The sequence below is a fragment of the Vibrio nigripulchritudo genome, from assembly GCF_027924785.1.
Classification (GTDB): domain Bacteria; phylum Pseudomonadota; class Gammaproteobacteria; order Enterobacterales; family Vibrionaceae; genus Vibrio; species Vibrio nigripulchritudo.
Window position 1 is genome coordinate 3977018 of the sequence record NZ_AP027049.1, and the last position, 43323, is coordinate 4020340.

Here is a 43323-nt window from a genome sequence, read left to right on the forward strand (position 1 = left end):
CTTAAGCTCGACCCAGTGATTGACGTAGTTTATCCACACTTGGTCGTCTTGAGGAAGTAGCATAGAAATAGGCGTTGGACGACGAGGCTCTTTCACAGGAACAATAGCCAGTTGCTTGAACTTCTCAACCAAAGTTGCCGCTTCCACATTTGATGTCACCGAAACATCAGCGCGACGTGCCAACAGCTCTTGGAAGTCACGTGCAGGTGCTTCAATCACCACATGCTTAGCGTTCGGGAAAAAGTCTTTCACCATTTTTTCTTGGACTGTGCCCAGTGTCGCAGCGACACGAACATCCGCCTTATCAAAGTCACTCCAGTCAGCGAACTTACCTAGGTCTTTTTTCTGTATCACTGGCACGAATGCTAAGTAGAAATATGGCTGGCTATAGCCCGCTACTTTAGCTCGAGACATATTTAAGGAAGCACTTCCCGTAATGTCGTATTTATTGGCCGTCACACCATTCACCAAAGTTTTCCAGTCAGTCGCGACATACTCGACTTTGACCCCAAGGTCTTTTGCTAACTCTGTCGTGACATCGATGTCAAAACCGCGGTAGCTGTTATCCGCAGGGTTCTTCATTGTCATTGGGTTCCAGTCACCAGTGGTTCCCACACGCAACACTCCGGCGTCTAAAATTTCATGTAAACGGCTGGCAGCCTGGGCTTGAGCAAGCCCCAATAGCAATACGCCAACACTTAATAACCACTTTTTCATTTTAATTCCTTCTTAAATGTTCGAAAAAACAACGTTTTCTCTCGACAACACTGATAACATAGCAACATCTTTGAACATTTTTTAGCGTTTGGTTATAAATATTGTGCGCTTGTCTTCGCTTTTTGTTGCCTTATCCGTTTTCTTGCTCTCAGGATGCAGTGACTACCAATGGGGCTGGTATGTTTTAGACCCAACGACTGAACAGGGTCTCACTAATCTGAAATTCTTAATCGCAGGCTTTGAAGATACGATTTATATCTCTCTGATAAGTATGTTTCTGGCTATGTTGCTGGGTTTGATCGTCGCTTTACCAGCTCTGAGCGAGAAAAAAGCGCTGCGGGCTGTTAACCGAGTCTATGTCGAATCCGTACGCTCTATCCCCGTACTAGTCCTCCTGCTTTGGGTCTATTACGGCTTACCAACTCTTTTAGATGTGTCTCTGGATTACTTTGCAGCAGGCGTCATCGCACTCACTATTGCTGAAAGTGCCTTCATGGCAGAGGTGTTCCGAGGAGGTATTCAGGCAATAGCTCGTGGTCAGCATGAAGCCGCGGAATCACTGGGATTGAATTACTGGCAAAAAATGCGCCTGGTGATTTTGCCGCAAGCTTTCCGGCAGATACTGCCCCCTCTGGGTAATCAGTTTGTCTATATTTTGAAGATGTCTTCTCTGGTGAGTGTGATTGGCTTGAGTGATTTGACAAGGCGAGCCAACGAATTGGTGGTTAATGAGTACTTACCTTTGGAAATCTATACTTTCTTAGTTATCGAGTATTTGATACTGATTTTATTTGTCTCCCAATGTGTTCGCTGGTTGGAAAAGCGAATCGCGATACCAAACAACTAACGCCAAGAAGCTAATACCAAGAAACTAACACTAAGAAAACAAAAAAGGCTGACAATCGTCAGCCTTTTCACTAGATAAAACCGTGATTACTTGTTTTTAACCGGGCGCTGCCAATCTGCAATCTTGCGCTCTTTAGCGCGGGTGATCACCAACTCACTTTCTTCGACGTCTTTGGTCACTGTCGTACCTGCACCAATGGTTGAGCCGTTGGCAACCGTTACTGGGGCAATCAGTTGGCTGTCAGAGCCGACAAATACGTCATCACCAATGATGGTTTTGTGCTTATTTGCACCGTCGTAATTACAGGTAATAGCGCCAGCACCAATATTAGTTCTCTGACCAATTTCCGCATCGCCCAGATAAGTCAGGTGATTAGCTTTTGAGCCCTCACCTAAGCGAGCATTCTTCACTTCAACAAAGTTGCCGACGTGAGCATCGTTACGAAGCTCTGCACCTGGACGTAGACGAGTAAACGGACCAACCGTACACTCTTCACCCACGGTAGCGCCTTCAATCACACTGTATGGACGAACGACTGTATTATCGTCAATTTCACAGTCTTTCAGCACACAGCCAGAGCCAATTACAACGTTATCACCCAAGCTAACGTTACCTTCGATAATAACGTTGGTATCAATCTCGACGTCCATGCCACACTGTAAAGTACCACGTAAGTCAAAACGATTTGGATCACGCAGCATCACCCCTTGTTCAAGCAGCTTCTGTGCATTTGCCTGTTGGTAAGCTCGCTCCAAACGAGCTAGTTGCGCCCTATCGTTCACCCCTTCAACTTCGATTGGACTAACAGGATGAACTGCTTCTACCGCTCGACCTTCATCGTGAGCCGCAGCAATGACGTCTGTCAGGTAGTACTCACCCTGTGCGTTTTCATTCTTCAGGTTGGCAAGCCAACGTTTCAAATCCCCACCCGTCGCTACCATCACGCCAGTGTTGATTTCTTTAATCAGTTTTTGCTCTTCGGTGGCGTCTTTCTGCTCAACAATCGCCACAACAGGTCCATTCTTACGAACAATACGACCGTAGCCCGTTGGGTTGTCCAGAACTACTGTAAGTAATGCAATGCCACCTGTAGGCTGGGCTTCTAGCAGATTTTCAATAGTCTCAGAAGAAATCAGCGGAACGTCGCCATACAATACCAGCACTTTTTCATCGTCAGCAAATTCTGGAGAAGCCTGATTCACCGCATGCCCGGTACCTAGCTGCTGCGCTTGCAGAACCCAATTCACAGGTTCCTCAGCTAATACCGTTTTCATCTGGTCACCGCCGTGACCGTACACTAAGTGAATGTTTTGAGCGCCCAACCCTGAACAAGTGTCAATCACGTGTTTCGCCATGGGTTTGCCAGCTAAGGTATGCAGAACTTTCGGCTTATTAGAATACATGCGAGTGCCTTTACCCGCTGCGAGGATAACCGCGCTGAACTTCATATATTGTGGTTCCTGAGACGTTGTTGTTAAGTGCTAGATTTTAGCGTGAATTTCACTGTCTGTTAAAGAAATGGCACGAATTTAATGCAAAAGGATGGTTAAGTTTAAGAAAAGTGACGAGAGCCTATTCAACCAGTAGAGCCAAATTGCTCAAAAAATAATGAAGTAAGCGACAGAAAAAACAAAGGCGACCCTAAGGTCGCCTTAATCGCTGCGCTAATGGTTAGCGTATTTTTTTGGTCAGTTCGATAACTCGAAGCTGAGCAATGGCTTTAGCCAGCTCACTGGCCGCTTGCGCGAAGTCCATATCGCCGTGCTGATTATGAATACTCTCCTCAGCTTTGCGTTTGGCTTCTTCTGCCTTAGCCGCGTCTAGATCTTCACCACGAATCGCTGTATCAGCCAGTACAGTCGCTGTACCAGGCTGAACTTCGATAAGACCACCAGAGACATAAATAACCTCTTCGTGTCCGTGCTGTTTCACAACGCGTACCATACCAGGCGTGATAGCGGTCAGCAGCGGTGTATGCCCAGGATAAATACCCAGCTCACCTTCGCTACCGGTCACCTGAAATGTTTCAACAAGACCAGAGAACAGTTTTTTCTCTGCGCTTACTACATCCAGATGAAAGGTCATTGCTGCCATATCGCCTCCTAATTAGCCTTATAGCTTCTTCGCATTCTCGATAGCATCGTCGATAGTACCGCAGTACATGAACGCTTGCTCTGGAATGTCATCGTACTCACCAGACAACAGACCTTTGAAACCGCGTAGAGTTTCTTTAAGAGGTACGTAAATACCTGGGTCGCCTGTAAATACTTCTGCTACGTGGTAAGGCTGAGTTAGGAAACGCTCAATCTTACGCGCACGAGATACGATTTGCTTATCTTCTTCAGAAAGCTCATCCATACCTAGGATAGCGATGATGTCTTTCAGCTCTTTATAGCGCTGAAGTGTAGACTGTACGCCACGTGCAATGTCGTAGTGCTCCTGACCAACAACCAATGGATCAAGCTGACGAGATGTCGAATCCAATGGGTCAATCGCTGGGTATAGACCCATAGCTGCGATGTTACGGTTAAGTACAACCGTTGCATCCAAGTGAGCAAACGTTGTTGCTGGAGATGGGTCAGTCAAGTCATCCGCAGGTACGTATACCGCCTGAACAGAGGTGATAGAACCTTGTTTCGTTGACGTGATACGCTCCTGAAGTACACCCATTTCTTCTGCAAGTGTTGGCTGGTAACCTACCGCAGATGGCATACGACCTAGAAGTGCCGATACCTCTGTACCTGCTAGTGTGTAACGGTAGATGTTATCGACGAACAGTAGAACGTCACGACCTTCGTCACGGAAACGCTCTGCCATTGTCAGACCAGTCAGTGCAACACGTAGACGGTTACCTGGTGGCTCGTTCATCTGACCGTAAACCATTGCTACCTTAGATTCTTCAGGATTCTCAACGTTTACAACGCCCGCTTCCTGCATCTCGTGGTAGAAGTCGTTACCTTCACGAGTACGCTCACCAACACCAGCGAATACTGATAGACCAGAGTGCTGAAGTGCGATGTTGTTGATAAGTTCCATCATGTTAACGGTCTTACCTACACCTGCACCACCAAACAGACCGATTTTACCACCCTTAGCGAATGGGCAAACCAAGTCGATTACTTTAACACCTGTCTCTAGTAGAGCTGTTTCGTTAGATTGCTCTTCGTAACTTGGTGCTTCGCGGTGAATTGCGTAGTGCTCTTCAGCACCGATCTCACCACACTCATCAATCGCGTCACCTAGAACGTTCATGATACGACCAAGAGTCTTAGTACCTACTGGTACTGAGATTGGAGCGCCAGTGTTTTCCACTGTCAGTCCACGACGTAAACCATCAGAGCTACCCATTACGATTGCGCGAACTACGCCACCGCCTAGCTGCTGCTGAACTTCAAGAACGAGACGCTCTTTCGCTTCAACAACATTCAGAGCATCGTATACACTTGGTACTTCGCTCTGTGGGAACTCTACGTCGACTACCGCACCGATGATCTGTACGATCTTACCTGTAGCCATCGTTAATCCTCTAACTTATTAGTTTTACCTATGCTTAAACCGCGGCAGCACCACCAACGATTTCCGACAGTTCTTGCGTGATAGCCGCTTGACGCGCCTTGTTGTACACAAGTTCCAGATCTTCAATCAGGTTGGTTGCGTTATCCGTTGCAGCTTTCATTGCGATCATTCGAGCCGCTTGCTCACAAGCAAGGTTCTCGACCACGCCTTGGTATACCTGAGATTCGACGTAACGAACCAATAGGGTATCCAGCAGTGGTTTTGGCTCAGGCTCATAAATGTAGTCCCAAGCATGTTCGCGCTGCATCTCTTCGCTGTCCGATTTAGGCAGAGGCAGTAATTGATCGATCGTTGGTTCTTGTACCATAGTGTTCACAAAGTGGTTGTACACTACGTACAGACGATCCAACTCGCCTTCATCATATTTCTTCAGCATAACGCTTACGGAACCGATCAAGTCTTCAAGGCTTGGGCTATCGCCAAGACCTGATACCTGAGCTGCTACCTTTGCGCCGCTGTTGTTAAAGAACGCCGTTGCTTTTGAGCCGATAACAGCCAATTCAACTTCTGCGCCTTTTTCAGACCATGATTTCATGTCCAGTACGGCTTTCTTGAACAGGTTAATGTTCAAACCACCACACAGACCACGGTCAGTCGAAACGATGATGTAACCAACACGTTTGGCTTCACGTTCCTCAAGATAAGGATGCTTATACTCAAGGCTACCGTTTGCCACATGACCGATCACTTTACGCATTGTTTCAGCGTATGGACGAGAAGCTTCACGCGCGTCTTGTGAACGTCGCATTTTAGAAGCTGCTACCATTTCCATCGCTTTCGTAATTTTCTGAGTGCTCTTCACACTACCGATTTTATTACGTATCTCTTTTGCGCCGGCCATCGTATTACTCTCCGTTTATGGTAATGGGTGACCGTAAGGTCACCGACCAATTACCAAGTTTGGGTTGCTTTGAAATCGTCCGCTAGCTTCTTAAGCTGCGCTTCGATGTCGTTGTTGTAAGCACCCGTTGCATCGATCTCTTTAACAAGATCAGCGTATTGACTGCGAGCATACGACAGTAGAGCTGATTCGAAATCAGCCAGCTTTTCGATCGCGATATCTTCAAGATAGCCACGCTCTGCCGCAAAGATTACTAGTGCCTGGTCAAATACTGACATTGGAGCGTATTGCTTCTGCTTCATCAGTTCAGTTACTTTTTGACCATGGTCTAGCTGCTTCTTAGTCGCATCATCAAGGTCAGACGAGAACTGTGCGAATGCCGCTAGTTCACGGTACTGTGCTAGAGCGGTACGGATACCACCAGACAGTTTCTTGATGATTTTAGTCTGCGCTGAACCACCTACACGAGATACTGAGATACCTGGGTCAACCGCTGGACGTACGCCTGCGTTGAACAGTTCAGTTTGTAGGAAGATCTGACCATCGGTAATCGAGATTACGTTTGTCGGTACGAATGCAGATACGTCACCCGCTTGCGTTTCGATGATAGGAAGAGCGGTCAAAGAACCAGTCTTACCTTTCACTTCACCGTTAGTGAACTTCTCTACGTACTCTTCGCTTACACGAGCTGCACGCTCTAGTAGACGTGAGTGAAGGTAGAAAACATCACCAGGGAACGCTTCACGACCCGGTGGACGCTTAAGCAATAGAGAGATTTGACGGTAAGCGACAGCTTGCTTAGATAGATCATCGTAAACAATCAGTGCGTCTTCACCGCGATCGCGGAAGTATTCACCCATCGCACAACCAGCGTATGGTGCTAGGTATTGTAGCGCCGCTGATTCAGAAGCCGATGCAACAACAACGATAGTGTTGGAAAGTGCGCCGTGCTCTTCTAGTTTGCGAACTACGTTAGCGATAGTCGATGCTTTCTGACCGATTGCTACGTAGATAGAGAAAATACCTGAATCTTTCTGGTTAATGATCGAGTCAATCGCCATCGCTGTTTTACCAGTCTGACGGTCACCGATGACAAGTTCACGCTGACCACGACCGATTGGGATCATTGAGTCAACAGATTTGTAACCAGTTTGTACAGGTTGATCAACCGATTTACGGTCGATTACGCCTGGTGCGATAACTTCTACAGGAGAAGAAAGTTTCGCTTCAATTGGACCTTTACCATCAATTGGCTCACCAAGTGTGTTTACAACACGACCTAGCAATTCAGGACCAACTGGTACTTCAAGAATACGACCAGTACCTGTTACTTTCATGCCTTCCTTAAGGTCGGCATATGGGCCCATTACTACCGCACCAACCGAGTCACGCTCAAGGTTAAGTGCCAGTGCATAACGGCCACCCGGTAATTCAATCATTTCACCTTGCATCACGTCCGCTAGGCCGTGAATGCGAATGATACCATCGCTTACCGATACGATAGTACCTTCGTTACGAGCTTCACTAACAACGTTGAAAGATTCAATACGCTGTTTGATCAGTTCGCTAATTTCCGTGGAATTAAGTTGCATGCTCCAATCCCCATCAAGACTGCAATGCATCGCTCAGGCGGTTCAAACGTCCACGCGCTGAGTTATCAATGACTAGGTCTCCGGCTCGAATTATAACCCCACCAAGTAGGGTCTCTTCTATGCTGCAATTCAGCTTTACTTTGCGCTCTAGGCGTTTTTCCAGTTTGCTGCTGATGTCTGCAAGTTGCTGTTCAGAAAGCTCGGTTGCTGAAGTGACTTCAACTTCGATTTCTTTCTCATGCTCGCGTTTAAGAGCAAAGTAACCTTCACACACTTCAGGCAGAGCCTTAAGTCGGCCATTTTCAGCCAGCACCTTAATCAGGTTTTGGCCATATTCATCAAACTGTTCGCCGCAAATCGCGATAAAAAGCTCAGAAAGCTTTTCAGCTGTCATTGACCCGTCTAGCAAGTCAGCAACATCGTCATTTTTTGCGACTTCCGCTGCGAAAGTGAGCATCTGTCCCCATTGGTCCAGCGCATCTTTCTCAACAGCAAAGTCAAAAGCTGCTTTAGCATAGGGGCGTGCGATTGTAGTCAAATCAGACATATGCTGCCCCTTGCATCAAAGTTTTGCAGTAATGTTGTCGAGAATATCTTTGTGCGCATCAGCATCAATAGAGCGCTCCAGAATTTTCTCGGCACCAACTACAGCCAGAGTAGCAACTTGTTTGCGCAGTTCATCGCGCGCACGGTTGCGTTCCGCTTCAACTTCTGCTTCCGCTTGGTTCAGAATCTTTTGGCGTTCTGCCAAAGCATCTTCACGAGCTTCATCAAGAATTTGAGACTTACGCTTGTTCGCTTGGTCGATGATCTCAGTTGCTGTGCGCTTAGCTTCTTTCAATTGATCAGAAGCATTGGCTTGCGCTAGATCCAAGTCTTTCGCAGCACGTTCCGCCGCGTGTAGACCGTCAGAAATTTTCTTCTGACGCTCTTCGATCGCCTGCATAATTGGCGGCCATACATACTTCATGCAGAACCACACAAACAGTGCGAACGAGATTGCTTGACCTAGCAGAGTTGCGTTCATATTCACAACAGCTACCCCTCTTTATTGGACTTAGTGTTAATCAGTGACAAGCCAGAGCCTGTCGCTCATTACCTATGATTAACCAGCTAGTTGACCAACGAATGGGTTTGCGAATGTGAATAGTAGAGCGATTACGATACCGATCATTGGAACCGCATCCAGAAGACCTGCGATGATGAACATCTTAACTTGAAGCATTGGTGCCATTTCAGGCTGACGTGCTGCACCTTCAAGGAATTTACCACCCAGAATTGCGAAGCCTACCGCAGTACCAACTGCACACAGACCTACGATGATTGCTACTGCGATTGCTGAGAAGCTTAATACAGTTTCCATTACTATCTCCAATATATAGCGATTAACTTAAACTAAATAAGAATAAAAAATTAATGATCATTATCTTCGTGTGCCATGGACATGTAGACAATTGTCAACATCATGAACACGAATGCCTGAATCGTGATTACCAGAATATGGAAAATAGCCCACGGTAGTGAACCCATCCATTGTAGATACCATGGTAGCATTGCAGCACAAAGAATGAATACAACCTCACCTGCGAACATGTTACCGAACAGACGCATACCTAGAGACAGAGGTTTCGCCAGTAGCGATACCACTTCAATAAGCAGGTTGAACGGGATCATGGTCCAGTGATTGAATGGGTGTAGTGCGAGTTCTTTTGCAAATCCACCTAGACCTTTCACTTTGATGCTGTAGTAAATCATCAGAGCAAAAACGCCTATTGCCATAGCCATGGTGATATTCACATCAGCCGACGGTACTATTTTCAAGTAAGGAATACCGAGCCAATGCTCTGCTGGGTAAGGTACGAAATCGATAGGAACTAAGTCCATCAAGTTCATCAGGAATACCCAACAAAAGATAGTCAGTGCCAAAGGTGCTATCAGAGGGTTGCGTCCATGGAACGTATCTTTGACGTTTAACGCGACAAATTCTACGATCATTTCAACAAAACACTGAAGCTTCCCTGGTACACCTGCTGTCGCTTTTCTGGCTACTGCATAAAACACTCCGAGGAAGATTAAACCAGTAAACCATGAAAAGAACAGGCTATCGATATGTACATTCCAGAAACTAGACTCTTCCGCCACTAACCCTAACTTGTGAGTAGATAGGTTAGTAAGGTGGTGAGTAATGTAACCAGAAGGTGTTAACGCTTCGCCTGGCGCAGCCATAACTCATCCTATTTTTTGTTGTTAATGAATAGCGCTGGAGCAAAGATATTTATCCCTAAAACCAGCAAATAGGTTAGTTTCAGGGGAACAAGTTCCACCTGCATATACATGTAGGCGACTGAAAACAGGGCTACTGTGATGAGAATTTTGAGGGCTTCACCTGTATAGAAAGAAGCGGCGACAAACTTAGCTGCTCGCGCCCCAACAAACAAGAATGCACATACTGCGAAAACGGCGTTGGCAACTACAAAGATGCTCCCACCTATCAGCGCTGATATTCCCCATTCAACATTCACAGCAACTGCCATTCCAGCTGCCACAAACATAACCGCGCCAACCTCGATCAATAACAATTGCTTTGCAAGCTCTCGTCCTGGTCTGGCTATCGCAGCTACCATGTATTCGTACCTCTCATAAACACCCGCATCACTCCATAATCGCGAGCGAATAGAAATTGCCGAAAATTATACGGTCAGTCGCTTTGAATGCAATTAAAACGCAGCAAAAACTTACATTTTTGTTTACAAACCGACAACTTTCGAACAAAAAAACATTTTTTAATAATTGACCTACATCAATTATCTCATTTAAGCCTCTAATATTGCAACGAGTTGCTCCAATTTGTGAGGTTCATCAATACTTATTGTCAGTTTTGCTTTGCCGTTCGAAGAACGGACAATCGACACTTGAGAGCCCAGTTTTTCGCTCAATCTTTCCGATAAAGCTTGCGTTTCAGGGTCAGTTTTCGCTTTTTTGCTCTCAACCTGTGGTGAGAGATGTTTTTTCACTAACTGCTCTGTCTGACGCACGTTAAGTTTCTTGGCGATCACTGTTTCAGCAATGCCTGGCTGCTCATCTTCTTCGACGGCCAACAGGGCACGGGCATGACCCATTTCCAACTTATTGGTTTGTACCAGACGTTTCACATCAACACTCAGTTGATTCAGGCGAAGCAGGTTAGAAACGGTGGTGCGAGACTTACCTATCACATCAGCAACCTGTTGATGCGTCAGCTCAAATTCATCCTGTAGACGCTCGAGAGCCTGTGCTTCTTCAATGGCGTTTAAATCTTCACGCTGAATGTTTTCAATCAGCGCCATAGCAACCGCAGCGCGATCCTGCACTTTTTTCACTAGGCACGGAACCTGTTTCAGCCCTGCCTGCTTAGCCGCGCGCCAGCGACGTTCACCGGCGATAATTTCGAACTGCTGCTCTCCAACCTGACGCACAACGATAGGCTGAATGATGCCCTGCGATTTAATCGATGCCGCGAGCTCACTCAGCGCTTCAGGTTCCATGTCTTTACGAGGTTGGTACACACCTGCCTGCAATTGCGACACAGAAAGGTCTCTCAAATCCCCTTCAGAGGACAGAGACTGGCTGTGGCTGATTGTCTGTTGCTTTTCTCGCGCCATAGAGCTGGTCGCAAGCAACGCATCGAGGCCTTTTCCTAAGCCGCGTTTGGACATGATGCTTTCCTTCTAAATTGAACTATGCAGGCATTTCTTCACGACGCAGCATCTCGCCAGCCAACGCTAGATACGCCTTAGCCCCAGCGGAATACTTGTCGTAATACATTGCAGGTTTACCATGACTTGGCGCTTCGGCCAGTCGAACGTTTCGTGGGATCACCGTTCGGTACACTTTGTCGCCAAAATGCGTTTTTAGCTGATCCGACACCTCGTTGGACAATCGATTGCGAGGGTCATACATGGTTCGAAGCAAACCTTCAATTTTTAAGTTTTCATTCACGACCGCAGCCAGCTTGCTGATGGTATCCATGAGTGCAGTTAAGCCTTCAAGGGCAAAATATTCACACTGCATGGGTACTAATACCGAATCAGAGGCAGCCATCGCATTGATTGTAAGGAGGTTTAGCGAAGGGGGACAATCGATAAAGATGAAATCATAGTTGTCACGAACTGACGCAAGCGCGTTTTTCAGGCGGACTTCTCGGGCGAACACTTCCATGAGCTTGATTTCAGCGGCGGTCACGTCACCATTGGCGGCAATCAAATCATAGCCCCCTGATGTGGTACATGTGACCACGTGCTCGAACGGGGTGTCTTCCACCAGAAGATCAAAAGCCGTGGCTTCGACGTTGTATTTGTCGACGCCACTTGCCATGGTTGCATTGCCTTGAGGATCAAGATCAATTACCAGTACTTTGCGTTTTGTTGCTGCCATTGATGCAGCCAAATTTATACACGTTGTGGTTTTGCCCACACCACCTTTCTGGTTGGCAATTGAAATGATTCTTCCCACGGAATGACCTCGCTATTATCCCTTGCGCGATAAGATTACAAGATGTCGCTCACCTTCCAGCTCTGGAACTGCCAAAGATTTGATGTCTATCACAGAACACCAGTCCGGTAGCTGAGCAAGCTCTGATTCGGGTTTTACCCCTTTCAATGCTAAAAATACGCCGGAATCTGCTTTTGGTAAATGTTGGCACCACTCTACCATGTCTAAAATCGAAGCGAACGCACGACTTAACACTCCATCAAAGCCATTTTCCGGGTCAAATTCTTCCACTCGGCTTTGAACGGCATTAACGTTTTCGATATTCAGTTCATGAAGCACTTGTTTGATAAAACGGATGCGTTTACCAAGGCTGTCAAGCAGAGTGAACGACTTATCGGGATTCATGATTGCCAGCGGAATACCAGGTAAACCCGGTCCTGTTCCGACATCGATAAACCGATCGCCCTGTAGGTGAGTGCTTACTACGATACTATCGAGGATATGTTTCACCAACATTTCCATCGGGTCGCGCACAGAGGTCAGATTGTACGCTTTGTTCCACTTATGCAGCAGAGCCACATAGCCAACCAGTTGATCGCGCTGATGATCGGAGACATCCAGATCGGTCTGAACCAGCAGGCTATCCAGTTTTTGTCGAAGCTCTGTCACTTAGGCTGCTCCTTTTTTCAACATGCCTTGCTTTTTCAGGTGAACCAGCAGAATCGAAATTGCCGCAGGCGTAATTCCGGAAATGCGTGATGCAATACCGATGGTCAACGGTTTGGCGTCTGTCAGTTTCGCCATCACTTCGTTAGACAGACCTTTCACTGCGGAATAATCCAGATCCACTGGTATTTCAGTGTGTTCATGGCGCAGGGATTTTTCTATCTCGTCTTTCTGACGCTGGATATACCCTTCGTACTTAACCTGAATTTCCACCTGCTCTGCCGCTTCAGCATCTTCCAGCGAAGGAGAGAACGCGTCAAGCTTGGTCAGCTGATCATAATTCATTTCAGGTCGGCGCAGCAGATCCTCACCACTAGCCTCGCGAGACATTGGCGTCTTAAGGATCGCGTTCAGTTCATCCACACCCGTCGATTTTGGATTCATCCAGGTCTCTTTCAGACGTTGACGCTCCTGCTCCATATTTTCGATCTTCTGGTTGAAACGCGCCCAGCGAGCGTCGTCCACCAACCCAAGTTCGCGACCTTTTTCGGTCAGGCGAAGATCGGCATTGTCTTCACGCAGCAGCAATCGGTATTCTGCGCGAGAGGTAAACATGCGGTACGGCTCTTTGGTGCCCATGGTCGATAAATCGTCGATCAAGACGCCAACATACGCTTCGTCACGGCGAGGGCTCCAGCCCTCTTTGCCCTGAGTTTGCAGGCTTGCATTTAAACCTGCCATCAAACCTTGTGCCGCCGCTTCTTCATAGCCTGTAGTGCCGTTAATTTGACCCGCAAAGAACAGACCAGAGATAAATTTGGTTTCGTAGTTAGGTTTCAGATCGCGTGGATCAAAGAAATCGTACTCAATAGCATAACCTGGACGCACAATATGAGCGTTTTCAAAGCCTTTCATTGAATGAACAATGTCAACCTGCACGTCAAACGGCAAGCTGGTGGAGATGCCATTCGGGTAGAGTTCATGGGTGGTTAGCCCTTCTGGCTCAATGAAAATCTGATGGCTGTTTTTGTCCGCAAAGCGCATCACTTTGTCTTCAATGGACGGACAGTAGCGAGGACCGATGCCTTCAATCACCCCGGCATACATAGGACTTCGATCCAGATTATCTCGGATCACGTCGTGCGTTTTTTCGTTAGTGTGGGTGATGTAACAAGGTATCTGAGCAGGATGCTGAGTGCGATCGCCCATAAAAGAAAATACAGGCGTCGGGTTGTCGCCATGCTGAACATCTAATGCGCTGAAATCGACAGTGCGGGCATCAATTCTTGGTGGCGTACCTGTTTTCAGGCGATCCACTCGGAAAGGCAATTCTCTCAGACGATCCGCCAGAGCGATCGATGGTTGATCGCCTGCGCGTCCACCAGAGAAGTTTTCCATTCCAATATGGATCTTACCTCCAAGGAAGGTACCAACGGTTAACACAACGGCGCTGCCGCGGAATTTGAGCCCCATTTGAGTCACAACACCCGTGACTCGATCACCTTCCACAATGATGTCGTCCACCGATTGCTGGAAAAGAGTCAGGTTAGGTTGATTTTCTAAAGCATGACGGACATACGCTTTGTAAAGCGCACGATCCGCCTGAGCGCGAGTGGCTCGTACCGCGGGACCTTTAGAGGCATTAAGTGTTCGAAATTGAATGCCTGAATGATCGATGGCTTTCGCCATTAAACCACCCAATGCGTCCACCTCTTTGACGAGGTGTCCTTTGCCGATCCCACCAATGGCAGGGTTACAAGACATTTGACCGAGTGTGTCAATGTTGTGGGTCAGGAGTAGGGTGCGTTGACCCGTACGAGCTGATGCGAGTGCGGCTTCCGTTCCTGCATGTCCGCCACCAACAACAATGACGTCAAAAGTTTCGTGATAAAGCATGAACCGACCTCAGGTATTCAATGAGTTTAGAGTGCTTAGTTAAAAGGAGCGACATTCTACCCTCTTTAGGTCAAGGAGAGAAACGATTTTGGATCGATCCCGATGGATAAATATATATAAGATCTTTATATAGATCTTTTATTAGATCTACTATTAAGGAAACACGATCTTGTGGATAAGTCTAAAATGATCAACAAGATCATGCTTTTTAGAGGGATCATTTCTTGTGATCTAGCGTTGATCAGATCGAGGATTGCCTGGGATCAAAATTGATGGTTATGCACAGGGGGAAATCGACTTAGATCTTATTCTTTGGATAACTATAGGTTAATAACGGGATAGATCATAGTTTATCCACAGATGGTTAGGTTAAATTATGAGCGGTTGAACTCAGGAAGAGGTGAGAAAGTTATTCACATTGGATGAAACAAAGGTTGAACTCGGTTAAATAGAGAGAAGGGTGGCGATGCCACCCCCTGATTTTAAAACTTTTCGATGTGTTGCAGCAGCCACTCTTCAGCCGCGTCTTCCGGCACTGGTGTTTCCAGAATGTTGATGGTCAGGCAATCGGTAAGCGGTGTGGCACCAATGTCTTCTAACAGGGCGTGGGCATGTTTACCCGCAGCGCAAAACGTGTCGTAGCTCGAATCGCCAATGGCAACAACTGCGTAGTTCACACCAGCCATCTTTGGTGGTGTGTTCTGCAGTGCTTCGATGAAAGGCTGAATGTTTTCCGGATACTCGCCTGCACCATGGGTAGAGGTGATCAGTAGCCAGGTGCCTTCTGCCGGAATGTCTTCCAGTTTTGGCTCGTTGTGGATCGTTGTTTCCAATCCTTTTTCTTGCAGCAAATCACTGAGATGGTCGCCAACATACTCGGCACCGCCAAGGGTGCTGCCTGTCATTATGTGGATCATGGACGTATCCTTTATGGTTTGGGGGCTTTCCCGTTTAAATAATGAATCGCAAAATGTATTCGTGCCCAATCGCAGAGTCAGGCACAGTTTGTCGCTGAATTCACAACCGCTTCGTTTGGATATCTTTGATCGTATTGTGAATGGATGTGCCTAATGGTATAGGAATCAATTGTGGATAAACAGGTGACATTCTGTGGGGTTAAAGCATTTTTGTGGCGATCATTACGTTTTTAATGCAGGGATCCCACTCCTGTCAGAGAGTAGGATCGGATATTAAAACGAAAAACGGATCGGCACGGTCAGCGAGATCTGCTGCCCCAGTATCGACTGAGGAGGCTTGATCAAAGGCTGGGCTCGATATACCAGATCCATTGCTTCTTTATCGAGAGAGTCAGTACCAGAACTTCGGACCAGCTCTACGTCCAGAACCTGACCTTCTCTATTCATGGTGAAGCGAATAACGGGCATCCCTTGCTTACGTAACCTTTTCGCTTTTCTTGGGTAGCGCTTTTCTTTTTCCAGATGAGCGTGAAGAAGCTGCTGCCATTGTTGTTTTGCCGCTCTTTCATGCTCGCTGGTTTTTCCCTGCCTTGGGGCGGAAGGTGCTGTGGATTGATTCTTTGCAGCGACAGACTGAGGCGCAGAAGATTCTTGAGGTTGTACAGCTTCTTCTTTTTTCTCTAATTCTGTTTTCACTTTCTGTGGAGGTTTCTGCTCTTTCGGTTTTGGTTTTTCCTCAGGCTTTTTCTTGGTCTCAACAGGTTTTATTTTTGGTTTGGGCTTTTGGGGGACCTGATGGTGCTTTTGAAGTTCAGGGTTTTCCTTTGATTCTTGTGATGTCACAGGCGAGGTGATTTCGGGTTGTTGCTGCTCAACCTGAGTTGCAGGTTCAGGCTTTGAGGCTTCGACAGCCACGGATTCTTGTGTATCAGAGGTTATTTTAGAAGGCGCCGCAAGTGGGGCGACAAGAGAGACCGCAATGGGTGATGCGGACGGTGCCGGCGTAAAATCGAAACTTGGCGTCCATAAATAGGCGACTGCAACGGATAAATGCAGCAGTACGCTTGCGATAACCCCGCCAATCAGCCATCGGGTACTGTGTGGTTCAGAGTGTGAAGATCCCGCCAGTGCACTCATTGTGGATCCTGACTTGGCTGTTCGAGTCCCACCAGCGCTATTTGGCTATATCCACCCGCTACCAGTTGATTCATTACGTTCAGAAGATCCTGGTATATCAGGTTCTTGTCTGCTCTTAGATAAAGGCGCTGAGTTTTATCCGGAAAACGCATTTCCAGCTCACGGGTGAGCTGTTCTGTTGATACCTCAAGGTCTTCACCTATGGTGACGGTCAGATCTTCCTGAATGGTCAGATAGAGTGGGTTGTCGGGTAGGGGACTTGCTTCGGCTGATGAAGATGGCAAATCAACGGGGACATTTACTGTTGCCAGTGGCGCCGCCACCATCACGATGATCAGAAGCACCAGCATAACATCGACAAAAGGTGTGACGTTGATGTCATGGTTTTCCACCATTTCATCACCGTTTTGCTGAGTTTTAAACCCCATAACTTAACCCACTTCTTTTAGCTGAGTACCAGTATCGGAAGGCTCAGTCTGAATAAGGTTACGATCCAGATCCCGGCTGACCAGTACCATGATTGCCACAGACAAATCGGACAGCTGATTTTTATAACGACCGATCTGACGGGTAAAATGGTTGTAAATCATCACAGCTGGAATGGCGGCAATCAAGCCAATCGCGGTGGCGAGCAAAGCTTCAGCAATACCGGGGGCAACAACGGCTAAGCTTGTGCTCTGGGATTTAGCGATACCAATGAAGGAGTTCATGATGCCCCACACGGTGCCAAACAATCCAACAAAAGGTCCAACAGAGCCAACAGTGGCTAAGATTCCCGTTCCCGCTGTCATCTGGCTGCCGAGCCCGATATTAACGCGCTCCAGCCTGAGCTGAACCCGTTCTTTGATTCCGTCTTCACTGCTTTTCCCTCGGGAGGATAAGGTGAGCTCGTATTGTGTAGCGGACAATAGCAGGGTACCCGGACCATCGAGATCGGAGCACAGAGTTTCTGCTTCCGTCAGGTTGTCAGATTTGGTAAGTGCATTAAGTTGTTTTGTGGCTTTTCGCGACGCTCTCGTGAGCTGAATTTGTTTGGCTATCAGCACTGCCCAGGTCAGCACCGAGGCAATCACCAGGCTGATCATGACCGCTTTGACCACCCAGTCTGCTGCGTGATACATCCCCATCGGAGACAAATCATGCGCATTCAGAGGGTTGGTGGGAGGCACCAGTTGGGTATCTGAGAGAAGAGTATTACTGGTGTTGCTAGGGGCTTCTTCTGTGGCAAAAGACAGTGGCGACAGCAGTGTCAGTATTAGAGTTATCAGGGTCAGGTACGAGTTATTGCTCATCGGTTATGCTCTTAGTCGTTGCGCTCTAAAGGCGCTTGTCATTGATGTCCTCTTAGATATACCGAATGAAGGGTTAAAACCCGTAAAAGAAAAAACAAAAAAATGGATAAAAATAATTTTATCCATTAATTCAATTGATTAGGTTTTATTAAAAACGTTTCTCTAGCTTAATGCTGTATTCATTTTGGCTGTAGCTGTATATCGCATCCAATGTGCTGTCGACTTTTTGGTATTGCCAGGTAAATGTGGGTGTCAGCCCCCAAAACTCCAGCGGTTTTGCGGTGACCAGCAAGGTGTGGTTTTGCTCTTTGTCTTCTCTTTTTCCGTTGAGAATTTTGTTGAATCCATCGTGCTTTCGCTCTTTAACCGACGAAAATACGCTGATGTCCCAGCCGTCAAAGAAAGCGCGATTTACACCCAGCCGCCCTCCTAGGGACTCATACGCAAAGAGTTCTATTTCACTTTGCTTCTTGTTCCAGTCTATGCCACCAAACACCAGCCATCTTCTGGGTAACTGATACCAGTAAGTGCCAGAAGCGGTCCATAGCCAGTCGCTGTTGTGGTCTAGATCCGGATCTTTGTAATCCTGATATTCGGCTTTCAGTTCTACTTTTGCGGCGCTTCTATTATTGATGCTGTAGAAGCCATCCAGTTTTAATCCGGGAGAGACGTAAAGCGTGCGATCGCCAGAGTTGTTGTATTCGGCTTGCGGACCGATAGAAAACTGAAACTTGGCGCTTTGATAGCTGTAACTGAGCCCGGTAATCAGGGTATGTTGGTTGAACTTTTTCTTGCCGTCATTCAGCAATCCATACGCTAATGCGTTAAATTTGACGCCGTGGTGCCCGGACAGGGAGAAGCGTTTGTTTAAGCTGGCGTCATAATCCATCCCAAAGCCGGATTCTTTGTCGGGTGTCGTCTGACTTATCCAGCATTGCCCGTTAGGTAGCGTTGCCAGGCATACCGAGCTTTCCGAGGTGCGATTCAGGTTGTCACTGTAAGAAGGACCAAAGCTAAAAGCCCCTTGCCAGCTATCACGGACTTCGAGCGCTTCGCTGAACGTATCAATGGTCCGGATAACACCTGCTGCTCTTGGGTTATCCTGTGGAATGTTGTTTTTGATCTCTCGGAACAGATTCAGAGAATCTCGGTTTTTTTGGTTTTCAAACTGTACCCTAGCCAGCTCTAGCTTGGCTGGCATGAATTCCGGAGCGAGGGCAAGAAGAGACTGATATTCTTCTTCCGATTCTGTTAATTTTCCCTCAATTCTGAAAAGCGCACCCTGAGCGTAGTGCACCAGCAAGGGATCGTATCCTTCCAGCGCTTTATAACGGATTAGGAAACCCTGAGCTTGTTCCCATTGCCTTGTTTTTACCGCGATATGCAGGGCAGGACCGAGCTCATCTAATGTGTCGCTCACTTCATAGGTGACACCATCTACAGTTAAAGCAGCTTCTCTTTCCCGTTCTTCTTTCAACAGTTCCTGCTCTTTTTCCAGCGCAGAAAGGGCGTCCCGTTGCTGCAGACGCTGATTTTTGTCTTGATCGGCTAATGTATGTGCACTGAATAGAAACGCAAGCGCTATAGGTGAAAGAGTTAAAAAGGATTTAAGCAAGGGAATAACCAAATGGTAAAGAAAGAAAAACAGAAGCAGCGCGGGCTGCTTCTGTATAGGGGAGGCTCAGCAATTAGTTTTTGCTGCCGCCAAATGCCGTGTCTAGATCTTTGTTAGTGAAGGTCGCAATACCTGCCAGAGCAGATGCGTTTGCACCAAAGAAGTGACCTTGAGACGTACCGTTAGTAGTCGCACCACCAGTTGTTGCTGTCGCTGTACCGTTAAATGCAGCAGTAGAAGCATTGATGTTTGCGTTTACACCAACAGTCAGAGAGGCATTGTTAATAGAACCAGTTAGTTTTTGAGTGCCAAAGTTAGCTGTAAAAGTACCGCTAAGTTTGTTCGAACCGTTGAATTTGTTTACGCCAGCTACACTGTAAGTTGCTGTACCTGTTGTTGGTACAGTTGTACCTGTGTTATCACCTACGTAGAATACCGCACGGTTAGCGTAACCTGAGTCACGGCTGCCTTCGTACCACTCACCAAACCAAACGTCCTGGTTTGCAACGCTGGCAAAGTTGTACTGAGAAGTTGTAGAGTGGCGGCTTCCGCGAGTATGTACGCCATCACGAGTTACACCAAACGGCCATGAAGAGCGCTTCGCCAGGTTTTTAAAATCAACGCGTTCTTTTCCTGTGGCGCCAATGCCTGCGTAACCTTTCTCATGGATTACAATCCAGCCGAACTTTGCGTCTACCTGAGATTCGCCAACGTGACGGTGAGTGTTGTCGCTGATTGCACCGTTAAAGCCTGCGTGTGCCATTGAGCTTAAGCCAAGTAGTGCTGCAGAAATAAGGGTCAGTTTTACTGGTTTCATGAATTATTCCTTTAAAGATTGAATTTATACTATTGAGAGAACCAATCAAGGCATTGGTGCGCACGACAACACCTTGATGTGGTTCTTATATGTATTACCGAATGAACTTTAAATATCCGTAAAATAAAAATTTAAATGATGATTTTTATTTTATTTTCACTATTTAATTGCTGGTGAAAGTATATTTAGCGTCAAAGTGATAGGCATTGTGATATTCCGTGGCGCGTCCCATTATCCAGTTAAAGCTGAATATGGGCTGGCTTACTTTTCCGTCAGTGGCAGGGGCAACCAAATTAAAAGATATGCTTTCACCTTTTTTTAGTGTGAATAATTGAGTTTGCTCCAAGCCATCAAAATAAGGGGTGATAATATTGGCTCTGTCACTGGCAATCACGTCTCTGATGTATACATCAGACTCCACTGCTTCAATGCGGTAGCGATCAAGAACATAACTGGCTTGGTTATTCTGAGTTTCATCCCGGGCTTGCTCAGGGCGATGTGGCATATCGAGTGGAGCAGAACTAGTGTCGCGGTAGATCCTCAATCCCGGAGTATCAAGTCCAAGAAATTCAATTACATATTCATTAGGGTCACTGGATAATTCGCCATCATCAACCACCAGTTCATAGAAATATAAACCGGGTACATCACCTAAAATAGTTGGTGTAGGTGAGTGTGGGTCATCAAAGGTGGCGTTAGAACCATTGGGTGGTGTCATTGTCCAGTGGAAGTTTAGCGACTCGCCGTTCAAGTCGGAGCTCTTGGTGCCATCTAAAGTGATCGCTCTTCCGACATGACTGATCATGACGTCGTGATTGAGGTTGGCGACTGGTTTGACGTTCTCATAGTTGATCAGCACTTTTGTCGTCGCTGATACATGGTGGATACCATCAAATACGGTTACCTTTACGGTATAAAGTCCTTCAGTATCTGTCTTTAAGGAATTCCAACTGAATGAATCATATGACAAAGTTGGTGAACTTCCTGCAGGGCTTTCGACTATTTCCCAAGTATAAAATAATTCATCATTATCGGTATTGTCGTAAGCAGGGAAGATGTTAGCTCCAAAATGTAAGGTACCGTTGATGTTTTCTTCCAAGTTAATAACAGGAGGGTTGTTCTCTCCTCTAATCACTGCAGTCAGCTTAATGGTGTTAACCCGACTGTTTTCAATACCATCATTGACCGTCAGGTTTACGTAGAACTCTCCCGCTTCATGGGCAACGAAAGACGGTTTAATTGAATTTGGTTGAAGGAGCTTGGCATTACGATCCAGCTTTGTGTATTGATCAGGTTGTATTTTCCATTCAAAGGTCAGCGGCTGAAGGTCTTTGTCGAAGCTTTTTTCCCCATTCAGTTGAGTTGGTTCACCCACATAAACCAGTTGATTGTTACCCGCGATGGCTATAGGAGGGGTATTCGACTTGGTAGGTGCCAGATCGAGTTTCAGGCTTTCATTACATCCGGCAAGAATAACCGCTGCAAAGACTAAGCTCAGGATTTGGGTCAGCTTCATCATAGAATGGGCAATATCAATATTAGTTAATAGAAAAAGGTGCACATGGCGTGCACCCTAATTTAGCTTACTCCGTGAAGGCATAATAAACGGAGAATAGGCTAGTTGCGTTTCCAGAAAAATCGATGGCAATATCTTTGATGTTATTTAATGGAACCGAAGCATCCATATAAATATCAAGATCTATAGATTCACCTACAGAAATTAGTTGGTTTTTATTTACACCTTCAATTTTTATACCTGTGATTGGCGGTGGGAAAAACAGAGATGTGAAATCGTAAACGAAAATGTCTGCTGCTGTAGGAGTAATGGTGATAGTGTCGACTTTAATGTAATTAGCAGATGCACCGTTTTTGGAAACAGCAATGACTTTGATATTTCCAAACATAGGGTCTTCTACATACTTAAACCTCGGGTCGCCTTGTGGAATATAACTGGAAGATTCATAGGCATAAGTCGCTCCTGTAGAGTTTACCGCAGTAATGAGAGCTGTTGCTGATGTTACAGTTTCTACTGCAGTGATGCCTACATATTCAATGGCACGTTGCTTATTGCCTTCGTTTACCGTCACAGAAAAGACATAATCACCAATTACATCTGGAGTAAATTCAGCAATTTGCGCCGAATCTAGTGTGATTGTGCTTGAGCTTGCAGTAGGTTTAGAAACAACCGCCCATTGGTATTGGAAATTTGTGCTGTCTTTGTCTGTGTTCGAGCTGGCATCCAATTTTACCTTCTTATTCAACTCAAGCGTCGCAAAGTTCAGTTTATTGATTGGTTTTACGTTTTCTTGAGTAAAGGCGTTGGTTCTTTCTAAATAAACAGACGTCTCAGACGTGTAAGGCACTACACTTTCATCAATCTTCACATTAACCGCACGCTTTACTGTCTCTTTTGAATCTGAAACCGCAATGCTTAACTCATACTCACCCGCAGCGTTGGCAGAGAATGTGGCATTTTCTGTCGTTTCATCGGTTAGTGTTACCGTTGCATTACTAGGCTTGTTTGTCACAGACCACTGGTAAGTCAGATCGTTATTGTCTGGATCCACAGCGTTTGCAGACAGAGTAATGTTAGTGTCGATTCCCGTCATTACTGACTCGGTTGGAAAGACATTTGGTGCTGCGTTCTCAGCGGCACCTGTCACTTTATAGTGTTTTTCTATCGTAGCCGCAGGATTCGTTGCAGTAAGCTGAATGGTGTATTCACCCGCTAGGTCTGGTTGGAACGATGTCACTAATGCATTGGCGTTTTTAATTTCACTGTTGCTGCCTGCTGGTTTTTTGCTAATGACCCAAGTGAATGGTTGAGCGTTTGCAGTGTCAGCTACTGCCGAGTTCAGTGCTTTTTTCTGAGCTATTTGAGTGGCACTTTTTTCGAAGATATCCAAACCATTTAAACGAACTGTGTTGTTCATCTTGGCGTTGATTTGTGGTTTTTTAGCTGGTGCTGGTGCAACGACAGGTGGTTTTACTGTGTTGTCGTTGGAACCGTTGGAACCGTTGGAATCGTTGGAGCTCGAGCCGCCACCGCATGCGACTAATGTCGGCAGACTCAAAGCCAGAAGCATCCATGTATTTTTGTTGTTCATGATTCGTCCTAAATGGTGTTGTCAGCCAATATGAAGCCGACGAAATCTAACAGGTCATCCTCTACACCGAGTAAAGAGTGAAAATCCGTAACGTTATTGAAAAATTTTTTGTGAAAAATTAGAATTTTCCTTTCAATTTGACGCTGAAGGTTCGCCCTGGTGCAGGGATACCCGAAATCGAGCCAAGTTCCAGGTAGTACAAATCCAGCAGGTTCGTACCGACCAGCTCAAGATCAACCGATTCATTGATCTGGTAGTTGATAAAGGCATCAAACGTGAGGGAGTGCGTGCGTGCGATTAAATCTTCGTGATGGCTGCCGGATACGTAGTTGCCACGAACACCGGTTTCTAAGGTCTGATTTAGAAAACGAGAACCAACCAAAAGATTTGCGGAATACTCCGGATTGGCGTAACTGCCCAGATAACTGATGTTAGAAAAGCCTCCGCGGGCACAGAGATCGATGATTTCTTTGCTCTCTTCTACTACACCAATAATGAACCTCTGGGACGCGGAGTTATCGTCACAAATTTCGTTGTGGTAGTTATAAGCTGCCGAGAGTTCTCCAAAATAGGTTTCATCATCATAGGAGGCTTGTAATTCCAGCCCTCTGGTGTTTTGAAAGTCGAGATTACCGAATGCTCGCGTCCGAATGTCTCTGTCTATGATATTGGTGATTGTCTGATCGAAATGCACCAGCTTGATATTGGCATTGTCGAAATAGTGAACGTAACCCAGCTCCCACAATGTGGCACGTTCAGGCTGCAGAGGTGAAGAAGTTAAGTGACCTGCTGAAAAACCACTGGTACTTTCAAACAGACTTGGAAAACGCAATGTCTCTGCATAACGAGCATAAGCACGATTGTTGTCTGAGATAAGCCAGGTTGCTGTGAGCGAAGGCATCCAGCCACTGTCGCTATTTGCGTACTTAGATTTATAGCGTTGAATGTCTGGCAGTCGTGTGAATTTACAACTGTTTTTAACGTAATTTGGCTGGCTCATGGCAATCACACAAGCGTTTCTTTTCATACTTAACTTGTTGTTACTGTCATTTCTCCATTCCTGAGTGTGAGTACGTAAGTAGGTTTTCTCACTCTCTACTTTGGCGACAGCCACTTTGATTTTCTGCTGAAGTAGTGAATCGAAATTCGCCAGACTGCTTTGGACAGCCGCCAGCCTAGACTGGTATTCTGCTTTCTTAACAGGGTCCGTAGTTGTAGCGATTAGACTGGTCATGGTGGCGACTTCTTTGTCTAATGCATCACGGGTAAAGGTAATCCGAACGTCGTGTTCTGCGTTTGCAACTCTCTGAGCGACTTCTTCCGGTTCATATACTTCTTGAGTCTGGTAGGTAAGGAGGTAGCCTTCCGTTATGTACTCGCCCAGTTTGCGTTTATCGCTTTTGTTTTCGATGCGGTATTTCAGATAATGATCTTCGGATTCATACTTTCCGTATCTTAGTCCGGCATTAAAAATCAAGCTGTCACTGGCTCGCCACTCTACCTTGGCTGCGCCGTTAAACTCGGTTCTCTCTCCCGCCCGAACCGTTGCATTGTACTTATCGACCAGATATTTCATGCCTTGCTTCGGCTCAACGGTATGGTGTTGGTAGTGGCCAGATACCGTCATATCCCAATTGTCCGACAGCAGCATGGTGTTTTTGAAATTCGCGCCGATACGTCGTTCTTTGTTGTATGCCGTGGCGGTGTTAAAGATGATTCCGTTCCCTTCTGGCTCAGTCACCACGGTATTTGGAAAACCGCCCGCAGTGTTGGTAACGGTATCTGACAATGTTGTCCAGAGATCCGTACTCAAGTTAAGAAAACGTGATTCGGGGTTTACCCGGTATTTCACACTGTAAGCCTGCAGCTTAGCGCTTCCCAGTGGCCACTGAGCCATACCATCACTGTTGCGGTAATCAGAGCGGCTTGCCATGATTTCACCGTGTTTGCTTTCAGTGAAGCGGGCATTAATTTGCACCTTTTCAAAATCTGAGAATTTGTAGGTGGTTTTTAGAAGATAGGAGTGCATTTCCGATGAAGTGTTAAATACTTCATGCCCCGGAAGGTGGTTAAGAGCCGCATGTCGGGGCTGTAGGAAATTAATGTTAAGGGTATCTGGGTTATAAGGTTGCTTATAGAAATCGGCTTTCTTAGTACCGGAATAGTAGTTACCACGCTTTCTATAGGCGATAGCACCTAACCATTCGAATTTATCATTGATCCCAGAAGCGGCGAATCGAAAAGCAACGTCTTCTCCGCCAAATGGGTTATTACTTTTGCTGTCTCGGGTTTCAAAACGAAGTTCTGGGTCGTTATACCAATCAATTCCGCCCTGTTCGTTATAGATAGGCACCTCTCTCCAGTGTTTACCTGTGTGCATTTTTGCCTGATAAGGTGCGACGGAATTACTGCTACCCTCGACAATGACTTCCATGCCAAATGTTTCACCTTCAGCGATGATATCCTGAGGCTGGAGTGTGGTGACCTGTACCGCCCCACCAACGGACGTATTCACATCTGAGTTGAGCTGAGCACCTTTGTGTACTTTTAATCCACTGATCAGGTTTGGGTCGATGTAGTTTCGGTTGGAAGCACCACGGTACCCGTTCCAGATGGTGATGCCCTGTTCGGTACCGTCGATGACGACGGGAACCCTCCCCGTCCCCTGAACGCCCCGTATGTTGGCGTCGATACTGCTGCCACCGTTACGAGCTTCACCGCTGAAGGTATTTGCCATCCCGGTGAATAAATCGGCACCGCTAGCGCCTTTAAATCGCTCTATTTCTTCCTTGCTGATGTAGGCGGTGGATGTGTCAGCATCGTAAATATCTAATTCGCCTGTTTCATCTCGGGCGATCTCATCATCGAAATGAGTACGTACCTGAATGGCGTCTAGCGTCATAGTACTGTTGATGGGAGTCAGAATATAGCTGCCGTCTTCCTGCGGCTCAGCAATCAATCCTGTATTCTCCAGTATCAGCATCAGAGCTTCTGCTGCGTCAAACTGTCCTTCAATTCCGGGGCTGTAGATATCTTGAGACAGCGAGGCATTCAGTGTGAACTCAATGTCTGCTTCGATGGCAAGTTGGCTGAGAACTTGATCCAGTCGCCCCGCTGGAATGTCAAAATTCTGGGTCGAAGACCAGGCTAATGCTGGAAATAGCAGGGCTGAAAGCCCGAGTTTTATTCTAATTGATAAGGCTTGACGTGAAAGCCTGGGCAGGAGTAACACCTTGCTGTCCTTTTCTTTGAATTGCTCACTAACCTTTACACCGAGTGAGAATTCAAAATCCGTAATGGTTATTGGCTCTAAATGACCGAACTGGATCTCAGTTATCGTCTTTGGCTTTAATGCTGACCCAAAGAGGGGTTCGGTAATGAACTTCGATAGGAAGAACCTGGCTGATATTGTGCAGAGTTTTATCTGTGTCTTTGGTGGAGAAAACCCCCGTCAATTTTAAATGGCTGAGGGACGGATCAACGTTGACAACACCACGGCGATAGCGGGCAAGATCGTTGATAAATTCTGGCAGCGGAGTCGCCTGAGCGAGGATTTTCTGATTTAGCCACAGGGCATTGCTGGTGGCATTGGCGTGTTTGCTTTCAGTGTATTCTGCACTGAACGCTACGTTTTCACCTGCCAGAAGGTGCGTTGATTCAAAGCTCTGCTTTGGATACACCGCCACTTCACCCTCGTATACACTGACTTTGGTTTTGTTGTCTTGCTGCTGGACAGTAAAGCGTGTCCCGATTGGTACTACATTACCCTGACCTGTTGAGACCATAAATGGGGTTAGGTGATGAGCGCTGGTGATCATGATTTCACCCTGAACCAGATGCAGCATACGTTCTGACTGGTTGAAATCCACATAAACACGCGTCGCCGTGTTCATGATCATTTCTGTGCCATCAGACAAGGTGAGAGAGCGGATTTCACCGGTTGCTGTTGCGTATTCAGCTCCTGAAGGAGTGTCTGAGCGACCAGCCATCATCAGGCCCAAAGTACCAAATGAGATGCCTGCCCAGATCAGTGCCTGACGACGTGTGATGCCGCGACGATCTCGGTTGAGGACTTTACCTGATAACCCTGGATTAGGGACTGCGGCGAATTTCTTTTGCAGAGTTTCGAGTTGTTGCCAGGCAAATTCGTTGTCAGGATGGGCACTGCGCCAGGTGTTGAATGCTTTTTTATCCTGCTCAGTGACGTCGTCCGCCCATAGCCTTGCCATCCATAATGATGCCTGTTCTATGGATTCTCGAGAAATACGTTCGATACTCATGTTACGCCTCAAGCATGGCTAACATACAGCCCTGAAGCGCCTTTGCTACGTATTTTTCAACAGAGGAAACAGACACTCCCAGTTCCTCGGCAATCTGCTTGTAGCTCTTTCCTTCCAGCTGTCTCATTAACAACGCCTGACGCGCTTTGTGAGGAAGTTTGTGCAGTAGGGTGTCTATTTCAACTAATGCTTCTACTACTAAGGCATGAGATTCCGGAGAAGCCGTCACTTCTTCTGGTTCATTTTCCAGTAATTCCAGGTAGGCAGTTTCGATGCGTCGACGACGATAGAGGTCGATCACCAGCCCTTTGGCAATGGTGGTCAGGTAGCGACGAGAGTCCTTTTGCTCGGGAAGTGTGCCTTTGGTAAGGAGGCGTAGATAGGTGTCCTGAACTAAATCGGCAGTGACTTCCGGGCAGCCCAGACGACGCTGCACATATACCGAGAGCCAGCTGCGGTGCTCTTGATACATATTATCAATGCGTTGCATGTTAGCTGGGTCTAATGCCACCATCGCCTGTTACTCCTTTCGCCTAGATTTGCGCTTAATATAAATGATAATGGTTATCATTTATATTAATAGTAGGCAACGAAATATATCAGAATCTGGCTGTAGATCTATAGCTAATCGTAATGGAAAAAGGATTAATTGATGTAAATGAGAGATGCGGCAGTGTAATTGATTCCATAATCTGTTGAAAATCAGACTTAAGGACTTTTAGCAACATATCGCTTCATTATACGGTATTTTGGCAGGTATTTACCCTCATTTCAGATTGATTGAAATGAGGGTAGTTGAATATAAAAAGGCTATTTTCCGATGCAGAAAGTGAAGTTTCCCATAGTAGCTGGCCTCGCGCGACGTCTTGGGGACCAAATTGCAATTTATGGTCAAATACTAACTTCCCAAGATTACTTCCATCATAGATCAGGATGGGAAAAGTGGGAATGGTGGGAAATGGCTTTCAACTTTCATTGGTGCTGGGATGCAGAGAGTCGTAGTCCGATTATTGTGGGATGTTGATGGGCTTTTTTGCTGATGACTTGGATGGCTTTTACATGTGAATCCCAGGTTAACAGTTCAACCCTTAAAATACTGATATTCTCCCTGTAGTGTTCAGTAATCATCGTAAGATCAGTATCATAATGAAAACAGGAATTCTTGGTCTCCTGTCAGTCATTAAAGATAATCATGCAAGGCTGAGGAGCGTGGTAAGTGATGCGTAGGAAGTTATTAATATGTCAACAATGGTTAGTCAGGAGTTTATTGAGCCATCGGATATTGAGCAGGAAATAGCTAGGCAACAACAGACTAGTGTTATCGAAGTTGGAGCTCAATCTCTGCCTTATCAAAATTTAGACCCAGCGCAGTTCGAATGCTTACTTTGGGATCTTTTTCGAAGCGGTTTTGAAACAGATCTTGGGCATGACTATACGCGACTGATGCTCACAGGTGCAGATCAGGGGCGCGATGTATGGATGACCTCGCGCGAAATCCCGGTCGGCTTAGTACAGTGCAAACGCTATAGCGAGAAGATTACCCTAAAAGAAACAATAAAAGAGATCGTTAAGTTTCTTCTTTACGCAGACCTGAATAGGAAATTGTTACCAAAACCCGACTGTTTCACTTATTACTTAGCTCTTAGTAGTGACCCAACGGGTGAGGTTGATGAATTTTTCAACACGCCAAGTTCATGGCTCAGAGATAACCCTGAAGAAATCGAAACAACAGCCAAAGCTGTTATTGCTAAGTATGCTTCTCTAAAGATGGTTGATCTAAGCTGTGTAATGTTAACTCTACGAGAGCGATTTCAAGCATTGAACTATAGGTTGTTAAGGCCTCATGAACTGGATAGAGCTCTTAGTATCCATACAGATGTAAGAGAGCGGCACTTTAGGATTCCGGTTCATTCACTGCAACTGTCCAGAGCTCCGTTTTCTGGTAATACTACCGCTGTGCCAAACGACTTGGCTCAAGCTAGCCGACAGCTTGCCTGTTGGCAAAAGACTATTGAAAACCGATTTATAGAACGACCTGAGCTACAAGATTTGCTTCAGCTGGTTCATTCAAATGAGAGTAGTTGTCATATTCTGACTGGCGTATCAGGCAGTGGGAAATCGTCACTACTATCTGCTCTTTATGAACGCTTACCTGACGACGATTTTTCTGTTCTGGCAATTAAAGCGGATGAGTTAGATGCCAAGGTTAACGATCTAACTGAGCTGGCAGAAAGTCTCAAACTAAGTGGAAATCTTACCAATACTTTGCTTGGGGCTTCACAAACCAAACCAGTGGTATTGCTAATTGATCAAATGGATGCAGTTAGTGAGGTCATGGATCAAAGCTCAAACCGTTTTAGAGTGCTTGTAGACCTGGTTGTTTCTCTAAAAAGTCGGTTTGAGAGCATTAAGTTAAGTGGCAAAAAGCCAGTTCATATCATCGTGACTTCTCGCCCCTTTGAGGCTAGTTTTGATACTCGTTTTACTCAGTTGGAAGCAAAGCATATTGAACTGCCATTGCCTGAAAAGGCAGCTGTTGAAGCACTTTTAACTGACTTGGGGATAGAAATATCATCGATCCCGCCATCTATGTATCCAGCAATTCAAGTTCCTTTCGCTTTAAATCTGTATGTAAGCCTTATTAAGGCTGGGGAACAGCCTGGCCAAGTTACGTCAAAGAACTTGTTACAGCGATGGCTGGATAAGAAACTGACAGACAGAGCAAGTCGAGCTGAACAGATGCTTTTTTTAAAGCGTCTGGCTCAGGATATGGTGAGTAACGAAGTACTCAGGCGTCCTGTTGATGCTTACCAGTTTGAGAGCGGCCACGTTATTGCAGCGCTTGAGGCGGCTGGTATTTTGGTGCGGTATGATAAGAATATAGGCTTTAGCCACCAAGCCTGGCTTGATGATTTTCAGGCTCAGAGTTTTAGTAATTCAGATGATTTGTGTAGTTTCGTCTACCAAAAACAAGATGGTCTTTTTTCTAGAAGCACGATTTTGCGAGGACTTGAATCTTTGAGGGAAAGAGATCCTATGGGGTATCAGTCCACTCTTGACTCATTAATCTTCGGTGGTCGATCACGACGTCATATCCTTCACCTGCTAGTAGATATCCTGGCAATTTCACCAACCCCAAGTGCATCCGACGCTGAACGAGTTCTTCGATTGATTAATGATGACGTAGTTTTAGCTAAAAGAGCAATATCTAAAGTAGCGGCAAACTGGAGCAATTGGCGAGATCATTTGATAGCTAGCATACCAGAGATAATGGAAGAAGCTGAATATAGTAGTCACGTGGTGGAATGGTTGATCGCTGAGTCTAAACACGATGAAGAGCATGTCATATCACTACTTAACAGGCTTTGGTTTGAGCCAACTTATGATGAGATGGTCCTCAATGTATTATGGCGATCCTCGGCAAACTCAGAGGCCGCTTTGCGGCTTGTTGAGCAGTTAATATCCAGAAATAATGTTGATTCCTCCTATGTAGAAAGATATCTATCTGATTTATGTAAAAAAGGTCACGGCAAGCCAGCGTTGACTATTCTTGTTGCTTGGTTGAGCTCGGTCGATGACAAAACAGCATTAGAACAACATATCTACGGCTTCGAGAAACTTGCTAGAAAGTATTCTCTGGAATGTATCGAAGCGATATTGCCATGGGTAGTACAGCTAATAGAAAAAGAAAATAGCAGCGCAAAACTTGGTTACACTTACCGTCGTACAATCAGGTCTGTCATTGAGTGGAATGAACAGTCTGATAATAGCTACCTTTTAGGTGGTCTTCGTCTTGCGATAGCTGTTTCAGCCAAAAATACTCCAAACGAGTTGCTTCAGTTAATCAGGCCATACATGGCCGTTGATATTGATGATGTACAGGTCATTGTTGCATCAGCTCTATTGTCTAATGGCAAACATTATGCGCAGGACATATATGACTATCTGCTTGGTGACCGTTGTCGCTTGCAGTTAGGTTCTGGTTACTTCAAAGATGAAGATAATGTCGGTTATACATTTAATGGCAGTGTTACCCTGGAACTTATAGAAGAAGCGGTCTCATTTTGGAATGATAAGCAAGTTGCTGGCATTAGAGATGCTATTGAGCAGTTCAGTTCGCATCAGCCAAGTGCCGATTATCCTGCTGATAGGAAGTTAAGGTGCATGCATTACAGCGAGGATTACCGACTGGCATTACTTTCGAGGTTGCCATCAAAAGCTTTGTCTCCGAGAAGAAATAGACAGGTATCAGAAAGATATATAAGACGAGAACCTGCTATTGGTGAGCGTTCTAGAGGAGTTGGCATGGCTTCTGTCGTTAGGTCACCAATGTCCGCAGAACAGATGGGGAAAGCCCGTAAAGAAGATATATTAAATTTGCTCAATGAGATAACTGATCAGCATGAGTCTCATGGTATAGGACGGCGTTGGCTTTCTGGTGGAGTAATTGAGTTATCTAGAGCTTTCGGTTCGTATGCTGCCAACAACCCTGAGCAGGCAATAGAGCTTATTACGGATGAGTTCCGTAAGGGTTTACACGAATATGCGGCCTCAGAGGCAATTGAGAATTTAGCTAAGTCAGAAGTTGTAGATCCAAAAGAAGTAGTGAATCTTATCATCCAACTCAATCTGCGTGGATTTAACTCGAAAGAGTGGATAACCGGAGTTGCTAGAGCACTCCAGGAAATAGCAGGACGAGAAAATGGACTAGATGATCAGTATATTCAAATACTTTTGGGGTACTTAAATTCAAACTTAGATACAGGGTCCGAATTTGAGGGTGATCGTACGGATGCTGAACCAGGACAGGCACTGCTTTTTGGTCATGATAATGGCTTTCGTGAAGTTCCTGCTGGAAATTACACCATCATGTCTGCCATACACCATGGTTTGCTTTATCGCCAGCCCCCGAACTGCGATGCTTGGGCTGATGTTTTATTGCAGTTTTTGAATACATCACAAGACTCTGAAACTTGGAAATGTTTACTGCTGTTTCAATTTCACCATTTACGTTGGGCTAGTCAAGATAAGTGTAATAAGTTGGTTCATCGACTAGTTGATGAACATGCCCATGTATTTTCGTTACCAACAACAGCTATGACAATCTGGGAATTAGCGGATGTATTACTGCCTGAAATACTGCTAAAAATTGTTAGATACTGGCTATCTTCGAAATCATCAGCCTTGATCCAAGTTGCTGGAGAGTTTATTACAGGGCAATTGATCATTGGTAACGAGAATAATGAGCTGCATCAGATTTGGAACCAGCATTTCGGTCTAAAAGAACCTCATTTCATGCGTGGTATTATCCATGCAGCATGCTTTGGTTGGCATGAAGTGGGAAAAGTTCGAGGCGATTCCCACAAAATGCTTATGGCGTGCCTTCAGGGTGACACAAAGGAGCTAGTCACCGCTTTAAACAGTTTGTTTCCATATGGCAAGCAGATACCAAATGATGAACTGACTTATGAGGTGGTAGATTGGCTTGCTAGTCATCCTGAGGCTGTATCTGAGTTAAACAGGCGCAGTTTGATTAGCAACTTGGTCAAAATTAACTTTTCTCCTAAACTTCAGCTCTCAATACTTGATCTTGCTAAGAACTTAGTAATATCGCAGCAGAAAGCAAATCCAGAGCGCCAACATTTTGAACACAGCAAAGAGTTGGTTCAGCTCGCAGTTACTTTACAGAGAGGAGCGGGAGCTATAAAAGAAGGAGCAATAACCTTGTACGAAACCTTATTGGACGCAGGTAACTATCAGGCAGAAAAAGCAGCGCAAGAAGCTTTGAGGTTATAGATCTACTTAAGCTTACTAGAGTGTTTGCAAAGGAGGTGTACCGTTTTCGTTAAATCGGTACAGTTCGGTAACGTGCTTGTGATTAAAAGTTATTTTATAACAATATTTTACATTGATTGGTCAGTTTAACTGTACCGTTTTAGGTGTACCAGACAAAAGCGGTACACATGGTTGTTCTATCCGTTCAAAGCTTCATATTTTGCTACTTTCACATGTGAAAGTGAGTCTCTAATCACTATGCGTTAACCATGGTGAACAGCTTAACGCATTAGCAGGTTACTTAACGCATAGCGCTTTGTGGCTTGATGAATAACGCTGAAGTAACGCCTAATCACATTATCGCATCATTATCTGCTTCTGTAATTCTAAACCATGAATTCGACAGGCTTCTTTTCAGGTGAAACTGCCCAAAATGGGCCTGAGCACCGCGCGCCTTTGCGTTGCTCACCCTGCAAACTACTTCTTGATTATTCATTAGCTATCAGGAGTAGTTATGACCGCACAAAAACAATCAAATCAGCTATTAAGCTATCAAGAAGTTTGTCAGTTAACTCAGCTGTCTCAGGCAACCATTCGCCGTTATGTGAAAAATGGTTCTTTTCCTTATCCAGTGAATTTATCGCCTAGTGCTCGAAGTGTGAGATTTCGCCTTGAAGACGTGCAGAAGTGGCTTTTGAGCCTGTGATAGGGAGGTCATATGAAGTTTCGTCATCACCATGATCAACTACAGTATTTCTGCCGTGAGCGAGGTTGGCGTTCGTTGAGCTCTTCGGTCTAGGTTCTTGCTAGAACGCGTTCACCAGATCGGAAGTCAGGGTTCAGTGCTTGCATTGAAATTATCAATATGGACAGGCAGACGATCCGAATGATAGTACCTGCCAGAAAGATCATGGGAGGGACCAACTATCAGTTAAGAGATGAATTGTTCGATACCGGTTTTTGGCCGGAGCCTGAGCAAACTGCATGGAATATGGTCCAGCGCTATTTGCGGGAAGAGCTCAAAGCGGCAGAAACGACCTTTTGTGTCACAAGAACAGGTTGGCATGACAAGGTGTTCGTCACTCCGGAGAAAAGTTTCGGACGGTCAGATGAGTCTTACTACTTTTCTGGTGGTATGGCTTATCCACAAACAAGAGTTTGTTAAGCAGCTACGACTGCGGCGTCAATACAAGAGTCAATTGAGCCCCTTGATTCACAAAAGGTGGTTTGAAACCAATGAAGATCGTAGAGGAACACTTCGGATTATCGAGAAGAAAAACGGTAGTGAATTTGATCATCGTTTTTTCGCTTTCTGGTCGGAAAAGATCCTCTCCGAATTGAAGGAGATGGGTATCGATGAATAGAGTTCTTCCCAGTTTTCCCACTCTTCCCAGAGACATTCCAATGGGCGAGGAGGTGATACGATGACAACTAACGAGCAAGTTCTTCTTCAATCCATTCTAGCCAAAATAGATCGTGTTGAGCGCGCTGTTCTGGAGCAGCGTTTGCAGCAACAAAAGGTGGAGCTCCTTGGAAAGGACATTCTAACCGTTGATGAATGTGCAGTACTACTCGGTTCGTCTACAAATCAGTTGTACAAGCTGACTAGCTCAGCGGAAATACCATTTTTCAAGCTTGGTAAGCATCTTCGATTTGAGCGCCAAGCCATCATGAGCTGGGTAGAGCAGCAGCGTGTTTCATCTCATTATGAGATCGAAAAAAGGGCAGCAAACTATGTCGCCACCACTTCTCGTAAGTAATACTTTCATAGCAGCGACCTTAGGCCGCTGAATCCTTTCCAGAAGCAAAAATATCAGGGAATGTCAGCATGACTTCCATCCTGCGTTGTTCAATGATGTCAGCGTAGATCTCGGTTGTCTTGAGTTCGCTATGACCGAGCAGCCGTGAAACCGAGTAAATATCTACACCTCTGCTCAATTGGATCACGGCAAAGGTATGGCGGCCACTGTGGAATGTAACGTGTTTACTGATCCCAGCAGCCAGGCTCCACCTAAGTAATTCAACGTTCATGTACGAAGAGTACTTTAATCCCTTGAATACGCGCTCGTGAGAAGCTTTAGGGCTACCCAGAAGAGTTTCAGCTGACTTTGCGTATATCTAAATACTGAAGGCTCTTAGCATCGCCGTGAGAGAGCTTGCTCTGGTCGAAGATAATTCGTTTGTGCTCTTGAAACGTCTCTATTTCTGACCAGGTGAGCTTTTGAATGTCGCACCAACGCATACTTGTTGAGCAGGAGAAAAGAAATGCACGCTTGAGAATTGGGTAGCGATATTCCGTTTGAGCTAGAGAGTTAACCTCATCTAATGTCAGATAAACACGCTGAGTCGTCTTTGCTTTGATGCTGGTTACTTGTGCAAGCGGGTTATCGCGAATAATACCTTCTATATGTGCTTCGTTGATCGCCGCTCGAACTTTATTGAAGTAGGAGCTTTGTGTGTTGCGAGACAGAGGTTCATCACTTTTGGTCTTCGCCTCATTGGTCAGGTAATGCTTAAACCCGTCCAGCCAGTCTTTATCCAGTTCATCAAAGCTGAGGTCGTGCTTGCCGCAATACAGAAGCAGGTGTTTGCGAGCGGAGATCCAGATCGAATGGTTGGAACTTGAGGTGGTCTGTTCTTTGATATCAACTTGTCGTTGAAAGTAGTCAATGAAACTGGCTGTCCGTTTGCTTCGATCTTCAAAACCGTGTTTTTGAAATTGCCACTCAATCAGTCGTTTACTTTTGATAGTTTCGGCGAGAAGCATATGTTCTTTGTTGTGTTGGCGCTGGGTGGGGGTTTTAGGTTTGTCGTGAACGTATACATCTAAGGTTTCGTAGCTGCGCTTGCGTTTGTTTTGGCGTCCACCTTGTGTGTTTGTGGTGTAGCCATGATCGTAAACTAAACGTAGTGATCGTGTACCATCTGTTCTAAGTGTACGTTTTTGAATAGAAATTTTCATTTTGGACTCCATTTGGCCCCCAATCGGCGCTGTAGCATGTCATGGGGTCCAAATGGGGACTAGCTCTGGCAAATAACGGCAGCAGATGGAAACCAACAGCAAATGATGATTAATTAAAATCAGTAGCTTACCAGTTGTTGCTTGCTGTTGTTTTCCGTTATTTGCCCACTTTACTTCCCGATGCAGAAAGAGGAGAAAATGCGCCCCAGTAAGTCATCTGAGCTGAACTCACCAGTAATTTCATTGAGATGCTGTTGGGTAATACGCAGCTCTTCAGCAAGGATTTCGCCAGCCATATAACCTTCCAACTGTTGTTGACCAATATCGAGGTGTTCGGCTGCGCGTTCCAGTGCATCCAGGTGACGGCGGCGTGCCATAAAGCCCCCTTCCGGATTTCCTGAGAAACCCATGATCTCTTTTAAGTGATTACGCAGGGCATCAATACCTTCACCAGTTTTCGCTGAAAGGCGGATCAGTGTTGGCGTGTTCACATGACAGATACCCAGATCTTCTCCGGTTTGATCCGCTTTGTTGCGGATCACCGTCATACCGATGTTGTTTGGTAAGCGATCAACAAAGTCCGGCCAGATATCACGTGGATCCGTTGCTTCGGTCGTGGTGCCATCCACCATAAACAATACGCGGTCAGCTTGCTCTATCTCTTCCCACGCGCGCTCAATGCCAATTTTTTCTACTTCATCTGAAGCATCGCGCAAACCGGCTGTATCTATGATGTGCAGTGGCATGCCATCGATATGAATGTGTTCACGAAGTACATCACGGGTGGTACCCGCAATGTCTGTCACAATGGCGCTCTCTTTGCCTGACAGGGCATTCAGCAGGCTAGATTTCCCCGCATTAGGGCGACCGGCAATCACTACTTTCATGCCTTCGCGCATGATCGCGCCCTGGTTGGCTTCCTGACGCACTGCGGCCAGGTTATCAATGATGGTTTGCAAATCGGCAGCGACTTTGCCGTCTGCCAGAAAGTCGATTTCTTCTTCGGGAAAATCGATAGCGGCTTCGACATAGATTCTTAGGTGAATCAATGATTCCACCAGCGTGTTGATCCGCTTAGAGAACTGACCTTGCAAAGACTGAAGGGCAGACTTCGCCGCTTCTTCTGAGCTGGCATCAATCAAATCGGCAATGGCTTCGGCCTGCGTTAAGTCCATTTTGTCGTTCAAAAACGCACGTTCAGAGAATTCGCCCGGGCGAGCAGGTCGTACACCTGAAATGGTAAGGATTCGCTTAATCAGCATGTCCATCACCACCGGACCACCATGCCCTTGCAGCTCCAGTACGTCTTCACCCGTAAATGAATGTGGGTTAGGGAAGTAGAGTGCGATTCCCTGATCCAGCTCCAGACCATTTTGGTCCGTAAATGGCAGGTACTCAGCGTAGCGCGGTTTTAGCGACTTACCCGTCACCTCTTCTGCGACTTTCGAAGCCAGAGGACCGGAAACTCGAATAATACCTACTCCGCCTCGTCCGGGGGCGGTAGCTTGAGCGACGATGGTGTCGGTTGTCATGACGAATCCTGAAAAGGGCTAAGCCCCATTTACTGAGTGAAAACTTTGTGCGCAATTGTAATAACAGAAATTAAAAAAGGCGACCAAAAGGTCGCCTTTCTTTCATTTCGATTGCTTACTTAGAGTGTAAGCCTTTCTTTTCCAAAGCGCGGTAAATCAGAGATTGTTGAATCACTGTCACTACGTTGGAAACTAGCCAGTATAGAACCAGACCAGATGGGAACCACAGGAAGAAGAAAGTGAACATGATAGGCATCAGGTTCATGATTTTCTGCTGCATTGGGTCCGTGATGGTCGATGGGCTCATCTTCTGGATCATGAACATACTTGCACCCATCAGTACTGGCAGGATGTAGTATGGGTCCTGTGCTGACAGGTCAGTGATCCAACCAAAGAATGGAGAGTGACGAAGCTCAACCGATTCCATTAGCGCCCAGTAAAGTGCGATGAAGATAGGCATCTGAAGAAGGATAGGTAGACAGCCGCCCAGCGGGTTTACTTTCTCTTTCTTGTACAGTTCCATCATCTCCTGGCTCATGCGCTGGCGGTCGTCGCCAATACGCTCACGCATCGCTTGCAGTTTTGGCTGCAACATACGCATTTTAGCCATAGAAGTGTACTGTGCTTTCGTCAGTGGGTACATCGCACCACGAACGATGAACGTCAGAACAATGATCGCCAGACCCCAGTTCACAACCACGCCCTGAATAGCAGACAGCAACCAGTGAAGTGGCTTCGCGATAAACCATAGCCAGCCGTAGTCCACTACCAAATCTAGGTGCGGTGCAACTGCTGCCATGTCGTCTTGCAGTTTAGGACCAACCCAAAGTGTTGATTCAACTGAGCCTGTCGCGCCGTTTGCAATCGTGATATCAGGAATACGAACACCGATATCGCCTTTGTTGCCGATCACGCGAGTATACAGTCGAGTACCAGGCTGTTGCTCTGGGATCCAAGCCGCTGCGAAGTAGTGCTGGATCATCGCTGCCCAACCTTGACCGGTTGTCAGCTCAATGGCTAGGCTGCGGTCTTGCATGTCTTCGAAGCTGTATTTTTTGTAGTTCACGTCTTGCGTTGAGTAAGCACCACCACGGTAAGTCGGCATGGTAATGCTGCCACCATCGTCCATTAGGTCTTGACGAAGATGCGCATACATCGCGAATGTCGCGTTAGTACCGGAGTTGTTCACTACGTCGTATTTCACTTTAACGTCGTAATGACCGCGCTTAAGCACAAATGTTTTCACGTACTGCAAGCCGTTTGCTTCAAACGTCATTGGAATGCTTAATTCATCTTCACCATCGGCCAGCTCAAAGCTGTCTGATGCCACTTGGTAAACAGGGCGGCTGGAACTGCTTAGGTCGACACCCTGAGGACCAACAAGACCACTTTGCGCGATGAAAGTGTGTCCTTGAGAGTTTTTCAACAGCTCAAATGGGTCTGCTGAATCGAATTCTTTCGCGTACTGATTGAGATCAGCTTCAATCACGTCACCACCGAACGTGTCGATAGACAGAGTCAGAACGTCTGTTTTAACTGTCACGATTTGCGCTGAAGGCGTAGCAGATTGAGGAACCGGATCTGCTAGTGGGTCTGCAAAGTCAGGGGCAGGAAGCGTACCGTTAGTTTGTACCTGCTCAGCACTTTGTTGAGGCGCTGGATTCTTTTCAACTTGCCACTGTTGGTACAGCAGGAAAGAAACCAGTGCCAAAGCGAGCAGAAGGATATTACGTTGAGAATCCATCGTTATTTATCTCTGTCTTGTTTTTGGTGTGGTGGAACGGGGTCATATCCCCCATCGCTCAAAGGATGGCATTTTAATAGACGTTTGCCTGATAACCAACACCCTTTTACAAAACCGTGAGCTTTCAACGCTTCAATCGCGTATTGAGAACAGGTTGGTGTAAAACGACACCGTGGTCCGATTAACGGACTAATTACCCATTGGTAGATTTTTATCAGACCAATGGCTAACCACGAGAGGGGCGAGAAAGGCGATGCCATAACTTGTCGAGTAGTTTAAACATTTCTTCATTGCTTAAATCTTGGGCGCTTTTCTTCGCAATCACGACAAAATCTTTGTTGGGAAGCTGATGCTGTGACAGGCGGAAACTTTCTCTAGCCAGACGTTTGAAACGGTTACGACCGACGGCAGTTTTAATCTGCTTTTTAGGGACAGCTAAGCCTAAGCGAGGATGTGAAAGAGAATTCTTTCGGGCAATGATGGTGAAATGTGGTGAGCCAGCTCGGTGAGCTTGCTGGAAGACATGTTGATAATGCTCGGGAGTTAACAAGCGTAACTCCCGATGAAACGCGTACTTGCTCAAAATAACCGAGTATTATTTTGAAAGGCGCGCACGGCCTTTAGCACGACGTGCATTAATTACTTTACGACCGTTCTTAGTCGCCATGCGAGCACGGAAACCGTGAGTACGCTTACGCTTCAGAACTGAAGGTTGAAAAGTGCGTTTAGACATTTGTATTACCTTTACTGATCAGTAGTTTTTAGGTTTATGTTAAACCCGGCGTGGGACTTAACTTTCCTCAAGTTTCTTAATTAAGTGACCTGAGCAAAATCCGACGCCTCTCAACAAAGAGGCGGAATTGTAATCACTGGTTCTATAAGAGTCAATGATTGGTCTAACGAAAATTCCGGTCGACGAATTATACGGATTGTCAGTTAAATCTCAAGGATCCTTAATCGATCCCCACCTGGCTGAGAAACTTTTGTAGTCTTGGATCCTGTGGATTACCAAAGATATCCTGTGGAGAACCTTGTTCTACAATGTTGCCGTCTGCCATGAAGATCACGCGGTCCGCGACTTCTTTGGCAAATTGCATTTCATGTGTCACCACCAGCATGGTCTGTTTTTGCGCCGCCAGCGACTTCATTAAGTTCAGTACTTCGCCCACCCATTCAGGATCCAGCGCAGACGTTGGTTCATCGAACAATAGCAGTTCAGGCTGAAGTGCCATCGCACGTCCAATGCCCACACGCTGTTGTTGTCCACCAGAAAGCGCGGCAGGGTAGCTGTCCCCTTTGTCACCCAGCCCTATGTCATCCAGAATCGACTGAGCGCGCTCCAGCGCCTGTTCTTTCTTCCAGCCGCGAACGGTAATCAAACCTTCTGCAATGTTCTGGCGTGCGGTCATGTGTGCAAATAGAGCGTAGTTCTGGAATACAAACCCTGTTTTGCGGCGCAGTGCCAATACTTCCGCTTTGGTGTGCTTCTCGCTATCGACGGTGATATCGTCAATGCTGATGGTGCCTTTGTTGGCTTCTTCCAGAAAATTCACACAGCGTAGTAGTGTGGATTTCCCCGTACCGCTCGATCCAATGATAACGATGATCTCACCTTGTTGGATGTCGATATCGATGCCCTTTAGAACCTCAGTGTCACCAAAGTACTTGTGAATGTTATTCAGTTTGATCATCGTGCGTACGCCTTATTGAGCTTGAACTCCGCCCAAATCTGAACTCGGGTAAGAATCACCACCACACCCCAGTAAATCAGAGCAACGGCTAAGAATGCTTCGAAGAAACGGAAGCTGGATGATGCTTCCATTTGCGCTTTCGCCATGATTTCTGCCACGCCCAGAGTAAATGCAAGGGACGTTGACTTAATCATGTCGATGAAATAGTTCATCAAAGAAGGCAGTGCCACACGGGTTGCCTGCGGCAGAATAATACGGCGCATTGCCTGAGTGGTCGTCATGCCCACAGATAGGCTGGCTTCCATCTGGCTGCGATCAATACCAATAATGGCGGCACGGATACTCTCTGCCATGTAAGCAGCAAAGTGTAAGGTTAAACCGATAACAGCGGCGCTGAAGGCGTCGATGCCAACCAAAAACGGGAACACCTGAGGTAAGCCGTAATAAAGCAGGAACAGTTGCACCAGTAGCGGCGTGCCACGGAAAAAGCTGATGTAAAGCTGGCTAAGCTGATCCAGCACAGGCACGCGGAATACGCGAATATTGGCCAGAATTACTGCCAGAATCAGGGAGAATAGCAACCCCCAAGTGGCCATAGACATGGTGGTTCCCAGATACTTCAGCAGTATCGGCATCAGTTCCATCATGTAATTAAAGTCAAAACCCATACGATTACCTGTACTTCAAAAATTCGGGTATTGCAGAGACGAGAAAAGGTGGAATCCATATCCACCTTTATCCTTGGTTTGAAAAATCCTGATTATTTAGTGATGTCGTCGCCGAACCACTTCACAGAGATTTCTTTTAGTGTGCCATCTTCACGCATGGATTTCAGTGCAGCATTCACTTCTGCCTGAAGCTTACGACCTGCTTCGTTATCAACGAACGGCCATGCGTTTTGAATGGTTTCAAATGGCTGACCTGCCAGCTCTAGTGGAAGACCCGTCTTCTTGATCAACTCAAGTGCAGAAAGACGGTCCATGATGAAGGCGTCCGCACGACCCAGTGCCACATCGTGTTCGATGCCAGTGTCGTAAGTCTTGATGTTGATTTTGTTGTCTTTGTCGTAGTCGCGTAGCAATTGCTCAAAGTTCGAACCCAGGTTCACAGCAACTGTTTTGCCTGCCAGGTCTTCAACACCTTTGATGTCTTTGTTGCCTTTACGTACGGTGATTTGCGCTCCGTCTACCACATATGGGTCAGCAAACAGGTATTTTGCTTTACGTGCGTCTGTCATGGTGATCTGGTTAGAGATGGTGTCGATGCGACCAGTCTCAAGCAAACCAAACAAACCAGAAAAGTTTGCAGTTACGTATTCTACTTTGTAGTCGTTACGCTTGCCGATTTCATCCCATAGATCCACTTCAAAACCCTGAAGTACGTCTTTTTCAACAAACGTGAATGGGAAGTAGCGTCCAGACATTCCGACTTTAACTTCAGTCGCGGCTTGAACGGTCTGTGCGAAAGAGGCGGTTAGGGCTAGTGCAGCAAGTGTGGACTTAATCCAGTATTTCATTCGATTTCTCCTCATTATTATGGAGGGGAATATTACTGTTAGTTCTGTTACTAGTGAAAATAACAAGTTGTTATTACACATAACCAAGTTTCTTAAAATAAACGACCTGTTAACATTTGATCTTGGGGATAAACCGCTATTGATCGCCATTTTGTGGGTGATCATGTGGGTAATATTGGGGAAAAGTGTGCGGATCACTCGAATTAGGGACAAAAAATTGTGAATAACTTAGATCTTATTCACTGGATCTGCGATCATTTACTAGCGATCTGAGCAACAGAGCGCTAGAATTACCAACCTTTTCCAAAGAATGATTATAAGAGTGAGGGCAAC

38 protein-coding genes and 2 pseudogenes (1 of these 40 running past the window's edge) are annotated in these 43323 nt (G+C 46.1%); 5 read left to right on the plus strand and 35 right to left on the minus strand.

Annotated elements, in window-relative coordinates:
• A protein-coding gene (locus tag QMG91_RS18165) for a transporter substrate-binding domain-containing protein (RefSeq protein WP_281828065.1) crosses the window boundary here: on the minus strand, positions 1-717 show its 5' portion. 57 nt of this gene lie to the left of the window's left edge; the window shows 717 of its 774 coding nt (coding positions 1-717); it begins with the start codon at positions 715-717; the stop codon falls past the left edge of the window.
• A gap of 109 nt (positions 718-826) precedes the next feature.
• On the opposite strand from QMG91_RS18165, the gene QMG91_RS18170 reads away from it, so the two are divergent.
• Positions 827-1564 (plus strand): amino acid ABC transporter permease, encoded by a 738-nt coding sequence (locus QMG91_RS18170; protein WP_409351245.1) that lies wholly within the window; start codon positions 827-829, stop codon positions 1562-1564.
• Positions 1565-1650: 86 nt separating this feature from the next.
• On the opposite strand, the gene glmU is transcribed toward QMG91_RS18170, so the two are convergent.
• The 25 genes from glmU to QMG91_RS18295 form a co-directional block, all read right to left on the minus strand.
• On the minus strand, positions 1651-3012 hold the full coding sequence (gene glmU, locus QMG91_RS18175; RefSeq protein ID WP_281828070.1) for a bifunctional UDP-N-acetylglucosamine diphosphorylase/glucosamine-1-phosphate N-acetyltransferase GlmU: 1362 nt from the start codon (positions 3010-3012) through the stop codon (positions 1651-1653).
• 223 nt (positions 3013-3235) lie between these two features.
• Positions 3236-3658, minus strand: coding sequence for a F0F1 ATP synthase subunit epsilon (locus tag QMG91_RS18180; RefSeq protein WP_004400254.1), 423 nt, complete (start codon positions 3656-3658; stop codon positions 3236-3238).
• A gap of 18 nt (positions 3659-3676) precedes the next feature.
• Positions 3677-5080, minus strand: coding sequence for a F0F1 ATP synthase subunit beta (atpD, locus tag QMG91_RS18185; RefSeq protein ID WP_004400253.1), 1404 nt, complete (start codon positions 5078-5080; stop codon positions 3677-3679).
• A 34-nt stretch (positions 5081-5114) separates the two neighbouring features.
• Positions 5115-5981, minus strand: a complete 867-nt coding sequence (atpG, locus tag QMG91_RS18190; protein ID WP_004400252.1) for a F0F1 ATP synthase subunit gamma — start codon at positions 5979-5981, stop codon at positions 5115-5117.
• A gap of 50 nt (positions 5982-6031) precedes the next feature.
• The gene (gene atpA / locus QMG91_RS18195) at positions 6032-7573 is read right to left on the minus strand and encodes a F0F1 ATP synthase subunit alpha (RefSeq protein ID WP_004400250.1); all 1542 of its coding nucleotides are present in this window, start codon (positions 7571-7573) and stop codon (positions 6032-6034) included.
• A 13-nt stretch (positions 7574-7586) separates the two neighbouring features.
• The gene (atpH, locus tag QMG91_RS18200) at positions 7587-8120 is read right to left on the minus strand and encodes a F0F1 ATP synthase subunit delta (protein ID WP_004400249.1); all 534 of its coding nucleotides are present in this window, start codon (positions 8118-8120) and stop codon (positions 7587-7589) included.
• Positions 8121-8135: 15 nt separating this feature from the next.
• Positions 8136-8606: a F0F1 ATP synthase subunit B gene (gene atpF / locus QMG91_RS18205; protein ID WP_004400248.1), complete on the minus strand. Its 471-nt coding sequence runs from the start codon at positions 8604-8606 to the stop codon at positions 8136-8138.
• A 72-nt stretch (positions 8607-8678) separates the two neighbouring features.
• Positions 8679-8936: a F0F1 ATP synthase subunit C gene (atpE, locus tag QMG91_RS18210; RefSeq protein ID WP_004400247.1), complete on the minus strand. Its 258-nt coding sequence runs from the start codon at positions 8934-8936 to the stop codon at positions 8679-8681.
• Between the two features lie 50 nt (positions 8937-8986).
• Complete coding sequence (atpB, locus tag QMG91_RS18215) at positions 8987-9799, minus strand: F0F1 ATP synthase subunit A (RefSeq protein WP_004400245.1); 813 nt, start codon at positions 9797-9799, stop codon at positions 8987-8989.
• An 8-nt stretch (positions 9800-9807) separates the two neighbouring features.
• Positions 9808-10197: a F0F1 ATP synthase subunit I gene (locus QMG91_RS18220; protein WP_004400243.1), complete on the minus strand. Its 390-nt coding sequence runs from the start codon at positions 10195-10197 to the stop codon at positions 9808-9810.
• Between the two features lie 189 nt (positions 10198-10386).
• Positions 10387-11268 (minus strand): ParB/RepB/Spo0J family partition protein, encoded by an 882-nt coding sequence (locus QMG91_RS18225; RefSeq protein WP_004400241.1) that lies wholly within the window; start codon positions 11266-11268, stop codon positions 10387-10389.
• 22 nt (positions 11269-11290) lie between these two features.
• Positions 11291-12064 (minus strand): ParA family protein, encoded by a 774-nt coding sequence (locus tag QMG91_RS18230; RefSeq protein ID WP_004400240.1) that lies wholly within the window; start codon positions 12062-12064, stop codon positions 11291-11293.
• Positions 12065-12079: 15 nt separating this feature from the next.
• Entirely contained in the window at positions 12080-12712 is a 633-nt protein-coding gene (gene rsmG / locus QMG91_RS18235) for a 16S rRNA (guanine(527)-N(7))-methyltransferase RsmG (protein ID WP_022602673.1), read from the minus strand.
• Positions 12713-14605, minus strand: a complete 1893-nt coding sequence (gene mnmG, locus QMG91_RS18240; RefSeq protein ID WP_281828079.1) for a tRNA uridine-5-carboxymethylaminomethyl(34) synthesis enzyme MnmG — start codon at positions 14603-14605, stop codon at positions 12713-12715.
• Positions 14606-15087: 482 nt separating this feature from the next.
• Entirely contained in the window at positions 15088-15522 is a 435-nt protein-coding gene (gene mioC / locus QMG91_RS18245) for an FMN-binding protein MioC (protein WP_004400235.1), read from the minus strand.
• Between the two features lie 273 nt (positions 15523-15795).
• The gene (locus QMG91_RS18250) at positions 15796-16659 is read right to left on the minus strand and encodes a TonB family protein (RefSeq protein ID WP_281828082.1); all 864 of its coding nucleotides are present in this window, start codon (positions 16657-16659) and stop codon (positions 15796-15798) included.
• Positions 16656-17087, minus strand: coding sequence for a biopolymer transporter ExbD (locus QMG91_RS18255; protein ID WP_281828084.1), 432 nt, complete (start codon positions 17085-17087; stop codon positions 16656-16658). The genes QMG91_RS18250 and QMG91_RS18255 overlap by 4 nt, the downstream gene beginning before the upstream one ends.
• Positions 17088-17090: 3 nt before the next feature.
• The gene (gene exbB, locus QMG91_RS18260) at positions 17091-17951 is read right to left on the minus strand and encodes a tonB-system energizer ExbB (RefSeq protein ID WP_038199811.1); all 861 of its coding nucleotides are present in this window, start codon (positions 17949-17951) and stop codon (positions 17091-17093) included.
• A gap of 148 nt (positions 17952-18099) precedes the next feature.
• Positions 18100-19566, minus strand: a complete 1467-nt coding sequence (locus QMG91_RS18265; RefSeq protein WP_281828087.1) for a surface lipoprotein assembly modifier — start codon at positions 19564-19566, stop codon at positions 18100-18102.
• Positions 19567-19639: 73 nt separating this feature from the next.
• Positions 19640-20383 carry a Slam-dependent surface lipoprotein gene (locus QMG91_RS18270; protein WP_022552171.1) on the minus strand — a complete coding sequence of 248 codons (744 nt, stop codon included), beginning with the start codon at positions 20381-20383 and terminating at the stop codon, positions 19640-19642.
• Between the two features lie 163 nt (positions 20384-20546).
• Entirely contained in the window at positions 20547-21902 is a 1356-nt protein-coding gene (locus tag QMG91_RS18275) for a PKD domain-containing protein (RefSeq protein ID WP_281828088.1), read from the minus strand.
• Positions 21903-21966: 64 nt separating this feature from the next.
• A complete protein-coding gene (locus tag QMG91_RS18280; protein WP_281828089.1) occupies positions 21967-23490 on the minus strand; it encodes a PKD domain-containing protein in 1524 nt (507 codons plus the stop codon).
• A 118-nt stretch (positions 23491-23608) separates the two neighbouring features.
• Positions 23609-26722 (minus strand): TonB-dependent receptor, encoded by a 3114-nt coding sequence (locus QMG91_RS18285; protein WP_281828090.1) that lies wholly within the window; start codon positions 26720-26722, stop codon positions 23609-23611.
• 97 nt (positions 26723-26819) lie between these two features.
• Positions 26820-27770, minus strand: coding sequence for a FecR domain-containing protein (locus QMG91_RS18290; RefSeq protein ID WP_281828091.1), 951 nt, complete (start codon positions 27768-27770; stop codon positions 26820-26822).
• A gap of 1 nt (position 27771) precedes the next feature.
• Positions 27772-28284, minus strand: a complete 513-nt coding sequence (locus QMG91_RS18295; RefSeq protein ID WP_004400215.1) for a sigma-70 family RNA polymerase sigma factor — start codon at positions 28282-28284, stop codon at positions 27772-27774.
• 725 nt (positions 28285-29009) lie between these two features.
• Here QMG91_RS18295 and QMG91_RS18300 point away from each other — a divergent pair.
• From QMG91_RS18300 to QMG91_RS18315, 4 genes and pseudogenes are all read left to right on the plus strand, one after another.
• Positions 29010-33566: an nSTAND1 domain-containing NTPase gene (locus tag QMG91_RS18300; protein ID WP_281828092.1), complete on the plus strand. Its 4557-nt coding sequence runs from the start codon at positions 29010-29012 to the stop codon at positions 33564-33566.
• A 493-nt stretch (positions 33567-34059) separates the two neighbouring features.
• Entirely contained in the window at positions 34060-34251 is a 192-nt protein-coding gene (locus tag QMG91_RS18305) for a helix-turn-helix transcriptional regulator (RefSeq protein ID WP_281828093.1), read from the plus strand.
• A 12-nt stretch (positions 34252-34263) separates the two neighbouring features.
• A pseudogene (locus QMG91_RS28955) lies at positions 34264-34686 on the plus strand (DUF927 domain-containing protein); the annotation flags it as partial.
• Positions 34687-34969: 283 nt separating this feature from the next.
• A complete protein-coding gene (locus QMG91_RS18315) occupies positions 34970-35305 on the plus strand; it encodes a helix-turn-helix domain-containing protein (protein ID WP_281828095.1) in 336 nt (111 codons plus the stop codon).
• A gap of 19 nt (positions 35306-35324) precedes the next feature.
• Here QMG91_RS18315 and QMG91_RS18320 read toward each other — a convergent pair.
• From QMG91_RS18320 to QMG91_RS18360, 9 genes and pseudogenes are all read right to left on the minus strand, one after another.
• A pseudogene (locus QMG91_RS18320) lies at positions 35325-36507 on the minus strand (site-specific integrase).
• A gap of 170 nt (positions 36508-36677) precedes the next feature.
• Positions 36678-38039: a tRNA uridine-5-carboxymethylaminomethyl(34) synthesis GTPase MnmE gene (mnmE, locus tag QMG91_RS18325; protein ID WP_281828096.1), complete on the minus strand. Its 1362-nt coding sequence runs from the start codon at positions 38037-38039 to the stop codon at positions 36678-36680.
• Positions 38040-38154: 115 nt separating this feature from the next.
• Positions 38155-39783: a membrane protein insertase YidC gene (gene yidC / locus QMG91_RS18330; RefSeq protein ID WP_200766408.1), complete on the minus strand. Its 1629-nt coding sequence runs from the start codon at positions 39781-39783 to the stop codon at positions 38155-38157.
• Positions 39784-39785: 2 nt separating this feature from the next.
• Positions 39786-40043, minus strand: coding sequence for a membrane protein insertion efficiency factor YidD (yidD, locus tag QMG91_RS18335; RefSeq protein ID WP_004400212.1), 258 nt, complete (start codon positions 40041-40043; stop codon positions 39786-39788).
• Complete coding sequence (gene rnpA / locus QMG91_RS18340) at positions 40010-40333, minus strand: ribonuclease P protein component (protein WP_022591081.1); 324 nt, start codon at positions 40331-40333, stop codon at positions 40010-40012. The genes yidD and rnpA overlap by 34 nt, the downstream gene beginning before the upstream one ends.
• Before the next feature lie 45 nt (positions 40334-40378).
• Positions 40379-40516: a 50S ribosomal protein L34 gene (gene rpmH / locus QMG91_RS18345; RefSeq protein ID WP_004400210.1), complete on the minus strand. Its 138-nt coding sequence runs from the start codon at positions 40514-40516 to the stop codon at positions 40379-40381.
• 220 nt (positions 40517-40736) lie between these two features.
• Complete coding sequence (locus QMG91_RS18350; protein ID WP_004400208.1) at positions 40737-41474, minus strand: amino acid ABC transporter ATP-binding protein; 738 nt, start codon at positions 41472-41474, stop codon at positions 40737-40739.
• On the minus strand, positions 41471-42142 hold the full coding sequence (locus QMG91_RS18355; protein WP_004400207.1) for an amino acid ABC transporter permease: 672 nt from the start codon (positions 42140-42142) through the stop codon (positions 41471-41473). The genes QMG91_RS18350 and QMG91_RS18355 overlap by 4 nt, the downstream gene beginning before the upstream one ends.
• Before the next feature lie 92 nt (positions 42143-42234).
• Complete coding sequence (locus QMG91_RS18360) at positions 42235-42990, minus strand: amino acid ABC transporter substrate-binding protein (protein WP_004400206.1); 756 nt, start codon at positions 42988-42990, stop codon at positions 42235-42237.
• Positions 42991-43323: the final 333 nt, after the last annotated feature.

Coding starts and splice junctions, on each gene's coding strand:
- QMG91_RS18180 (WP_004400254.1), bottom strand. CDS start 3,658: ATGGCAGCAATGACCTTTCATCTGGATGTAGTAAGCGCAGAGAAAAAA.
- QMG91_RS18300 (WP_281828092.1), top strand. CDS start 29,010: ATGTCAACAATGGTTAGTCAGGAGTTTATTGAGCCATCGGATATTGAG.
- atpA (WP_004400250.1), bottom strand. CDS start 7,573: ATGCAACTTAATTCCACGGAAATTAGCGAACTGATCAAACAGCGTATT.
- atpB (WP_004400245.1), bottom strand. CDS start 9,799: ATGGCTGCGCCAGGCGAAGCGTTAACACCTTCTGGTTACATTACTCAC.
- mnmG (WP_281828079.1), bottom strand. CDS start 14,605: ATGCTTTATCACGAAACTTTTGACGTCATTGTTGTTGGTGGCGGACAT.
- QMG91_RS18220 (WP_004400243.1), bottom strand. CDS start 10,197: ATGGTAGCTGCGATAGCCAGACCAGGACGAGAGCTTGCAAAGCAATTG.
- atpG (WP_004400252.1), bottom strand. CDS start 5,981: ATGGCCGGCGCAAAAGAGATACGTAATAAAATCGGTAGTGTGAAGAGC.
- QMG91_RS18290 (WP_281828091.1), bottom strand. CDS start 27,770: ATGAGTATCGAACGTATTTCTCGAGAATCCATAGAACAGGCATCATTA.
- glmU (WP_281828070.1), bottom strand. CDS start 3,012: ATGAAGTTCAGCGCGGTTATCCTCGCAGCGGGTAAAGGCACTCGCATG.
- atpH (WP_004400249.1), bottom strand. CDS start 8,120: ATGTCTGATTTGACTACAATCGCACGCCCCTATGCTAAAGCAGCTTTT.
- QMG91_RS18280 (WP_281828089.1), bottom strand. CDS start 23,490: ATGAACAACAAAAATACATGGATGCTTCTGGCTTTGAGTCTGCCGACA.
- QMG91_RS18355 (WP_004400207.1), bottom strand. CDS start 42,142: ATGGGTTTTGACTTTAATTACATGATGGAACTGATGCCGATACTGCTG.
- QMG91_RS18225 (WP_004400241.1), bottom strand. CDS start 11,268: ATGTCCAAACGCGGCTTAGGAAAAGGCCTCGATGCGTTGCTTGCGACC.
- QMG91_RS18360 (WP_004400206.1), bottom strand. CDS start 42,990: ATGAAATACTGGATTAAGTCCACACTTGCTGCACTAGCCCTAACCGCC.
- atpE (WP_004400247.1), bottom strand. CDS start 8,936: ATGGAAACTGTATTAAGCTTCTCAGCAATCGCAGTAGCAATCATCGTA.
- QMG91_RS18295 (WP_004400215.1), bottom strand. CDS start 28,284: ATGGTGGCATTAGACCCAGCTAACATGCAACGCATTGATAATATGTAT.
- QMG91_RS18270 (WP_022552171.1), bottom strand. CDS start 20,383: ATGAAACCAGTAAAACTGACCCTTATTTCTGCAGCACTACTTGGCTTA.
- QMG91_RS18250 (WP_281828082.1), bottom strand. CDS start 16,659: ATGAGTGCACTGGCGGGATCTTCACACTCTGAACCACACAGTACCCGA.
- QMG91_RS18275 (WP_281828088.1), bottom strand. CDS start 21,902: ATGATGAAGCTGACCCAAATCCTGAGCTTAGTCTTTGCAGCGGTTATT.
- rpmH (WP_004400210.1), bottom strand. CDS start 40,516: ATGTCTAAACGCACTTTTCAACCTTCAGTTCTGAAGCGTAAGCGTACT.
- yidD (WP_004400212.1), bottom strand. CDS start 40,043: ATGGCATCGCCTTTCTCGCCCCTCTCGTGGTTAGCCATTGGTCTGATA.
- QMG91_RS18315 (WP_281828095.1), top strand. CDS start 34,970: ATGACAACTAACGAGCAAGTTCTTCTTCAATCCATTCTAGCCAAAATA.
- QMG91_RS18305 (WP_281828093.1), top strand. CDS start 34,060: ATGACCGCACAAAAACAATCAAATCAGCTATTAAGCTATCAAGAAGTT.
- atpD (WP_004400253.1), bottom strand. CDS start 5,080: ATGGCTACAGGTAAGATCGTACAGATCATCGGTGCGGTAGTCGACGTA.
- exbB (WP_038199811.1), bottom strand. CDS start 17,951: ATGAGCAATAACTCGTACCTGACCCTGATAACTCTAATACTGACACTG.
- QMG91_RS18350 (WP_004400208.1), bottom strand. CDS start 41,474: ATGATCAAACTGAATAACATTCACAAGTACTTTGGTGACACTGAGGTT.
- mnmE (WP_281828096.1), bottom strand. CDS start 38,039: ATGACAACCGACACCATCGTCGCTCAAGCTACCGCCCCCGGACGAGGC.
- yidC (WP_200766408.1), bottom strand. CDS start 39,783: ATGGATTCTCAACGTAATATCCTTCTGCTCGCTTTGGCACTGGTTTCT.
- mioC (WP_004400235.1), bottom strand. CDS start 15,522: ATGATCCACATAATGACAGGCAGCACCCTTGGCGGTGCCGAGTATGTT.
- QMG91_RS18255 (WP_281828084.1), bottom strand. CDS start 17,087: ATGGGGTTTAAAACTCAGCAAAACGGTGATGAAATGGTGGAAAACCAT.